General features: G+C 34.9%; 40 protein-coding genes, 3 pseudogenes and 1 other annotated feature (2 of these 44 cut by a window edge). Of the genes and pseudogenes, 39 read left to right on the top strand and 4 right to left on the bottom strand.

Features of this window, described 5'->3' with window-relative positions; genetic code table 11:
• The 10 genes and pseudogenes from ACNHOZ_RS08065 to ACNHOZ_RS08020 all read left to right on the top strand — a co-directional run.
• Nucleotides 1-6: the 3' portion of a DUF5344 family protein gene (locus ACNHOZ_RS08065; RefSeq protein ID WP_028412986.1), read on the top strand. Its footprint begins 267 nt before the window's first position; the window shows 6 of its 273 coding nt (coding positions 268-273); its start codon lies off the left edge, out of view; it ends in the stop codon at nt 4-6.
• A gap of 200 nt (nt 7-206) precedes the next feature.
• Complete coding sequence (locus ACNHOZ_RS08060) at nt 207-2,438, top strand: T7SS effector LXG polymorphic toxin (RefSeq protein ID WP_447697084.1); 2,232 nt, start codon at nt 207-209, stop codon at nt 2,436-2,438.
• Nucleotides 2,439-2,469: 31 nt separating this feature from the next.
• Nucleotides 2,470-2,859, top strand: a complete 390-nt coding sequence (locus tag ACNHOZ_RS08055) for a hypothetical protein (protein WP_048019122.1) — start codon at nt 2,470-2,472, stop codon at nt 2,857-2,859.
• A gap of 566 nt (nt 2,860-3,425) precedes the next feature.
• A pseudogene (locus tag ACNHOZ_RS08050) lies at nt 3,426-3,665 on the top strand (Imm3 family immunity protein); the annotation flags it as partial.
• 44 nt (nt 3,666-3,709) lie between these two features.
• Complete coding sequence (locus ACNHOZ_RS08045; protein WP_115654142.1) at nt 3,710-3,937, top strand: hypothetical protein; 228 nt, start codon at nt 3,710-3,712, stop codon at nt 3,935-3,937.
• A 79-nt stretch (nt 3,938-4,016) separates the two neighbouring features.
• Nucleotides 4,017-4,235 (top strand): hypothetical protein, encoded by a 219-nt coding sequence (locus tag ACNHOZ_RS08040; protein WP_048019125.1) that lies wholly within the window; start codon nt 4,017-4,019, stop codon nt 4,233-4,235.
• A 125-nt stretch (nt 4,236-4,360) separates the two neighbouring features.
• Nucleotides 4,361-4,782 (top strand): annotated as a pseudogene (locus ACNHOZ_RS08035) (SecY-interacting protein Syd); the annotation flags it as partial.
• 56 nt (nt 4,783-4,838) lie between these two features.
• Nucleotides 4,839-5,282, top strand: coding sequence for an SMI1/KNR4 family protein (locus ACNHOZ_RS08030; protein ID WP_115654141.1), 444 nt, complete (start codon nt 4,839-4,841; stop codon nt 5,280-5,282).
• A gap of 41 nt (nt 5,283-5,323) precedes the next feature.
• A complete protein-coding gene (locus tag ACNHOZ_RS08025) occupies nt 5,324-5,815 on the top strand; it encodes an SMI1/KNR4 family protein (RefSeq protein WP_447697083.1) in 492 nt (163 codons plus the stop codon).
• Between the two features lie 756 nt (nt 5,816-6,571).
• Complete coding sequence (locus ACNHOZ_RS08020) at nt 6,572-8,074, top strand: malate:quinone oxidoreductase (RefSeq protein ID WP_013083523.1); 1,503 nt, start codon at nt 6,572-6,574, stop codon at nt 8,072-8,074.
• A 114-nt stretch (nt 8,075-8,188) separates the two neighbouring features.
• On the opposite strand, the pseudogene ACNHOZ_RS08015 reads toward ACNHOZ_RS08020, so the two are convergent.
• A pseudogene (locus ACNHOZ_RS08015) lies at nt 8,189-8,755 on the bottom strand (DUF6434 domain-containing protein).
• Nucleotides 8,756-8,938: 183 nt separating this feature from the next.
• Between ACNHOZ_RS08015 and ACNHOZ_RS08010 the strand changes: the two are divergent.
• The 4 genes from ACNHOZ_RS08010 (at nt 8,939) to ACNHOZ_RS07995 (ending at nt 13,308) form a co-directional block, all read left to right on the top strand.
• Complete coding sequence (locus ACNHOZ_RS08010) at nt 8,939-9,868, top strand: ADP-ribosylglycohydrolase family protein (protein ID WP_168760924.1); 930 nt, start codon at nt 8,939-8,941, stop codon at nt 9,866-9,868.
• Nucleotides 9,869-9,919: 51 nt separating this feature from the next.
• Complete coding sequence (locus ACNHOZ_RS08005; RefSeq protein ID WP_194273210.1) at nt 9,920-10,426, top strand: hypothetical protein; 507 nt, start codon at nt 9,920-9,922, stop codon at nt 10,424-10,426.
• A gap of 181 nt (nt 10,427-10,607) precedes the next feature.
• The gene (locus ACNHOZ_RS08000) at nt 10,608-11,516 is read left to right on the top strand and encodes a phosphotransferase (protein WP_168760923.1); all 909 of its coding nucleotides are present in this window, start codon (nt 10,608-10,610) and stop codon (nt 11,514-11,516) included.
• A gap of 79 nt (nt 11,517-11,595) precedes the next feature.
• A complete protein-coding gene (locus ACNHOZ_RS07995) occupies nt 11,596-13,308 on the top strand; it encodes a TcaA NTF2-like domain-containing protein (protein WP_168760922.1) in 1,713 nt (570 codons plus the stop codon).
• 706 nt (nt 13,309-14,014) lie between these two features.
• Here ACNHOZ_RS07995 and ACNHOZ_RS07990 read toward each other — a convergent pair.
• Nucleotides 14,015-15,430 (bottom strand): excalibur calcium-binding domain-containing protein, encoded by a 1,416-nt coding sequence (locus ACNHOZ_RS07990; protein ID WP_240962086.1) that lies wholly within the window; start codon nt 15,428-15,430, stop codon nt 14,015-14,017.
• 582 nt (nt 15,431-16,012) lie between these two features.
• On the opposite strand from ACNHOZ_RS07990, the gene ACNHOZ_RS07985 reads away from it, so the two are divergent.
• The 13 genes from ACNHOZ_RS07985 (at nt 16,013) to ACNHOZ_RS07925 (ending at nt 41,363) form a co-directional block, all read left to right on the top strand.
• A complete protein-coding gene (locus ACNHOZ_RS07985; protein WP_168760921.1) occupies nt 16,013-18,151 on the top strand; it encodes a T7SS effector LXG polymorphic toxin in 2,139 nt (712 codons plus the stop codon).
• Between the two features lie 3 nt (nt 18,152-18,154).
• The gene (locus ACNHOZ_RS07980; protein WP_168760920.1) at nt 18,155-18,589 is read left to right on the top strand and encodes an SMI1/KNR4 family protein; all 435 of its coding nucleotides are present in this window, start codon (nt 18,155-18,157) and stop codon (nt 18,587-18,589) included.
• Nucleotides 18,590-19,115: 526 nt separating this feature from the next.
• The gene (locus ACNHOZ_RS07975) at nt 19,116-19,343 is read left to right on the top strand and encodes a hypothetical protein (protein ID WP_168760919.1); all 228 of its coding nucleotides are present in this window, start codon (nt 19,116-19,118) and stop codon (nt 19,341-19,343) included.
• Nucleotides 19,343-21,352 (top strand): DNA sulfur modification protein DndD, encoded by a 2,010-nt coding sequence (gene dndD, locus ACNHOZ_RS07970; RefSeq protein ID WP_168760918.1) that lies wholly within the window; start codon nt 19,343-19,345, stop codon nt 21,350-21,352. Before ACNHOZ_RS07975 ends, dndD begins: the two co-directional genes overlap by 1 nt.
• Before the next feature lie 14 nt (nt 21,353-21,366).
• On the top strand, nt 21,367-22,866 hold the full coding sequence (locus ACNHOZ_RS07965) for a hypothetical protein (protein ID WP_168760917.1): 1,500 nt from the start codon (nt 21,367-21,369) through the stop codon (nt 22,864-22,866).
• Between the two features lie 439 nt (nt 22,867-23,305).
• A complete protein-coding gene (locus tag ACNHOZ_RS07960; protein ID WP_168760916.1) occupies nt 23,306-24,745 on the top strand; it encodes a DUF6602 domain-containing protein in 1,440 nt (479 codons plus the stop codon).
• A gap of 1,602 nt (nt 24,746-26,347) precedes the next feature.
• The gene (locus tag ACNHOZ_RS07955; RefSeq protein WP_168760915.1) at nt 26,348-26,902 is read left to right on the top strand and encodes a hypothetical protein; all 555 of its coding nucleotides are present in this window, start codon (nt 26,348-26,350) and stop codon (nt 26,900-26,902) included.
• A 2-nt stretch (nt 26,903-26,904) separates the two neighbouring features.
• Nucleotides 26,905-28,881: a hypothetical protein gene (locus ACNHOZ_RS07950; RefSeq protein WP_168760914.1), complete on the top strand. Its 1,977-nt coding sequence runs from the start codon at nt 26,905-26,907 to the stop codon at nt 28,879-28,881.
• A 259-nt stretch (nt 28,882-29,140) separates the two neighbouring features.
• A complete protein-coding gene (locus ACNHOZ_RS07945) occupies nt 29,141-30,385 on the top strand; it encodes a DNA cytosine methyltransferase (RefSeq protein WP_168760913.1) in 1,245 nt (414 codons plus the stop codon).
• Between the two features lie 74 nt (nt 30,386-30,459).
• Nucleotides 30,460-31,464 (top strand): PmeII family type II restriction endonuclease, encoded by a 1,005-nt coding sequence (locus ACNHOZ_RS07940; protein ID WP_168760912.1) that lies wholly within the window; start codon nt 30,460-30,462, stop codon nt 31,462-31,464.
• A 410-nt stretch (nt 31,465-31,874) separates the two neighbouring features.
• Nucleotides 31,875-32,621, top strand: a complete 747-nt coding sequence (locus tag ACNHOZ_RS07935) for a cold-shock protein (RefSeq protein ID WP_168760911.1) — start codon at nt 31,875-31,877, stop codon at nt 32,619-32,621.
• 320 nt (nt 32,622-32,941) lie between these two features.
• Nucleotides 32,942-35,722, top strand: a complete 2,781-nt coding sequence (locus ACNHOZ_RS07930; RefSeq protein ID WP_168760910.1) for a hypothetical protein — start codon at nt 32,942-32,944, stop codon at nt 35,720-35,722.
• Entirely contained in the window at nt 35,715-41,363 is a 5,649-nt protein-coding gene (locus tag ACNHOZ_RS07925; RefSeq protein WP_168760909.1) for a DEAD/DEAH box helicase, read from the top strand. Before ACNHOZ_RS07930 ends, ACNHOZ_RS07925 begins: the two co-directional genes overlap by 8 nt.
• Nucleotides 41,364-41,603: 240 nt before the next feature.
• Here the strand turns inward: ACNHOZ_RS07925 and ACNHOZ_RS07920 are convergent, their stop codons facing one another.
• Nucleotides 41,604-42,578, bottom strand: coding sequence for a hypothetical protein (locus ACNHOZ_RS07920; protein WP_168760908.1), 975 nt, complete (start codon nt 42,576-42,578; stop codon nt 41,604-41,606).
• 233 nt (nt 42,579-42,811) lie between these two features.
• Between ACNHOZ_RS07920 and ACNHOZ_RS07915 the strand changes: the two genes are divergently transcribed.
• From ACNHOZ_RS07915 to ACNHOZ_RS07880, 8 genes are all read left to right on the top strand, one after another.
• Complete coding sequence (locus ACNHOZ_RS07915) at nt 42,812-43,042, top strand: hypothetical protein (RefSeq protein ID WP_168760907.1); 231 nt, start codon at nt 42,812-42,814, stop codon at nt 43,040-43,042.
• 69 nt (nt 43,043-43,111) lie between these two features.
• Complete coding sequence (locus ACNHOZ_RS07910; protein WP_168760906.1) at nt 43,112-43,708, top strand: CHC2 zinc finger domain-containing protein; 597 nt, start codon at nt 43,112-43,114, stop codon at nt 43,706-43,708.
• Nucleotides 43,709-43,713: 5 nt separating this feature from the next.
• A complete protein-coding gene (locus ACNHOZ_RS07905) occupies nt 43,714-45,195 on the top strand; it encodes a DUF3987 domain-containing protein (RefSeq protein ID WP_168760905.1) in 1,482 nt (493 codons plus the stop codon).
• 265 nt (nt 45,196-45,460) lie between these two features.
• The gene (locus ACNHOZ_RS07900) at nt 45,461-45,766 is read left to right on the top strand and encodes a hypothetical protein (RefSeq protein ID WP_168760904.1); all 306 of its coding nucleotides are present in this window, start codon (nt 45,461-45,463) and stop codon (nt 45,764-45,766) included.
• A gap of 122 nt (nt 45,767-45,888) precedes the next feature.
• Complete coding sequence (locus ACNHOZ_RS07895) at nt 45,889-46,533, top strand: hypothetical protein (protein WP_168760903.1); 645 nt, start codon at nt 45,889-45,891, stop codon at nt 46,531-46,533.
• The gene (locus ACNHOZ_RS07890; protein WP_168760902.1) at nt 46,517-47,353 is read left to right on the top strand and encodes a hypothetical protein; all 837 of its coding nucleotides are present in this window, start codon (nt 46,517-46,519) and stop codon (nt 47,351-47,353) included. Before ACNHOZ_RS07895 ends, ACNHOZ_RS07890 begins: the two co-directional genes overlap by 17 nt.
• Before the next feature lie 85 nt (nt 47,354-47,438).
• Entirely contained in the window at nt 47,439-47,627 is a 189-nt protein-coding gene (locus tag ACNHOZ_RS07885; RefSeq protein WP_168760901.1) for a helix-turn-helix domain-containing protein, read from the top strand.
• 205 nt (nt 47,628-47,832) lie between these two features.
• Nucleotides 47,833-48,939 carry a tyrosine-type recombinase/integrase gene (locus tag ACNHOZ_RS07880; protein WP_168760900.1) on the top strand — a complete coding sequence of 369 codons (1,107 nt, stop codon included), beginning with the start codon at nt 47,833-47,835 and terminating at the stop codon, nt 48,937-48,939.
• Nucleotides 48,940-49,172: 233 nt separating this feature from the next.
• On the opposite strand, the gene ACNHOZ_RS07875 is transcribed toward ACNHOZ_RS07880, so the two are convergent.
• The gene (locus tag ACNHOZ_RS07875) at nt 49,173-50,129 is read right to left on the bottom strand and encodes a patatin-like phospholipase family protein (RefSeq protein WP_447697082.1); all 957 of its coding nucleotides are present in this window, start codon (nt 50,127-50,129) and stop codon (nt 49,173-49,175) included.
• Nucleotides 50,130-50,638: 509 nt separating this feature from the next.
• Between ACNHOZ_RS07875 and ACNHOZ_RS07870 the strand changes: the two genes are divergently transcribed.
• The 4 genes from ACNHOZ_RS07870 to ileS all read left to right on the top strand — a co-directional run.
• On the top strand, nt 50,639-52,102 hold the full coding sequence (locus tag ACNHOZ_RS07870) for a sunset domain-containing protein (RefSeq protein ID WP_240962084.1): 1,464 nt from the start codon (nt 50,639-50,641) through the stop codon (nt 52,100-52,102).
• Between the two features lie 335 nt (nt 52,103-52,437).
• Complete coding sequence (locus tag ACNHOZ_RS07865; RefSeq protein WP_048019133.1) at nt 52,438-53,319, top strand: phosphorothioated DNA-binding restriction endonuclease; 882 nt, start codon at nt 52,438-52,440, stop codon at nt 53,317-53,319.
• 102 nt (nt 53,320-53,421) lie between these two features.
• Complete coding sequence (locus tag ACNHOZ_RS07860) at nt 53,422-54,408, top strand: GIY-YIG nuclease family protein (protein ID WP_048019134.1); 987 nt, start codon at nt 53,422-53,424, stop codon at nt 54,406-54,408.
• An 89-nt stretch (nt 54,409-54,497) separates the two neighbouring features.
• Nucleotides 54,498-54,740 (top strand) — a binding site (T-box leader).
• Nucleotides 54,741-54,792: 52 nt separating this feature from the next.
• Nucleotides 54,793-57,671: the 5' portion of an isoleucine--tRNA ligase gene (gene ileS, locus ACNHOZ_RS07855; protein ID WP_048019135.1), read on the top strand. 220 nt of this gene lie beyond the right edge of the window; only the first 2,879 of its 3,099 coding nucleotides appear in the window; its start codon is at nt 54,793-54,795; the stop codon falls past the right edge of the window.

Below are 57,671 nucleotides of genomic sequence, written 5' to 3'. Positions count from 1 at the left end.
AAATAATGTTCATATTTTATATAAAGCTATCAAAAACAACCTTTCAACCAGCATAGATTTGGCATTTAAATAAAAAGGTTTTATCTAGCGGATGGTGCAAGCCTTGTAAAGAGGAGCGTCCGCTTAGGTTTAGAAAAATGACGTGCGATTGTTCGTTAACCGTTCGTTGTTTTTCTACATCGATACAGCTAGGAGGTTACAGGTTATTGAAAACACTTGATGTCGATGCTTTTTACGAAAATATTCAAGCTATCTTAGACTCTATTAAAAGTCAAAAAGAACAAATTCAGGGCCTGATTTCACAGGTTCAGGCATTTTCAAGCTTAGATGATGCGTTTAAAGGAAAAGGAGGAGAAGCGATTCGGTCTTTTTACGAAACGGGACATGCTTCTTTTTTAACGCTGTATCATTCATTACTCACTTCCTATGAAGCTCGATTAACTCAAATCACACATGCGCTGCGCTCATTCGAACCGAGCGAAGACGGCTACATCACGCAGCCGTTTCTACAAGACACTATTCCCGCGCATTTAAATCAAACAAGAAATACAACCGTTTCGCTTGTCGATCAAGCGAATGCAGCGATTCAAAAAGTCAGTCATCTTGCTTCTGTTTCAGCGCTTAACGACCAAGGTTTTCTAACAGAAGTAGAAGAAGCAAAAAACAAAGCGGACAAAACGATGAACGATTTAGTCCGTTTTGACGAACAGCAAACGCAAAGCCTTTCAGCCATTCAAGATCAGCTGACGTCTTTAAACTCGCTGCTTTCTAAAGTGAAAGCTGGGTTTCAAAATGGTTCCATTCAGCCAGGCAATGTAAGTGAGCTGAGCGCGTTGGCGAAAAAAGCGATGGCCGATTCAGGAGGCGTGTCGGTTTTTGAAAAAGGCATTCCAACAACCTTGACAAGAAAAGAAAAACAAGAGAAAGTGATAAAGGAAGTAGGCCTTAAAAAACTGATTCAACTTCAGGCAATGACGCCTACTGCACAGTTAAAAGAAATTCACAAGCTTGAAAAAACCTCGCCTTACATAAGAGAAGTGCTAACGCAAATTCAGCAGGATACAGCACCTGCCAACATGAAAAAACTAGCGGAACTGTCACCTGCAGAGCAAGCAGTGGAACTTGAAAAAAGCCCATACCTGCAGGCGCTCAACGATTCTTCAACTGTGGGCATGCTAGCGTCTCAACAGGTTCTTCAAAACGCTACGGGCGTTGAGGGAATGCTTATGCAGTCGGTGATGAGTCAGGGGCAGATTAGGAGTGTCGGGGCTAAAAAAGAAGCTACAAGTCCTAAAAAGCTGACTATTCAACAAAAAGAAAAGCAAGTTATTAAAACAGTTGGACTAAAACAGCTAAAAGAGCTGGAAATGATGCATCCACTGAATCAAAAAAAGAAGCTCGAACAGCTTGAAAAAAAAGCTCCCCATGTCAAAGAAGTCTTTAAACATATTCAAAAGGAAAACAGTCCAAAGGTTCAGCGGGATCTTGCGGCACTGTCTCATTCTAAAGCAAAATTAGAAAAAGAGTTGAAGAAATATCCGTATCTATATGCGAATTATAAAAAGCCTGAAATTGCAAGAAGTGTATATAAAACGGAAGCCAAAAAGCAACAACAGGAGAGTTTAGGAACGCTTTCTTTTGTTGCGGATATATTCCCTGGTATATCCAATTTAAAAGGCATATGGGAAACAAGTTCTGGTTATGACCCTATTACTGGGAATGAACTATCTAGTTTTGACCGTTCTGTTTCTGGAGCAGGAATTGTTTTTGGCGGCTTTGCGAGAGTGCCAGGGAAAGTGGTGAAATACGGAAGCGAAGGAGCAGAATACGTACTTCGCGTAAACAAAGCAGAAAAGACCGTAACCAAGCATAAGGTTAAAGATGTTTCCAAGGGCGAGTCGAAAGCTTTGGAGAAGGTCGAAGGGAAAGGTAAAGAACAAGATAGAAGTATTGAGAATAAGGCTACGGGTAAAAATGCTGTTAGGGCTAATAAATTTAATTTTGTTGAAAATGCAAAAAATCACCTCATAAATGTCGAAAATGTTAATACTAAAAAAGGTATTGTTGGTGGTCACAATATGGATGAATTTAATAAAGCGTTGAAAAGTCAAGGTTTCAATCCGGATGATTTAATTGTGTCTAAAAAATCACATCAATCGATTGAAGGAATTTATGAAGTAGAGTATAAAATACCTAGAAAAGATATGGCTGGTAACGTTGCAGACCCAGTATCATATAAAAATATCAAGGAACCTAAAACAGTTTATGACCCATCTAAGATTAGTGACGACAAAATTTATCGATTGGGACAGGAAGCAATGCAGAACGGAAAAGTAAATGGGAGACTTGTCGAAGGAACTGCTTCAAATGGTTTAAAATTTAGAGGGTATTTAAATGAGGCTGGTGAAATAACAAACTTTTTCCCTATTGTTGATTAACTAAAAATACGATGTTATTGGAGGACGAAAAATGAGTGGAGAATATCAAATAAATGAAAGTAAAGAAGATATTGATAAATTAATGTTAACATATTTTAATTTTATAAATGGAAAATATCTAGAAAAAGCATTAAAAAGCTTTGCCGAAAGAGAAGGTTATGGACAGGAGATAGTATTTGCCTTTTTTCAGTCTGATTTAGATGAATATGATATGGAACAATTACCTAGACCTTTAGATGAAAAACATGTTTTGATAGAGCTAGGTTACCCAGCTGTTGAAATTGAACAAATAGCTTTTTTAGATTTTAAAACATTCTATGATTATTTGGAGAAAAATGTAAATAAAGAAGTGGAGAATAAACCAGAGAAAACTGAGCTGACAGGTTTATTGGCAGAAGTGAAACGCAGTTTATGTGTATAATTTTTAATAATTAACTAAAAAAGGCACTCCATTATTTTAATGGGTAACTAAGTCACATAGCTTTATGACCTCACTATTAAGTTTCAAATTACTGACAAAAATCTAGCTGTGTTGTATAAACTGGTACCGATCTCAAGGACATCAAACAAAGACTTTATGTAACTAAGAGATAATCTCTATATTGAATGAGGATATTAGTAGATATATAGATATTAAAAAGTCATCATGTTCGCACAAAATGTTCGTACAAAGCCTGCTTCTGAGCATAATATTAGCTGTGACTTTAAAAAGGATATAGTGTAAGCTAAGAATATACGAGGATTTTGAGTAGGAATAAAGTAAGTTTAATAACCTTGATTGGCTAAATGCCTTTCGAGGTTTTTTACTTTAAATTATATTGAATCAGCTGATATTTGAGTGAGACGAAGCAGTGCAAGATGCAAAATTAAAATGGAGATGTTCACAATGTTTGAGGGAAAAGTGAGAGCAGTCTTAGGTGCACGAGTGTTACTAGATGATAATGATCCAAGAATCGAGCAAAAATGGGTAGAGCTAATTGTTTTACGGATGAATTTGATAATTTAGGCGAGGTAGAAGATTTTATTGTGGATACTGCTATTGGAGAAATTGCAATTACCCATGAGCAAGTTTTCGTTGGGCGCATTAGAGGTATAACAGGGAGGTTAGGGAAATTTGACCTAAAAGAAGCGCAAGACGAGCTAACATTAGACGAAATAAAAGATTTATTGGCACGAATGAATAAAGTAATAGTAGGACTACAAAATGTAGAGATAGTAAAATTTTAAATTGTCAAATAGATTTTGAGCGTTTAAAAGTAGAAGTGAAAGTGATGACAGAAAAAGAAAAACAAGTAAACATTCTGTTTAAAGATTTTTTGCTTTTCATTTTGAAAACCATACTTTTAGATATAGCTGAAGGAGATGTTAATTCGTTTGCTTTAGATAATAAAACATTGTTAGATCAATCAAAAGATTATTGTTGGCCAATGGACTATGAGCATATTGAGGAACTGATTAATTATATTAAAGGAAATAATGACCATTACTACAAACTATAAGCTTCATACGGATTAAATGGATGGGTTCTTGCTAACAAGGTACTAATTGAATAATAATTCATCATGCACAAAAGGAGTATTGTCTAGTGATAAACAAAAAACAGGGGAAGGTTTGCGATTAATTCATGAGTTTACAATTTATAACCACGGCTTAAATAGAAGACATATTGATTTTACAGAACTAAAGCAGTTGATTAATGAAGTAATCAAAACGGGTGATTTTGCGGAATTAGTCATTACACCTATGTACCAAAATAGTAAAATTAATCTCGGTTTAATACGGGATTTGAGTTATTAGGTAACAACATAGAGAACTAAAGACATTAAAAGAGCATTCTTTTGGATTGTGCTTATTTTAAATAGAGATTTATATACAAAGACAATGAGAGCTTGAATGCTATTAGCAATATATGAGTCTTAATGATTTACCAAGGGGAAGTGGATGAAGACGAAGAAATTTTATGGAACCCTGTTCAAAAAATAATCATAGCGATATAACACCACTTGAAGAAAGGTTTGATATTACATTTCATTCTTCAATTGACTGCTATTTTAATTCCTACTGGTTTGCAGAGTTAGATGGTTTTATGGATGGGCATTACATTACGTTAGAGGCTGTATTACCGAATATTGAATTGGATACGTTTGAAAGGAATTTAAAGGGATATAAAAGAAATCACGATAAGCTTGATAAGGTTCCTATAGGTATAGAAGGCAATGGTTTGGTAGTTGTGATCCATAACATCAGCGGCAAAATCGAATTAGAAGATTTTGAACGAGGTTGTTTTAAAGAAATTGCAAACTCCTTAGAAGATTTAATTTCTAGCCTGCGTTTACAAAGATAACAAAAGTATGTACAAAAAAGAATTAAATCATCATCTACAGAAAGGGAAGGAATGGAATGAAGATCGAATTATTAAAAGCAGTGGACCAAGAGTTGGAAATGTACCCTGAAGCTTTTGGCGGTGCTGTTACTAGTGAGGAAGTGACACAAGCTGAAGCGAAGCTAAAAGTGAAACTTCCAGAGGACTTTAAAAAATTTCTTTTGAGGTATGGTTCGGGGGCAATTGGTGAAGCGGTTGTTTTAGGGTTAAGAGAGGCAGAGTTTGTGTCTACACCGTCATTTGTAGATAAATCTCTACAGTTCAGAAATATGTTGCCTCAAGGATACGAGCATTTTGTTGTGATTGGAGTAGACAGTGCGGGAAATCCAGTAGGCTTTCAATACCCTAATAAAGAAATCGTCATAGTTGATTTTGACTTTGGCGGAAAAAAAGTTATAGCAGGAAGCTTTGAAGAATATTTAGAAAAATCGATTCGTGAAGAATTAAATATCCATTTCTGATTGGAGTTATGGAATAATCCGTATTTATAAGGAGGAATTAGATGAGAAAAGATTTAGAGTGGGAATATGTTGATCGAGAAGTATCAGAAAATGAGGTTGAAGAAAGTGGAAGGCAATTAGGATTCCACTTACCTAAAGATTATATTGATTGTGTAAAAATAAATGGAGGTGCTAGCGTATTACCAGAAGAATTTAATGTAGGCAACGTAGAGCATTGTTTTGGTAGTTTATTTAGCTTTAATAAGGAAAGCAGTGAGTACATTGTTAAAAAATATGAACTATATAAACCTATGCTTCCTAAAAAGGTTTTTCCCATTGCGAATGATCCCGCTGGAAATTTAATTTGTGTAGATTATAAAAATAATATAGACAACCCGATTGTGTTATTTTGGGAACACGAAAATGCCCCTGAAAAAGAAGTGTTAATGCAAGAGAAAGGTTTAACTGAAGAACAAGTGGAAGAACGTGCAAGGAGCAATTTATTTTACATCGCAGATACGTTTACGGATTTTTTAAGTAAATTACATGATTGAAAAGCTTTTTGTAAGTGCACGTTGATTTGCTAAAGTCTCTAAGGGGAAATACTTCATCAAAAAAATGCTCAAGCGTATAACAATATGTCACTCGTCAAAATTTGGAGGGTTTTCTTTTAAATATTTAAATATAGTTTATGTAAAAGTCAACATACATGTTAGGTTTTATAACATAAATTTCTGAATAATCATTTACTTATTCACTTATTTCATGGTATGTTATATGACATAGATATTGTAACTTGCAATATGGGCTGAAAATTAGCCATTGCAATATATACTTATTTTTCTAAAAATGAACCTGGATGAGCTGGTGCTCTATACATATATGAATACATCTACGTATAACTAGTCAAAAAGAATGAAGGCTTTTCTATTTATAGTGCTGATTGTTCTTTGGGCTGAGTATAGTTATAGTAGGTGAAATTTTCAAGGCAGTTATTTTGGTTTTTAAGCTGAATTTTTGGAATAGTTTGTTATTTTATTAATCAATGCTTTACCACTTAGAAGTAGGTATAAAAGTTTACTAATAAAAGAAAATGCAGACGGAATTTAATAAGTTTTTTGGAATTTGTGGGCGATTTTCTCACTTTTTTATCATTTTTGAATAGTTTATAATCATCAGACAATTATACTGTGATATAGTTATAAGTGAGACAGAAAAAGGTGTGTTCTTAGGTCGCACCTGAATTTTTTTACTACGTAAGCAGGAGCGCCTACATCTTTTTACAAATATAGGGGATGAGGAAGGTTATAATGAGCAACGTACAGAAAAAAACAGACGTTATCTTAATTGGTGCCGGAGTCATGAGCGCAACTTTGGGATCATTACTCAAAGAGTTAGCACCTGAATGGGACATTAAAGTATTTGAAAAACTCGCAGACGCAGGGGAAGAAAGCTCGAACGAATGGAATAATGCAGGGACGGGCCATTCTGCGCTGTGCGAACTAAACTATACATCAGAAAAAGCTGATGGATCTATAGATATAACGAAAGCGATCCGAATTAACGAGCAGTTTCAGCTGTCAAGACAGTTTTGGTCTTATCTGGTAAGCAGCAAGTTGATTCGCAATCCGCAAGATTTTATCATGCCAATTCCGCATATGAGTTTGGTACAAGGGGAAAAAAATGTATCGTTTCTGAAAAAGCGTTTTGAAGCGCTGTCAAACAATCCGTTGTTTCAAGGAATGGAGTATTCCGACAGTCCTGACAAACTAAAAGAATGGATTCCGTTAATCATGAAGGGGCGCACGTCAAATGAACCGATTGCCGCAACTAAAATTGATTCGGGAACAGACGTAAACTTTGGTGCTTTAACACGCATGTTGTTTGACCACCTGAAGAATAAAGGGGTTCACGTTCATTACAAACGAAGTGTAAAAGATATTAAACGTAAAAGTGACGGTATGTGGGAAGTAAAAGTCGCAGATGTAGACAGCGGCAAAGTTGAGTACCACACGGCAAAGTTCATCTTTATAGGAGGTGGAGGCGGAAGCTTGCCTTTACTTCAAAAAACAGGTATTCCTGAATCCAAGCATATTGGAGGATTCCCGGTAAGCGGATTATTTATGGTATGCAATAACCCTGAAGTAATTGCGCAGCACCACGGGAAAGTATACGGAAAAGCCAAAGTCGGAGCTCCGCCAATGTCAGTTCCGCACCTTGATACACGCTATATTGACAACAAAAAGACGCTGTTGTTTGGTCCATTTGCCGGCTTTTCACCAAAATTCTTAAAAACAGGTTCAAACCTGGATTTAATCAGTTCTGTAAAGCCGAATAATATTTTAACCATGCTAGCAGCAGGCGTCAAAGAAATGGCGTTAACAAAATATTTAATTCAGCAAGTGCTGTTATCAAATGAAAAACGTGTAGAAGAACTGCGTGAGTTTATCCCGAACGCGAAAAGCGAAGACTGGGATATCGTTGTAGCAGGCCAGCGTGTGCAGGTAATCAAAGACACGGAAGCCGGAGGAAAAGGAACGCTTCAGTTTGGTACAGAAGTTGTAAGTGCCGCTGATGGTTCGGTTGCTGCACTTCTTGGCGCTTCGCCTGGTGCATCGACGGCGGTTCACGTTATGCTTGAAGTATTGGAAAAATGCTTCCCAGAAAACATGAACAAGTGGGAGCCAAAGATAAAAGAAATGATTCCTTCCTATGGCATGTCGTTAGTTGATCATCCAGACTTCTTTAACGAAATTCATGCGTCTACTTCACAGACGCTTGGTTTAATTAAAAAAGAGTCCGTTTATAGCTAAAGATTTTACGCTGCAACAAACAGCACATGCGTATGTGAAGAAATCTACAGGCGTGCACAAACACCACCTTTTCTTGAGGTGGTGTTTTAATGGTCTTTATATGTAGAGTTTGATTTAAGAGCGGTATTGATTGCTTCCAGGCTGAACTTTTAAATGCTTCCACGCCGCAATTGCATCATCGCGGCTTTTTCCATTGTTTTTCGGATCCTTAAAAAAATCGCGAATAAAGCGGTTGTATTCAAACTCAGGCGCAATTTCTTTTTGATAAGAAGGCTGCTTTTTTCGTTTTTCTTCTTCATGCCACGCTTTTACCACATCTCGATAGGTTTTCCCTACATTTTCTTTAAAGTAGTTTTGAATATATGTGGAAAAATGAAACGTAGGATGAATGGCGTCTTTAAAAAAAGTCCGTACTTTTTGACTGCAGCGGTGATTTTCCCCAATGAAGGTATCTAATGTTAGCGGCGCTTATGTTTTAGAGGACGAGCGTCTTTTAGAAGGTGATTTTGATTGTTGAGTGTCACCGGTTGTTAAAAACACTTCAATTCTTTTTGAAAGTTCCATTTTAGATCCAGACGGGCTCATGTTGTTTTCTCGGCAAAATTGCTGCAGCTCGGTTTTGAGCCAGTAAAAATCGGTAAAGTCTTTGATGGGTAAATCTTTTGTAAGTTCAGGTCTCATCGTTTTTACCTCCATATATTTACTGTAGAACATTTGTTCTTGTTGGTCAATTGTTTTTAGAGAAGTACGAGGGAATGTCTTTATATTTCTTCCTATTTTATAAAGAAGAAAAAGCATCTAGGCAAGAGATCTCTTGCAAATTCCAAAATCAAACAATTACAATAATAGAAAGGAGTTGATTGCATGACGCTACATAAAAAAGTCCTTTCTACAATTCTAGGAGGAGCTGTCGGAGACGCTTTAGGCGTTCCAGTTGAGTTTAAAAAACGCGATTCATTTCGGATCACAACTATGACCGGCTACGGTACGTATAACCAGCCTGAAGGAACGTGGTCAGATGATACATCTCTGACGATGTGCTTGATTGATAATCTACTAGAAAAACAAGATGAATATGATTTGATGCAAAAGTTTGAGAGCTATTGGTCGGATGGCTACTGGACGCCGTACGGAGAAATGTTTGATATTGGCATCGCAACAAGCGAAGCGATTCGCCGCTATAAAAGCGGGCTTCCTAAAGAAGAGTGGGGAGGAAGCGCTGAATACGACAACGGAAACGGAGCGCTTATGCGTATCTCACCGCTTGCGTTTACACTATGTGATGAACCTAGCTTTACAAAAAGAAAAGAAGCAATAGAAAGAATTGCGCACGTCACGCACCGCCATATGCGCTCTACTCTTGGCTGCATTATATACGTGGAGCTGCTTATTCGCCTTCTTGACGGCGACGAGCCTTTTAAAGCATATGAAAAAGCGGTAAATCTCTGTCAAAAGCAGCTAACAGGTACGGAGTATGAAGCAGAGTTCACTGCGTATGAACGAGTGTTAAACCTAAGCTTGCCGCACGCAGCGAGAAAGGAAATCGGGTCAACCGGATACGTCGTCAGCTCGCTAGAAGCATCTCTTTGGTCTTTTCTGCAAAGTGATGACTACAAAGAAGCTGTACTCACTGCTGTGAATTTGGGAGAAGACACAGACACAATAGGCTTTATTACAGGTACTATGGCAGGAGTATATTATGAGCTGGATGGTATTCCTGAAGAGTGGGTTTGTCAGCTTGCTAAAAAAGAAGAGTTAGAGAAAGCGTGTAAGAAGTTTGCGGATATATGTTAATGGATAATAAAAATTACTTTAAAGAGCAGAGGAGATAAAATGAAATTTTCTATGGATTTTGGCGATACCAATTTTATCGGAGTGGCCAATGCAAAAGAATATCAATCATTTGTCGATGAGGATTGGGAGCTAGATCAGCTTTTGAACCATTTTGGCAGTGAAATGAAAAAGAGAAATATCCTAGTATGTCAAATGACAGAAGAAGGAATTGAACACTCCTGGAACGTAGAAGTGAAGATTGGAACAGAGTCGGATATTGGTACATACTTTAGAAAAGCAACAGGTTATATAAATGTAACCAATCATCAGCTTTATCTCGTAGATTATGACTGCCTTACGATGGCCGCCCAGTTTGAAGATCAGTCTGTGCCTGATCAAAACTGTTCTAAGTATAGAATTGATATTAAAAACGGTATGTACAAGGTCGAGCTTATTCAATTTTATAATGTTGACCAAGATGAGTATACAGGAAATGACCAAACGGATCTTTTATTGAACTTTATTAAGATGGAGCATGTTGAAGAAACAGCCGATAAGGTATTTTGGTGTACGTATTAAGTAGTAAACGTACCGTAGGCTACTAACTTAGAGGCGTAGTGTGCCGTTCTAAGGCATCCTATCTTATTTATATATTTACTGAAACCCTCTGGCTTTGCGTCAGAGGGTTTTTATGGTCAAAATCATTTATAATATACTTTTACATAACATACAAACTAAACGTTAAAGAAAGGTGATCACAGTGCCAAATGCATGGGATGCAGAACAAATCGTATCATCAGCGCTTGCCAAAACGCTAATCGAGACGCAGTTTCCAGAACTTGCGCCCGCTACAATTTCGCTGCTTGGCTACGGCTTTGACAATACGGTTTATCAAGTAAACGACCGCTTTGTGTTTCGGTTTCCAAGAAGAGAACTCGCAGTGAGACTATTAAAAACAGAAAATCAGCTTTTACCAAGTCTTGCTTCTCAGCTGCCTCTATCGATTGCAGAGCCCATTTTTTTCGGTAAGCCGAATGCAGGCTATCCTTGGCCGTTTACGGGCTATCACTACGTGCAAGGAACTCCGCCTGCAAGATTAACAGAAGAAGAGCGTGTACAATCGGCTTCTGTACTAGCAAGGTTTCTTCGTGCGCTACATCACTATCCTCATCTAAAAGCGCAAGAGCTTGGCGTGCCGTTTGATGAGCTAAATCGGCTTGATATGATGAAGCGAAAGCCTGCGCTAGAGAAATATGTTGAGCAAATGAAAGAGCATAACCTTTATTCTAACCAAGGAGTTCTTGAAGACTATGTAAATGACATACAAGAAATTAAGTATCAAGAAAAACATGTACTAGTTCACGGAGATATTCATATTAAGAACATGATTGTTGATCAAACCAATATGGTTTCAGGCATTATTGACTGGGGAGACGTTCATATTGGTCATCCGGCAGTTGACCTAGCGATTGCCTATAGCTTCCTACCATCTAAAGGAAGAGCTCGTTTTTTCAAAGAATACGGAGAAGTAGATGAAGAAACGCACAGGCTTGCAAAATGGAAAGCCGTATTTACAACCGTAGTGCTTGTGGCACACAGCTACGATCAAGGAGATAAACAAACGTTAGAAGCGGTTCTAGAAAGCTTGAACCTGATTTTTCAAGAGTAATAAAACTGTAATAGAATTTCTGTTCAATTCCTGTATAGTTAAGAAAGGATAAAAATAAAAACAACAGGTGAAGCAAACGATGAATACAAGCCACTGGAATGAATCAGCAGCACATTTACTAGAAAGGTGGATACAGCTATATAAAGAAAAAACATTTCTTATTGAAGAAACGGAATCTTTAAACATACTAAAAGAAGAAGTAGACGGGATGGATAAAGAAAAATCCCTCTCCATAGTAGAACGTCAGCTGCAGAAAGTGTATGACGAACTGGAAAAAGAACGGACAGAGTACAATATGAACAATAGTGAATATACAATGGTGACGTTTCTTTCGAGCGGTTATCCAGAGTACATAAAAAAGCGTCAAAGCAATGTGAAACAGCTCCAACAGTTAACAAGCATACATAGAAGTGTTACAGAGCTTTTCGGAAAAGAACTCATTTCTGAAGCTGATATGGTAGCGTTTAGAAACGACTTTTTTCAACTAACAGAAAGACACGCTAACACGTCATCGTTAAAAGAAATGAAGGAAAACTGGAATACGTATTTGTCAGCGTTCGTTGACTTTCAAAAAAAGCATGAACATGTAAAACAAGCGATAGCTACAGTACTCGAAGAAGACAAGAGCTTAAAGCAAGAATGGCATCAGCTAAGCAAAAATAAAGTAGTGACCAAACAAAAAACGACCGCCTTTCGCACAAAACAGCATGAGCTAAATGAAAGTATCCGAAAAGCAACAAATGCACAAAAACAATTACTCGAACTGCACTGGCCTGATGTTCGCAGCCAGTTTGATGCCTTGCAAGAAAAAATGAGTAAGAGCCTTTCTACCGTGCTGAAAGAAACGCAACGCACTATGGAAGTCATTAGCCAAAACGTTGCAAATGAACACGCCAAGTTAAAGCAATCACTTAACGACCTACATGCAGTCCACAAAGTCGACGCTCATCAAACGTGGTTAGCGGCTTTTATTAAAAAATCACGACCATTTTTTAACGAACTGAGTGAAGATATAAAGGATACTCGGTGTCAAGAGCTATGGAACCGAATTTACGGCATGTATAAAGGAATAGCAGTAAACGAGTTTATTGTTACCTACGAAGAATTTTTAGCACTTCAGCCGCTTAACAGTATAAAAAGCACGGAGATGCCAAAGCCGTTAGCTCGGTTAAAGGTAGATATAGAACCTGTTACGCTGCCAGCCTACGCAGACTTTCCTGTGCTCAAAAAGCAGCAATCATCAAGACGCACTTTTCCTATTTTAATAGGAGGCGCTATTGTTATGGTCTTATTGCTGACGATTGTATATATGAATCGTGATAATCAAACGGCAGAAACAAGCTCAGATATAAAAGAAACGCCCAGCACGAAGCCGTTAAAAAATGAAGATGTCAAACCAGATTCTGTAAGCAAAACGGAGCTTGAAAACTTTTTTATCTCCTATAAAGCTGCTTACTTTTCAAGTTTAAACAGCGGAGACTTTAGTGGGATGGCACCCTATATCGACTCGAATCAGCCAGTGTATAAACAGTTAAAAAGCTATATCACATCACTCGCCGGCAAAAACGTATCGTTTGCTAACGATCAATTTTTAGTGACAAAAACAGAGTCACATGATGACGGAACCTACAGCATTTATACAAACGAAGTGTACACGTTCACTGATTCATATGACGCGAGCACGCAGTTTAAAAAAGAACGAATTTACCATGTGAAAGCTGCTGGCAAAGACAAACTTCAAATTACTAAAATTGATACGTTAACAGATGAGCAGAAGCCGGTGGAAGAGTGAATGGTTTCTGAGAGATTATGAATAACCGCTAGTTCCTTTTGGGGAGCTAGCGGTTGTTTTGGTTGGGGGAGAGGAAAGTGGTTTGAGTGACTGCTACGCTGCCAGCGTGGAAAATGAAATTTCCTGTAGTTTTCTAGTATGTTCAGAAATACCTCTATATCAAGGGTTCAAGGGGGTTTTTGAAATTTAAATGAACTATAGTTTCCCTTGATTTTCTATAGTGTATGACCAAAATATGACCAGAGTGTGACCGTTATTTTTGGGGTGAATGTAGCTTTTCTTTTGTAGAATGACATGATTTTAAGATGTGATAGTATGCCGTATTTATTAAGTAGATTATTTATTTTTTTAAATTCTCATCAAAGAACCCTAGGTTATTTAATAAAGAAAAATAATCATTTCCTAAACATGATTTTTTAACTCGTTAAGCTTATCATTTTTTCATTATAAGTATGATGGTAGAGAGGAGTATACTTTACAGTCCTCCGGCGTTTATTGTTTAGGAAAAAGCTGTGTGACGAGAAAATAAAACATTGAAAAGTATGTTATTCATCCAGGTTATATTATTATAGAGATAAGACACAGGGCATGATAAAAAATAAAAACAGAGCAGTCGTACTTGCTCTGTTTTTATTTTAGCTTTAACTATTTATAAAATTTATGAAATAAACCGCTTGAGCTAAAGTTTCTATTACTTCCCGGATTATTATTGATCGCAAGCAATTCCATCTCCATCACGATCTAAGTGTCTAGCATATCCAGGTTCACCTTTATGAATTGGTGCTGCATTAGCTTCACGTACTGCAGTACAATTTTTGTAAAAAACGTTGTTTGCCGCTTGTTGACGTTGTTCTTCAGCAAGACGAGCTGCCTCTTCTTGCTTTTGTTTTTCTTCAGCTAATCTTTTAGCTTCTTCTTCTTTCTTACGTTGTTCCTCTGCAAGGCGAGCTGCCTCTTCTTGTTTTTGTTTTTCTTCAGCTAATCTCTTAGCTTCTTCTTCTTTCTTACGTTGTTCCTCTGCAAGGCGAGCAGTTTCTTCTTTTTTATCTTTTTCTTGATCTAATTTCTTAGTTTCTTCGTTCTCTTTTGAACTCACTTCAACACTTTCATTATTTTTGTTAGGCTTAGAGGTCTTAGTTTCCTGGGGGTCTTCACCGAATATAATGATACTAGCAATTAGTAGAACAAAAAGATAAGTAAGAGATGCAATTGATCTTTTCCACCATTTCCCGCTACGGAAACCTAGAATTTTTTGATACCATTTTCGAGTTTTTATTTTAAAGGAAACTCCCTCTTCAGACAGTAAGGATTCAAATTTTTTCCCGGAATTGTTTAGTATAAGTCTACCTTCATCACCTGCGATCTCAGTTTTGAGAGCAAAATGATCAATAATCATACCATTAAAAAATGAGAAGGGCCATGAAAAAACTTTTTTAGCTTTTCTATGCTCATTGTCATATTCATAAAGATAAACAAGCTTATCAACAACAATAAAGTTACCTTTTTTATCTTTTTCACGATAGTGACCCTCTATAATAAGGGGAGCATCAGGATGTTTTTCTTTTAATAATCTACTGCCATTTTTAGAAAATCCCATATCATCACGTTTCATAAGGAACGCAGTAGTTTTGATATTAACTTCTTTGAGTTCATTTAACCTTTCAGCATGTAGGAAATAATCAAAGTTATGGGTAACAGTTGTGAGAATATTAATATTAGGATTTAAAATCTTCTCTTCCAAAATATCTAAAAATTCTTGAGTATCATCATTCTTTTTAATATCATCAAATTTTTGAGAAGTATAGCCCACAAATATGGTTAACTTCCACTCATTTTTGTCTTTTTCATCGGCTTGGATATTCATATCATTAATATCCTTATACTCAAAAGCACGATGTTCGTGTTTAGTGATAAATAACAATCTATAGTTAGTAAGCACAAGTATGCCATCTACTTCTTTTCCACTTTTCTTGTCAAACTCAGCCTCAATAACTTTTAGTATAATTTCATCCAGACTAAGGATATTATGTTCGGCATGAATAAGTAATTTCTCATACTTAGATTTTACTGCACTTTGTGACATTGTAGGTTTATTTCCAAACCATTTCTGCATATTCTGCATAGTTGACCTCCTGTTAATTGTAAACATTAAAATGCACAATTTTAATCTTACACCAAGTAACGTTAAAATTGTAAAAAAAATTCATAAATATATAACTAGGAATTATATAAAGTAAGAATAATTAATTAAGTGAGTTTTATTAGCATGGTAGCCTCGATTGTTAATCTTGTCTATATAATTATCCACATAATGCAATGTAACTAAAAAAATGTTAAAAATCGCATTTCTTCTACAATGAAAAGGAAAATAGATAATTTGAATTATCTAATGGCTACTTATTAAATCACGAAGTGTCAAAAAAGAGTTATTTTTAGATAGGGGAGAGAATTTTTATAATTAAAAAGCTGAGCTGAAGTTAAAAATGAAGCATGATGTTTTTATACACAATATAAAATAGAGATAAATATTTGTACCTATGACTATCCTCTTTTATTTTGAAGTTATATCCTTTTTAATGAATCAACAAGCTTATAAAAGAGATTATTATCCTATTTAGATAGTGTATTAGTAGTTTTATAATGGATAATAGAGGGAAATCTCAAACCAGAGATATATTAATCATAAAATAAAAGAGGGTATGTAATGGGAAAAGTATATGAAGCCAGTACGCTTTTAACTTATGCAAAAGACAGAGTGCAGGCGTACAAAGCATTTGATGGACAGCTAGATGCATTAAAAAAAGCCCTTCATGCCGTGGCTACACTGGATCATGAATTTCAAGGGAAAGGTGCCGACAGTATAAAAGGCTTTTATACATCACAAGTAGATATGGTCAACCATTGGAGAAGCCTTGTGTCTTCGCATCAATCCTATTTTAATAGTATTGCAGATTATGCGGAACAAGCTAAATTAAAAGGAGATACGGTTGTAGACGTATCGTTTTTAGAGCAAGAGCTGGTTGTTGCTAATGATCGCTCTAAGCAAATGGTCGAACAGCAACACACTGAACTTGAAGCGGTTTTAAGCAATATTGAAGATATTATACATATTACACCGTTTTCCACAGAGGCCTTTGAAGATGAGTTAAGCGCTGCTGAGAAAAAAAGAACAGAAACTATTACCGCAGTAGAAGAACTAGATAATCAACTTTCAAGTGAATATGAAATGTTGAATTCTTTCTATGAATCCGTTCAATTTAGCGTAAATGGTTTGGAACAGCTGACTTCTCAAGGCGGAAGCGCTTATCAGCTCACTTTTGATGCCAAAGCTTACAAAAATAGCGAAGCATACAAAACACAGCAGCAAATTGATAAAGTCGCTTCAGGTTATGTAGAAGGAAAAGCTGAACAAAAACAAGAAGTTAAAGAAAGAAAAGCAGCCATTGAAGCTGAGAGACAAAGACAAATTCAAGCCAATAAGCCGTGGTATGAAAAAGGCCTAGATATTGCAGGAGAACTTACTGGATATTATGATTTTAAACGAGCCGCAGACGGAGTCGATCCGGTTACGCATAAGAAACTGTCTGCTACCCAGCGAGTCACGGCTGGAGCAATGGCAGCAGCTGGATTCATCCCGTTCGTAGGCTGGGCAGGACGAGCGGTAAAAGGCGGCAGCGTTGTCTACAAAACGGCAAAAGGCATGAGTGCTGCGCATCATGCAATGGCCCTTCACCAAACACCTAAAGCTTTTAAAGTGCTTGAACAAACAGAAAAAGGATTGTATGGACTTGTCTTAACAAATGGCATGTATGAGTATACAATGGGGAAGGACTTACTAGGAAATAAGCTTACTAAAGAAGAGCAGCAGGCTAGTTTGTTTCAATCCTTGGGGATTGCAGCAGGCGGTTTACTTGCTGCAAAAGCATCCACTCAGCTTGTCGAAAAAAGTGCACAGGCAGTCATGAAAAAGTTCAATGATATGCGCAACGTAGTTCGTACAAGTAAAGTGACTCAATATGGAAAAGACATTCAGCAGGCGATGCGAAAAATGCCAGCAGCTGGTATTGATAAAGCCAAAAAAATGTATGATGCTGTATTAGATGCGAAAGTACCGAGGTTCTTGCCGCAGGAAGCACCAGTGGGTGTGAGTGTAGACTTTGCGCAGCAAACTGTACGGGATGTGTTGAAGAGTACGGCTAAAGATACGATGCATTTTATGGGGAAAGACTACTTTGACGGAAAACGTTGGCGTGATGCTAGAGGAAGGTTTATAAAGAAGGATCCGACCCATGTTAGTAAGATGGAAAATAGCCAGGTTGAATCTTTAAAAGAAGATTCAAAAATTGATAAAACAACACATTTGATTTCGGTAGTAGAAAATAATACTAACAGATATAGCGGTACTGGTGTCAAGATTAATTCTGACTTAATAAAGAGGTATATTAAGGATGTTGAAACAAGAACATCGAGAAAACTGTCAAAAAACCAAATAGAGAAGCTTAAAGAAGCGTTAAGAAATAAGGAATATCAAAAACTTTCTCCTATAGAAACCCGGAAGCATCGACGGGCATTTAATAAAATTAAAGATAAACTCATTGAGGAATGGGAGATAAAAACGGGACAAAAATGGCCCACTTACAGTGAAGATATTATTTCAGAGAATACAGGTGAACCAGTTAGAAGAAAAGGTGATAAATACGATGCACATCATATAATTGAAAATAGCTTTCGTGGAGAACATGAATGGTGGAATATACACCCTGCAAAATTTCCAAATGAACATCAGTCTGGTATACATGGTACGGGATCACCGGCTAATGAATTATTTAAAGGAGATAATTAAATTATGAGATACGATTTTGTTAAGAATCAAAAAGATAATCAATTTTATCCTGTAAGTAAAAATGATATTGAAGAGGTAGAAGGAACATTAGAGTTAAAGTTCCCTTTTGAATTAAAGAAGTTTCTTTTAGAGGTTGGTTATGGCTTCCTTCAAAGATCAGAATATAATATCAATCGTATTATGGGGCCTTCTTCTATCAGAGATGCTAGATTAAAAGTTAATGATTTTGAATTTTATCCTGATATAGAAGTTTACGAAGATCTGGAGGAGGATAAATTAATATTTTTTGAAGCTAATGAAAGCGCGTTGCTACTAATAGAAATAAGTGAAGAGCAAAATAATGCTATTTATTATGATGATATAAAAATCGCGGATTCCTTAGAAGAATTTTTAAAGAAAATCATTGAAGATGATAAGTATTATATCGATTTAGAATAATACAATATTTATTGAATATTAAAGACTTTATTTATATTAAAGAATGACCGATAGGTAAAATAAAGAACCCAACAAGTAAAAAACATTGGCTAAGCCTTAGTCAATGTTTTTTTTGTTTAGGTAGACATTGTTAAGAAGGGTCGGTCTTAGTATGGTTTTTATGTATTTTTAAGTTTATCAATTTAGTCTTTAAACATGGGCTAATGACATGTGAAATAGAAGAGATTTAGGATTTGATGGTATCTTTAAAATAATTATAAAGAGTAATTCGCCTAGGGTTTAAGATTCCTTAGGCTTTTTTTATGCATTTAGAAAATAAGTTTCGACATGAAAAAGAGTTTGGCTTCATATTTTTTAGCATCATTTTACGAGATTAGCTTGTAGAAATATTTCAAAAGTTTATTTAAGAAAGTTATAGAAGCTTTTTTTTATTGGATATTTTTGGTGATTATTACAAAGATATTGTATCTAAATACAATTATTTGGATATTATAACCATTAAATCTTAATTTAAGGAGTGATTCATTTGGCTCAAAATGATATCTATGAGGAAAACTGGTTTGAGCGGGAGTCACCAAGTATATCGCTTGAAAAAGAATTTTTGCAAGGTATGTGTGAAAAGTCTGGGATCGAATCTTCTTTGTATGAGGAACTGCTAGACATTGAGCATTCTTACACATTGAAAAGTTCTAGAAGTGGCATTTTTAAGGCAATGCTAGCTGTAATTGAATCTTATGAAAAAGGAGAGATATAGTGTATTACACGGAAATAGAGTTTCAAAACTTCGGTAGTTTTTATGGAGATGTAAAAATACCATTAGCCGTCGACTTTGAGTCTGGAAGAAACATCATTTTGATCGGAGGAGAGAATGGTGCTGGCAAGTCAACATTTTTAGATGGCATTAACCTAGTCTTATTTGGTAAGTACGCACCATCTCTAAAGAATCGTAACCAATATCATGAAATAATTGGAAAACGCTTAAATAACCGGGCTTTTTTTGAAGGAAAGCGTAAATCTTCGGTTAAAGTCTCATTTCTTCTATTTAAGAGAAAAGGTGGACATGACACCCTTACAGTGAAACGTGAATGGCACTTTCAGCAACGGAGAGTGATGGATGAAAATATAACTGTTACCATTAACGGTTTTGAACAGGAGCAATACAAAGATTCGATTGAATTTCAAAACTTTATAAATCGATTGATACCTGTTGATGTGAGTAAATTTTTTATTTTTGACGGAGAAAAAGTTCGCAGACTCGCAGAAGCTTCCAACATGAATGAAGCAATGGGCGAAGCTATTGGTGATGTGTTGAATATTAACATTCACAAAAAATTACATGATACGTTAGAGACCATTAAAGAACAGATGGCTAAAGAAACAAGCTCTAAATCTATGGCCGATTTGTTAGAGTTATCTGGAAAACAACATCGTTCCAAGGCAGCCTTGCAAAGGTTTGAAAAGGATCGAAAAAAACTGTTGGCAGAAAATGAATCTCTTTTAAAAGAAATAAAATCAGCTACAAGGTGGGTTTCAGAATATGGACTCCCTTCTACTAAAGAACGACCGCTCCTTGAAAAGGAACTTGAAGAATGTCGAGCGAGATTGGAAGAGAATGAGTTAGAAGCATTAGAAAACACTACCGAGCATCTACCTTTTATGATACTAATGCCTATACTTCAAAAGATTGAAAAGCGATTAGGAGAAGAGGAGGAAAGGGCCAAGTCAGAGAAAGTACGAGAAGACAAGTTAGAACAAGCAAATAAGGCCTTAAAAATACTTGACCATTCATCTATTATACCTCCGTTACTACCCGAACAGAAATCTTGTCTTTCTTCATTGCTGATGGATATTTTATGTGACAAGAAGGTATCGGAGAAAATCATTTCTCTTCACTATGAAGTGTTATCTCACGTGGATCGCCAATACTTAACGGAGGAAATTGGTGAGGAGATAGAAAAGGCTCGGCAAAATAATCCGCTTTTAGCTCATCTCAAGAAGTCATATATAGAAAACCAAATAAGGATCGAAGAAATAAAACGGATATTAAAAGGATTACCAACTGGTACACAACTTACCCAACAAGAAAAGGCCCTAGAAAATTTATTGGAAAAACACGGATCATTGCAACAGAAGTTGGAGGAAATCAATGGATTGGTACAGGAGTGTAAAGATGAAATAAAAACACTCCAGGAAGAAGAAAATCAGCTCAAGAAAGAAGTGAGCGGAAATGAACGTCTAACTGTACAAATCGAAAAAATCGAAAAAATTCAGAATATCGTTAGCTCCTATTTAACAATGTTAAAACGTGCTAAAGCCAATGAAGTGCTTGATTTCTTTCGAGAAAGTTTCTGTGAGATGATTAACAAAGCCAATGGTTATTATCGGAATTTCTCAATTCATGAGGACACTTTTGAAATTACATTTGAGGATCCATATGGGGAAATCATCCATAAAGACATGTTAAGTTCAGGCCAAAAGCAGATATATGCTATGTGCGTATTATCCGCTTTAACTCGAGCGTCAGATCGCGAGTTTGGAGTAGTAATTGATACGGTTGAGGGAAGGCTAGATCAAACGCATAGACGGCACTTACATAGTATTTACCTTCCGTACTCTTCAAAGCAAACAATATTATTAAGTACGGATTCGGAGATAACATCGCAACAAAAAGCAATGTTAAATCCAAAGATTGCAAGAAGCTATTTGCTGATTGATAATCCTACACATGACCAGGTCGATGTAATAGAAGGATACTTTATGTAAAAGGAGAAAAATCGATGGCCGAACATCAACGTTTTTTAGTAAATCATGAGACATGGGAATATCTGCATTACTTAAGGGTTCGCCGTTTTCATCAGCAAATTACCCCTAAATCCCTTTATCGTTTTGCCATTGCAAAAGGAATTATGGAATTGCCAGCAGAGTATGAAGTCCCAAAACTACCAGGAAAGAAAATGGCAATTCGTATTGAAACATTTGATCACCCAATTTTGGAGGCTGCTGTTAGGGAGAAAATGAACATTCCTATTCTTGAACAGGTAGCCAAAAAAGAATGGTATTTAAAGGCTATGGAGTTTGGTATTGAATTACTACGGCAGGAAGAGGGAAATGCTCCACTAATATGGGACTACATAGGAGAAGCCCCTATTGGAAAGCAGCCACAAAAGCTAGTTACTTCTTCAAATGTACCCGCTATAAACTGGACCATTGGTGTTACTGAAGATAAAATACCTGTAACTATTCATTTCAATAACCATCAGACCAACCAGCACGTGGCTATTTGCGGGAAGTCCAATAGTGGTAAGACACAGCTTGGTATGGAGCTGACTGTTCAGACAAAAGAGCAATCACCGCTTACTAACATCATCTTTCTCGACTTTGCGAAAGGCGATGTGGCTGCGAATGAGGAATATATTAAAGCGATAGGTGCAGAAGTATGTAAAGTTGATGAAGAGGGGCTACCTTTTAATCCTTTCTCCCTTTCAGATACTTCAGACAGAAGCCTAGAAGAACTAAAGGACTGTATTACATGTCTCCAATCCCAAATGGGGCCTAAGCAATCGCTTCGGCTTTTCCATTACTTACAGGCTCTTTACAATTTACATGGAAATCAAGTGGATGCTGAGATTGTATTTCGTCATATGACACACACCTATGAAGAAGAAGGTATTGCTTATGACATGTTATACGAATTGTTCCATAAATTAAACGTTTCTCAACATCTCCCAAGGAGTGGAAAGGAGTCATATAAAAGGTTATTAGATAAGACCTTTGTACTGGATCTTCATAAAATACAGGGACACATGAAAATTAAGGAACTCCTTGCATTCTTTGTTCTACAACGACTTTACCAGGAAGCCCTAGAGCTACCAGATGCAATGTTCGATGAAGCAACTGGCTCAAGGGAGATACGAACCATTGTGGTAATCGATGAGGCTCATGCATATTTAAATACTAAACATCCAGTACTTGAAAAGATGATTCGAGAATTAAGGAGCCGTGGGGTAGCTATTTTCCTCCTCTCCCAAGGATATGGAGACCTCGAACAGGAATTTGACTATAGTTCTCAGATGAATTTTACGTTTTTATTAAAAAGTGATAATCAGCGGGCCAGCTTAGAAAAGGCCTTAGCAGTTGGGAGACACGTAGCATCAGACCTTGTTACGGAACTAGCCCATGCAAAAATGGGAAGAGTGTACACCCGAAGTTTAAGCCTTGCAGATAAGGATTTCACTATGTTTGATGGAAATCTATTCTTTTATCGGAATAAAGTTTAAAATATCATAAAACTATTTTCTGAATGAAAAAATTGATAATGTGACGCAAAATAAATAAGAGAGGGTTTATCCCTCCCTTATCAGTTTGAATTTATAATAGGTTCATCATTATGAAATCTCTTGTAACAGCTCTTTTTCTAAAGTTAATGTTTTTCTGTAATCCTCAGCTTGTGCTGTTCCTACTAAATAAAAGCAGTTATGCACTAAGATCACATTATCAAAATAAATACTATCATCTAAATATTACATATATATGTCCTAACTTGTATCTATTATATTGATTAAAAAATAATTATAACTTTCCATTATTGGTTCACTTTGGTATTATTTTTATAAGGTTCATAAAGATAATAAACTGTTAATTATGGATAGAGGTATACATATACAGTAAAAAGATTCAACTCGTAAATTATTTTTATATAAAAGGGGAGCATGAAAATTGGCTAGTAAAACATTCGATCAATTACTAGATAGACACATTAAGAATTTCACTGAAGACTTTTGCTTTAGAAGTACTGAACTATTTAGACCAAATGAAGATCAAAGACTTAACCATTCAGGAGAATTTGGTATTTATAGAGAAGAGTTAGTTAGAAATTTTTTAAGGCAGTTTATTCCTATGAATTTAGGTATTACTACAGGATTTATAATAGATGACAACTCCAAGGTAAGTACACAATGTGATGTGATTATATATGAAGAAAATTATACACCGCTGGATAAGGAAGCTCCCTTTATTCCCGTTGAAACTGTTGTAGCTGTTGGGGAAGTTAAATCAACCTTAACTACAACAGGCTTAAAACAAGCATTAAAAAAGTTAGCTGAGAATAAAATGATAAGAGAAAACATAAGTAAACCTACTGTTTTGAAAAGAATGATTCCTCACTCAGTTGGTTCATTAATTAATAGCTATACATCAAAAACAGATCCAATACTTCGGCAATACGATCCAGATGTATGGACTGAATTTAACAGCCTACTTGTGCCCTATAACATAATTAATCAAAATAGACAAAAAATTGATGAATTAATACACTCATATAAGAATCTTATTAATTCAAAAATTAGCGATGAAGAAGCAAAAGAAAAGTTGTTGGATATCATTGATAAATTAAAATATTTTTATGAGATGCCAAATAATGAAGAATACAATATTGAATATTTTCATAATGATCATATTACCTCTTTTTTAATATGTGAAAAGATAGATTTGAAAATGGATGGTAAAGGAATGAAAGATTTACCCAGAATACTTAATGAATATTACAATGAGTTGGACATCAGCCCTCACCATCGTCACAATATGATATTAAGTTTAAAGGATGGAATTATTCTTTATTATGAACCATGCGATCTAGAATATGGTAATCCCAAAATAGTTTCTTATCCTAAAATATGGAATGTTCCATTAAAAAATATTTTTGCACCGAGTTATGATCCAGTAATAAGAATAAATGAGCTTATAGATAAAGAGATGAAAATTTTAAAGAAGCTAGATCATAAGTCTTTAAATGAAATAGTTTCTGAATTAAAAGGAATCTTAAGAAAGAAAATTTGTCCTTTGTATAAGGATCAAATAAAAGTTCAGGATCTTGAAATCATTATAAAAATTGTAGAAAATTTAGTAGAAGCTCATATTACTGAGGTAAATATAAACACGGATTATGATGGCATGTTAAATAAAATTCAAAGCGACTTTTCTAATATAGCGAAAGGATTGTTTAGTAGGATTTTACCGAATTATCAAACAGATGAACATATTCGGATTTTTTGTCATTATATGAGGCTTAATAGTATAGATACCACGATTCTAAACACTGAGACTGCCGTATATATGTCTGAAATATTATTTGATAAATCAAAATACCATTTGGAATAAATCTACATATTGGATTAGCTTAGAACTTTCATAGCAGTCATCACATTAAGATGAAACAAATCGAAAAATTTAAACAAAGCCTGGATGTTGCTTATCTAATGAATTTAATTTGTAGCGTGGGAACTAAAAAAATTTATTGATGAATATTTTCACCATAAGAATATAAATAGAATAATTCTATAAGTGGTATTCAGGATTAGATTGTGAAAAACTTCGTTAAGTAAAGTTTTTCAGTATAGTTAATAACCTTATTGAATAAAGAAGGCGTATATCTTATGGTATATGCCTTTTTATTTGATAAATATTCATTTGGGGAATATATACATAAAATTATATTGTATAAAATAATTTTTATGTACAATAGAGCTAGCAAAAAAAACACATCATTATCTGTAATTTTTTAAGAATTATAATTTTATATCACACGGCTGTCCATGCTTCATCTTTGTAAGTGAGAAATTTTATATCTCATCATATTTGTAAACGGAAATTTTTTCATTTATTCCATTTATCAAATATACCTTGGGGAATTCTGTTATTTAGGAATGAGCTTTTGATGATGTCGCATCAAAATCCTGTTTAAACTTATATTAGGATGAGATTAACTCTTTGGATAAACTTCGGGTTTAAGAATATTACATAGTTCAATAAGAGATATCGCGGTTGAAATTATATTGCGAGATGATTTGTAGTTTTAAAAAATAATGAAAGGCGATACAATAAAAAGTTCTTGGAAAGTATTCTCTAGTAAGTCATAAAATATTTTACAAAAATTTCTATTTTTCATCTTGATAATCAATATTTCGTCGTCCTTATCTAATATCAACTATTCTAGCATATCTATCATAATAGTTATTTTAAGACAGAGAAAAAGAGAAGAATACAAGTCTAATTGTGTTAGAGGCTAACTTTCAGAGACTATGAGCTGCATTTTTAACATATTAAACTTTGATCAAGTGATTTGAAAAAAGCTTGTTAACTATCTCTGTCTTTGTGCTTGTTATTAAAATGTTAGAAAATAAAAGAGGTATTAAGATTGTTATATATACACAAAATGAATGAACAAGCAGAATGTTAGAACCATTATTTAGATTAATCAGGTTGAGCAGTTTAAACCTATTGATCTAACTGATATTTGCATGTGAAGGGACTAACAAATAAGTGGGAGAGAGAAATATAGAAGTGCGTAAAAACGCTATAGAACAATATTTCGCATCTAGGAAATTTGTACCTCCTTTATCCTGTTTATAGTATAATAAGAAAAAAACTTTAGTCTCTTATATTAGATAGCTTGGTTTTTAAACTAAGCTATCTCTAATACATGAAAGGCTATACAATAGAAACTCTGCAACCTATACTAGAAATGTTGCAGGGGAGGAATTTAAATAGTTTTACATTACAGATTCTATATCAATATTTAAGATAAATACCAGTTGACTTTTAGACAAAATTGAATGATTTGGGCAATGAAATGAACACTTATTTCCTGTTTTCTATATAAATTACTTTTAACCATCATTATTTGCCCCTTTGATACACTTTTTAACCTTAACCTATAATATAACAGTAGTTGTTGGAACAAATCCGGAAGGTAGGAAAGAAATGAAAAAAGATAAGTGGATGTTTTCAGTTAATAAAATAATATTTTTTGTAATATCAGTAATCTTTATAGGCATCTTGCAGGCTTGTTATTTTAATAATGTCCATGAGAGTTTTCTAATTAAAGTTCTAACTATTAGGCAAAAAGAGAGTGATAGCCTGATAAATACAATATGGCAAGTTCAAGCAGGTGTAACTACCTTAACAATTGCAATATTGGCTTTAATAGTAGGATTAAACAAAGAAAAAAGATATGGTATCAAAATCTTACAACACGTATTAATAGCTAAACCAAAATTCCTTAAATATCACGATGTGATAGTTTTGAGTATTATCTTGTTATTTGTTAATTATTTCTTCGTAGCATATGGAGCACTTTCTTCTGTGGTTTTTATATTTTTTATAGGTACTGTATTAATAGTCAATATGGTTTATACAAGTATTAAGGTAGTTTTGTTTGATGAAAAGGTTGATTCTGAACTTAAAGATTACATACTTAATCAATGTCGTATAGGTATTGAAGAAGAAAACAGGCAATTGAAAGAAGAGGAAAAATAAAAATGGAAAAGGAATTGCAAAATTTATTTTCACACACTATAGAAAGCATTCAAAAAAATGAGCTTGATAAATTGGATGAGAACATTGAAATTTTCAGGTTAATATATGAACAAATATTAAGAAATAGTAAAAATCCTGAAAAGTCAAATGTTCAAAAAGATTGGACTAGATATATAAATAAACTTGGTGAAAAGTTATTAGATGTGGATTTATTAGATAAAACAATTGATATGATTAACTCAATATTTAATATTAGTAACAAATATAAAAAACACAATTTAGATTTGGACTCAATATTATATAAATTTTTAAGAATAATAAAGGAAATGGATAATCCTAATAAAATAAGAGATCTTTCTTTTCAGTCTATATTATATAATATGCTGAAAAACACTGGAAATTATAATGGTTATTATCAAGACAATGATGTTCCAAGTTATTTCGCAAGATATTACTACAATATTTTACATAACAGGCACCTTACTGAAGAAGAAAAGGAAGAAATTATTAGAAGTCTCATTAATGAATGTGTATTTTTCCCGTTTTATTCAGAAATAAAGCAGGATGAAATTAAAATAAAGCTTGTTGAAAAGATAGTCCTATATGTGTTAAAAGCAATGATAGATCAAGGGGATGTTAGTAGAATTAATTTTTTTACGAAAAAATTAAAGAGTCAATCTTATTCCTCAAAAGAACTAGATTTGAAAAAGGTGTTTTTAACTACGTCGATATATCTCTACTATCTAGGCTTAAAAGAGAATTTTTCAACTGAGAAAAAACAAAAGTATAAAAATTTGTTACTAGAACTTAGTTTGAATTTACAATCTCTAATGGATTATGAAGTTGAGAGTTCTTGGGTATATTATAAAGAAATTAAAAATGAGTTAAGTAAGTGGGAACAATTTGTAGATGAAGACAATGCTAAATGGCTTATGATGAACTCGGTAGTTAGAGAGTTTTTCTTATTCTTAACCGCTACTGAGGTTTCGTATAACATCAAAAATTTTGATGAACATGTATCAAATGAAGATGAACTTTTTACAATGCTAAGCAGTTTATTAAACGATAATAATCTAAAAGAGGGAGTATTAGAAGATTACCGTAAATTTAAAAGTGTATTTGGGTATTCAAGCCAACAGGACAAGGATAAAGATGAGCTTAGTTTATTGAAGGAATATTTATTAGCGAGATATAAGAATATTCATATTAGTAAAGTTAGACAGGAATCAAAGAAAATAGAATCCAAATCGAATAAATCGCAATATCTGTATAAACATTTAAAAGGGAATGCAGAAGATATTAGCTTTCTTAAAGGTTTAAACAAAGAAATAAATAGTGATTTAAAAAAGATTACTATTTTAAAAGGTGCATATCCTACATCCTATTTTTTAGAAGATGAACAGCAGATGAAATTATTTGATAATATATTTGTTAGAAGGTTAACAAATTTTTTACTCCAAAGTATTGAAGCAAGTGGATTTATAAAAGAAGATATTAGGTTTAGAGAGACTAAAAAAATTGAGAAGTTTTTCAATTTAGTAAAAGAGGTTGAAAAGGATAATGATTTTTCTATAAATTCTCTGATTGACGGATTAACTAGTAATTCTAGTTTTTTCTATACTGAAGAAGAGGGGAAAATTAAAATATTTAATAACTATCTTGAGAGCCTGGAGTTTTTAGAGAAAAGCAAAGAACCGGTAATTGTTGGTTTAGATAAGCAATTAAATAGCTGCAAAATAGGTAATGTTAATGTACAGATACGAGGTCTTGAAAATGAAGAAGTAGAGAGATTACTAGCTACATTTATAACTAATGATAATCAATATAAGATTGATATTGTAAATGATATAGCTGTTTTCTTTGAAAAAGAGGAAGCTATAGAATACGTTTTACTAGGCTATAAAGTTATAGAAATTGAACTGGAAATAAGTTTAAATCTCACAGCAGGATCAGGATTTATACTTAAATTGAACGTTTAAAAAGTGGAATTTGAAGCTGTTTGTGATGCTACTAAGAAAGAGGTCTAGCTAAGAGATATAAAGTCATACATTTTCCATATGTTTGAATTTATTTAGAGCTTAAACTATACTGATAATAAACCAGAGGGAAAGCAAAGAAAACGATTTATCTGTGATTTGCTAAAACAAACAGCTTTCCCTCAAATTAACGGTGGACCAACTCTTAAAATAATGTTATACTGTATCAAATAGGATTTATATAAGCAATGAGGTGCATTTTATGGCTACGGCTATTTCGTTTTTTTCTGGCGCCGGAGGACTAGATATAGGCCTTCAAGAAGCTGGATTTGATATTAAACTCTCTGTTGAAATAGAGAAAGTGTATTGTGAAACTTTAAGAATGAATCATCCTGGGTTAAATATAATTCAAGGTGATATAATGAAATTTAATAAAACTAAAGTCTATAAGGCAGCTGGTTTATCCCCCTCTAATACTGTTGATTTAATGGTAGGAGGAAGTCCTTGTCAAAGTTTTAGTACAGCGGGAAAACGTCAAGCATTTTCAGATCCTCGAGGACAAGCAATGCTGCATTTTGCGGATTTAGTTACAGAAATAAGACCTCAGGCTTTTTTACTAGAGAATGTTAAGGGACTTCTCTCTGCTGCTTTAAAACATCGGCCGCTGAATCAGAGAGGAAAAGATTTTCCTCCCCTTGAATCAGAGGAACAAGCAGGGAGTGCTGTTTCTTATTTGTTAAGACGCTTTAAAGGTTATCATATTGAGTACAGACTAATAAATTCTGCAGACTATGGAGTTCCACAAAAACGAGAGCGTGTTTTCTTTGTAGGAATCAGAAAAGATTTAAGAAGAAGAATTCATAGATTCCCTATACAAACTCACTCTAAAGATGGCCTACATGGCACAGAAAAATGGGTACCAGTAAGTGAAGTACTTTGGAAATTAACAGAAATAGAACATCACCATATGAATTATTCAAAAGACCGTTTGAAATATATGAAGATGATTCCTTCTGGTGGTGGAAACTGGCGCGACTTACCAGTTGATGTAGTAAGAGAAGCTATGGGTGGTGCTTTCGAAAGTGGAGGAGGAAAAGTAGGATTCTTCAGACGAATTCACCATGATCGTCCGTCACCAACATTGTTAACATCCCCAGTGCAAAAAAGTACAAATATTGGACATCCATTTGAAGATCGTCCTTTAAGTATTGAGGAATATTTGGCTATTCAAGAGTTTCCCCGAGGATATAAAGTAGCAGGAAGTCTAGCTCAACAGTACACACAAATTGGTAATGCAGTGCCTGTTAAATTAGGAAAAATAATTGGTAATTCTATCTTAAAGGCAATTGTTACTAAGAAAGATAAATATAACAAGGCTAGATACCGTTCAAAAAAACACAAGGGTTTAAAAAAGACTGTGGGAAGACGCAGTTTCGGATTAAAACTAAAGAAAATATCTTATTTAGAAAAAAATAATTCTAAAAAAATAGAAATGGTGAAAGCATAGGAAAAAACCTATGCTTTTTTGCTTTTCTGTGAAATAATTAACTTGTCAGTTAAATGTTTACAGGGGGAAGTTTGATGGAAGAATTAAGTTTAATTATTGAAGAACTTTTAAATGACTTTTATAAGAGGAGAATTGAAAAGATTAGTAAGCTAGAACTAAAAAACACATTAGCTCGTAAAAACCCTTACTTATATAAGGCTGTAGGTGTGGAAAAGGCCTCAGATATCGTAAGTGAAATATTAACAGCCTATATGTCCAGCAGTGACGAGGGGATTTTTGGAGATGCCTTCTTCGAACCACTCGCAGAAAGGATTGGAAAGGGACATGTAGCAGAAACAGAAGGTGTAGACGTAATTGTTGAAGATGAGCATGTTTATAAAGCATTTGCAGTTAAAAGTGGAACCAATGTTTTTAATGCTGATAGTAGAAAAAAACAAGCGGACAACTTTAACTCTCTAAGAAAAAGAGTAGCTAAAAGAAAGAAATTTTTTGATGCTATTGTTGGGTATGGCTATGGGAGGAAAGAAACTGCAATAAATAAACAGGGATTTAGAGAAGTTGCAGGACAAGCTTTCTGGGAAGAACTAACTGGAGATTCAGAATTTTATTTGAAAATTATTTCTGTAATGGGAGATAGACCTCAGCAACATCTCGTTGAATACCGGAAAGCTTTTGATGCTGCAGTTAATAGGTTTACAAAAGAGTTTATTAATGATTTCTGTAACGAGGACGGTGCAATTAATTGGGAGAAAATAGTTAAATTCAATAGTGGAAGAGCATGCAAACAATTAATTGTAACACCAATTTCAAAGACAATGGATATTCACGAAGAACTTCAGTTATCCGTCAAAGCCTTTATGTTTGATGAAGAGGAAGTTGATATGACACAATCACCTGAGGTTGATTATTTAATTAAAAGTGGAGAGGAATTTATAAATGTTGATGAATATGGAATAGTACAAGTAAAAGAGAATGCAATAGGAGGAACTATTGCTAAGATTATAATTTTTTGCTTGGGGAAATCAAGAACTGTAACTATTAAAGTAAAGAAAGCGAAAAGAAATTTGTTTGATTCTTAATAAGGATTTTTAAAAAATTATTTCTGTGATTAAGTAACTAACAACCCTCATAAAATTATTACAGTAAATAAATAACAGTACTGATTATAAGGCACAAGCTTATGATCAGTACTGTTTGTTTATATATTATAATATTATAATATTATTAATTTATAAAATATTATTAAGTGAATTAATTTCTGTTTTTATAATAGTAACCTTCCATAATCATTAAAGACTTGTATTCGATATGAATGGGAGACCAATTATTGAATATAGAACCTTAGCTTATCCACATACTTAGATAAAGGGATTGTTAATATAAAGGCATAAGGATCTCTCTCTTCTTAATAGTATCTTGAAAGGAAAGTAAAATAGTGTTAAATTTATCATAGGTTAATTTACCTATATTTTATTTTGGAGGAAAATATATGATGAAAAGCTTTGTGAAATATTTCAATGAAGAAAAAGGATATGGATACATATCTGGTGAAAATGTTGGTTTCGAAGATGATATTAAGATGCATTCTAGTAACATTAAAAGTGGAGAAACTATTAAAGTAGGAGACACTGTAAAATTTGAAATTTATGAAAATCAATATGGAATGAATGCTAAAAATATAGTTTTAGTAGAAAGAAATGAAGTTCGACATAATACAGAAGATAAACCTTATTGGTACAAGGATGGTGAAGAAAAGGAGAGGGAGTTTATAGATGAAATTACTCCTCTTATTGATAGAAAACTTATCATTCACCCGGAAAAGAAATATAACAAATCTTATATTGATTTACTGAATACTGAAACAGGTGAGTTAGCAGATTTAAAATCTCAAAGAGAACCTTTTTTTACTATTAATTCTAGAGACAACAGATATGACCCTAGATTTACAGTAACATTCAATAGAAAAGATTATGAAAGCTACCTTGAAAAATATCCAAAAGCTGTTATTTATTTCTGGGTACGTTGGGAAAGTTTAAAGTTCAGAGATATATCTGTTGAACCTTTAGAAGGAGTTTGGGAAATTCCTTTCTCTGAAATTAAAAATTTAGTAGAGTCTGATCAATTATATTTGCATCCCTACGTAAATAGAAAAGACGATGTATTAAATGCACGAGATAGTTATGCGTTAGATCTCAGAATGTTTAATAGTTATCTATTATGGAAAAGAGATAATTAAGTTAAGAGTTTTACGGTCATTAAAAATGTAGGTCTAAGGATAAATAAATTAGATATCTTATCTAACTAATAAAAAGAAAAGAACACTAACAAACTTTTAAAATAACTTATCCAGTTTGTGATTACGAAACTCCAGGTATGCTATCTGGGGTTTCATGATTATATGTAATACAATTTTTTATGTTAGATCATGTGTAACTTGTAATAATATAAAGGCTATTATATTTGGTTTATTTACAACAACTTAATTATATAAATGGTTTTATAGAAGGACAAATTACAAACAAAATTAAGGCACACATACAAGAAGGAGCTTTGTCTATGGGAACAGTTAAAAAAAATACTGTTGACTATACACTTTGGAATAATACTTTGTGCGAATACTTTTTTTCTGAAGATAATCAAAATAGAACCATGTATCTTCATGTAAATGATGATCTAATTATAGAGTTAGGTGAGAAGTTACGATTAAAGAAAGAAAATAGTCTAAAATCTTTTTGTGAAAGCGTTATCAGTTATGCCAGAAGTGATATAAATAGAATTTTTGAGGTTGCTTATATATATGGGAGAAGGTGGTTTAGCCAAGGTATGATAGGTTTTCCACCATTTTTATCAGTTTTAGCAGTAACGGTACTTGCAGCTAGTAAGATGAATACAGATTTAGAAGAAGGAATTCATGGTAATAATTATTATCGGCGTTTACGAGATCTTATACAATTAGAAGGAAGCGGTAAGCCAAGAGGCTTTGAGAAATGTAATGAACTTTGGGAGATGCTTGTAAAATGGCAAAAAAAATTTAAGGGTAAATATGGTTATTTTAATATATTTAAATTTGGAACAGAGTATATTGGATATGCAAGATCTCAATGTTTAATTAGAGACAACGAAAGAGAATTACTCTACGACTTTTTTTATTGGGCAGGCTTAAAACCAATGGACTCTATAACCGCTAAGCATCTTGAAGAACAACTAGAAATGTACTTATATAATAAAAGTAACCGTTTATCCAGATTCTTTTTTAGTAATGAATTGAAAGTTAAGGAATCATTAATAAACCTCCTACTCTTTGAGTTAGAAAAATGGGACGGAACAGTTGAGCCACTTCATAACAAGACACTGGGAGGATCTTGGGAGAACCGAGTAAGGTCATACAACCTTTTTCTGAAGGTAGATGTTGAAGGAACGCTACAAAGGAAAGTGAATTTGAGTTTATTTGGAATTATAGAACACCTGAATAAGGGTGACATTAACTATACAACTTTAGATGGATGTGAGGTTTTAGAAGGAGCTATTAAACGTAACGTTAGTTTTACAAGTATTAGTAGTGATTTTAATTTTGAGTCCGAAAATCTAGGGATACGAGCTACATTCAAAGCAATGGGTACATATATATTGCGGAATGGTTTGGATAAAGGGATTAATGGATGGATAGAGAGGGATGACATACAGTTAAGTCAAAACCATCTTATTCTTACAAGAAACTCTAAAAGTATAGAGAGATGGTTAAAATTAAATCATTATAAATTTAAGGAAGTTAAATTTACTAATCAGCCAAACACTTGGTTTTTCTACGTATTCAATCCTGAAGAAAAAATCCCGATAAATGTAAATATGATAGGCAGAGAATTTAATGTTATAAAAGAAAAGGATAAAATCATATTTAACGGCGGACTAAAGATCCAAAATGATGAATGGTTGTTTGAATATCCCCCTAATTTAATTGTGCAATCTAAAAGGGGAAGTACTATTTTTCTAAATGGGAGTCCATTGTTGTCTACTTTGGAGAACACAATTAGCTTAGATCTTAGAGAATTATATATTAAAAAACCTACAATTTATGAATTTGCAGTCAATACTACGAAGAGTAAATGTCTTCTTAGAAACGATTATAAAAACAGACTATCATTTGATTATTTTACTCCAGAAAAATATGTGGGTAAAAACAGAAACCCAAATATTATGGGCACGTATATATATGAAAATTTAGAGCAATATCCTCCTTTAATTGAGTATAAAGGAAGAGAAAGAGCTAATTTGTCATCGGATGGAAAAATATTTGATGTTCCTTTGAATAAATCGATCGAGGCACCCCCTTTCAAATCTGGAAGAGACTATAAAAAGCTCGACCTTGATTTAGTAGGCTATGCTCAGGGATTGGAAAGAAAGATAGATATCTTATTTGAATACCTGTCTATTAGACAGATGGGAAATTGGAAGGTGTTCTTAGAAGCTGTAAAATTAATATTTGGTGAAGATAACTATCATCTGACCGCTTATAAAATTAGAAAGAATTTGACTTCATTAGGGTTAGTTGAATTTGGGAGAAATCCTTTTAGTAAAAGCTACAATTGGAAAGTCGTACCTCCATCTGCTGCCATTATTCCTTGTGAAACTCCAATGGTTTATCTAACTGGAGGTAGGACGAGAACGTTTTTAGGTGATATTAAGAATCAAGTACCTGTAAATACAGAGATGCTTATGTCCATTCCTAAGAGCGATTTTGAACCTCTATCTATAATTTTCATAGATAAAATTAATAATAATATGGATTGTTTAGGAGAGTTTTTAGATTCAATTAATATAAGGTTTAATATTGATGAGGATTATTTTGCTCATGATCTACTTAAATGTTTGCCCAGTTTGTCAGGGATGATCCACACTCTAGAGACCAGAGAAAGACAGAGATTTAACAAAGAATGGAAAGTATCTTCTTGGGATCTGAGGTTTCATAGATGGATCAATGGAGAAATAGGTAAAATAAATAAGTATGAAAATCTGTTTGGTCAAGAGAGATGTTTTCTCTTAGTGAATTCTACACAAGAGATAGAGATAGATAAGGAATTAGGAAAGCTTTATTATGCTTCCAAATATAAACCAGCGTTAAGCATATTTAAATATAGCAATTATATACTTGAGGTTAGAAAAGAGTATCACTTACCTGATCTCTATGAAAGAGTTCTTGCATCTTGTATAGGACAGTGTCCAGTTATTGAGAGAGGCTATAGAATATATAGAAATGTACCATATGATATCGCGTTGATCGTTTCTGTAAGACTGGGGTTTAACCTTAACTATTTGAAGAGAGGTAGAATAAATGAATGATGTTTATAACATATTTAATAGTTTGTTAGATACGTTTATTAAATACATGGATAGTCCCTTTGCACTCGGTCATAAGAAATTAACTGAAGAAAGGGAAGAGTTATTGAGAAAAACAGGAAATATATATCAATTTCCTTATATTGAAGCACTGCCATCTTATATTTCATCAAATTATAATGTTACTCAGATGTGTGAGGAAATAGATTGGGACAGCGATTTTGGTCAATTTGCTGGAAAAGGTTTATTTCATCCTGATCATAAATTACATTTACACCAATACGAAGCTTTTACGCAAGTTTTAAAGCAAAAAAAGAATGTGGTGGTTACTTCTGGAACGGGATCGGGAAAAACAGAAAGTTTTCTTTTACCTTTAATTGCATCTATTTTAGAAGAAGCTAAAAAATGGAATGACTCTGAAAAAGTATCAGATATCAATGTATGGGACACGTCTAATCAATGGCATAGTAAGCGTGAAGGTGAAAAGAGGACAGCGGCGGTAAGAGGGTTAATATTATATCCATTAAATGCGTTGGTTGAAGATCAATTGGTACGCTTAAGAAAAGCATTGGACAGTGATTCTGCCCGAGGCTGGCTAAAAGAAAATAGAGGAGGCAACCAAATTTATTTTGGTAGGTATACAGGGAAAACTCCGGTTGCAGGCCATCCAAATGGTAATAAAGTGAAGAAGATGAAGGAATTTATTCGAGATTGTTATAAGAAGCAGGAGGGACTTAAAGATTACTTTGGGGATTTAATAACTTCTTTGAATGATAATCTTTCTTTTGAAGTCAAAAGAAAGATTACACTAGAATTACAAGAGGAGCTAGGTTTAGATTATCTTAACAATGAACCATGGGATAATGAAAAACTACAAGCAATTAAAGAACAATTACAAATAAGGTTAGGAGAAAAATTAGCTTTTATATCGCAAACTAATGGTGCAGAACTTATATCAAGATGGGATATGCAAGAATATCCCCCGGACATATTAATTACTAACTTCAGTATGCTTAATATAATACTTACCAGAAGCATTGAACAAAATATATTTGAGAAAACAAAAGATTGGTTACAAGAAGATTCATCAAATGTCTTCTATCTTGTATTGGATGAGCTTCATACATATCGTGGAACAGCAGGAACTGAAGTATCCTATGTAATTAAATCTCTCTTAAACCGCTTGGGACTTACTCCAGATAGTCCTCAACTTAGAATATTAGCTACATCTGCTTCATTAGATGAAACTGGAAAACAGTTTTTAGAGGACTTTTTCGGAGTTCCTATTGACAAGTTTGAAATTATAAATGGAGAACGCCAGTCAGAAAGTATCTACCCTGAGGAAATTCATTTTAACTCTCTTAAAAGAGAATTTGCAGAATACTATGTAAAAAGTAAAGAAGACTTTACTGAAGCTGCAAAAATGCTGTGTGAATCGTTTAGAAAACCGTTTTCTTCAGAGGCTTTGGAAGAATCTTTGTATAATCTTTTATATGAAACAGGAGCAATGCACGCATTTATTAAATATACTAAAAAGCCGGTTTCGATACTAGAGTTGAGCAAACGCATGTTTGGAACAGTAGAAAATATTGAAACAGTAGCAGGTTTACTACATGCAATTATTAATTCACGTAAAAATGATCAAGTGGTTGTACCTATCCGTGCACATCTTTTCTTTAGGAACTTTCAAGGGCTCTGGGCTTGTACAAATAAGAGCTGTACCGAGGTTGATCCAAGGTTTCAGTTTAAGGATCGTACTGTGGGGAAACTCTATTCGCAACCAAAAATACAATGTAATTGCGGTTCTAAAGTGCTAGATCTTTATTATTGTCAGAATTGTGGAGATTTATTTTTAGGTGGGTATAAGTCTGTGAATCAAGATGGACTCAAGCATAGTTATCATCTAAGTGCAGAATATGATGATTTAGAGAAACTACCAGACAAGTTGCCGCCTGTAAAAAGATATGGACATTATGCTTTGTTCTGGCCATCTTTAAATATTGATGAGGATATTAAAAAGAAGTGGAAGAGGAAGTTGGATTATCCGGATCAAGACAAAAAACTAACATTTGAATGGATAAAAGGAACATATGATCATAAGCTAGGAAAGCTTACTGTTGATAATTTTGAGAATTCAAATGCTTATGTATATATGGTTACAGGAGATGAAGAACGGAAAAATAGGATGCCTGCATTTCCAATTCGTTGCCCCCATTGTGCAGATGATTGGGAGATAAGTGGTAGGTTTGTAAAAGATGAACCATTAGAAAGTATAAAACGAACCCGTTCACCTATTAGAGGGCAACGCACTGGCTTTGATACGATTGCTCAAATTATGCTTGATGCATTAATGAGGGAACTACCCGAGAATGAAAAACCAAAAGCTGTACTATTTTCGGATAGTAGACAAGATGCAGCAAAACTTTCAGCTAAAATTGAAATGAACCATTATTATCATTTACTTCGTCATATTGTAGTAAAAGCTTTAAATGGGAAAAACCATTCTGTTCGTATATTTTTAAAGAAGTTAAGGAATGAACTGCTTAGTCCTCAGGAAGAAGAAATTGCAGAATTATTTTGGAATGAGGAATACGATAAAGCTATGTTGTTAGACTCATATCTTTCTAATCGTAGGTTGCCTCCACATAAGCTGGAAGAAGCAGCAAAAATCATAGATAATATTAACAGACCTGTACGTTTAGGAGATCTATGGTGGGATATTGAGAAGGCATTTATAAAGTTAGGGATGAATTCTGCTGGTCCAGAAAAAGGGGTTATGCTTGAGAAAAATACACATTGGAAAGATCTCTACGATTGGTCTAACCTTGAAAATCCAACCCGTATAGAGCTTAATCCTAATAATGAAAATGAAAAAGTTCTACGTAGCAAAATAGAGGAGATGCTGAGGGAAAATGTAATTGTCAATGTTTTATTCTCACAGAGGAAAAGAGATTTAGAATCTTTAGCTATAGCTAGGTTGACTATAGATATTGATAAAGACTTCAAAGATTATTTGGGGATTAGTGGGAAAGAATGGAGACAGCTTGTGGACAGTTCAATAAGGATACTAGGTGGAATGAGAAGATATGAGGAAAATGAACGGAGAAGCCATCAAGCTGATCCACCAGCTAAACTAAAGGATTATTGGAAGGCTGTAGCGAGGTCTTATACTATAAATGAAATAGACTTTGTTAATTATGCCAATGAAATATTCAACAATTTTAAGAGTATTAATGGATATAAGATCCAGTCAGATGACATATATCTAATCCCTGCTGACAGCTATATATATACTTGCGTAAAGTGTAACAGACACCATTTACATCCATCTTGTAATGTATGCACAGACTGCTATGCAAGACTTGAACGGAAACAAATAACTGAATTGGAAATTAATGATTACTACAGGTTCCTATCACAAGAGCCAAGTGCGTATAGAAGATTTCACTCAGAGGAAATGACAGGTCAAACTGATGCGAACGATGCATCTAAAAGACAACAACTTTTTCAGGGGATATTTGATGAAACTGATGTACCACTTGTAGATGAAATTGATATCCTTAGTGTAACAACAACTATGGAAGCCGGCGTAGACATAGGTTCACTGAAAATTGTAGCTATGTCAAACATGCCTCCCCAACGCTTTAACTATCAGCAACGTGTAGGTCGATGTGGGCGACGTGGATCTCCTTTGTCCGTAAGTTTAACATTATGTAGAGGCAGAAGTCATGACGACTGGTATTTCCATAACCTTGACAAGATGACAGGCGACCCTTCACCACAACCATACATTGATTTGAAGTCAAGTAAGATATTTAAACGTGTGGTTCTAAAAGAGATGCTTTTTTATGCTTTCCGAGATACAGAATTGGCTTTAGAAACTAGTGGTGGAGAGAGCGTTCATGGTGAGTTTGGGCTAAAACGTGACTGGGAAAATATAAAAGATAGGGTTGATCATTACTTTAAGTCTGAAAAAGGTATCTTAAGGTTGGAAGATACAATTAAAACTTTAGCTTTCAACTCACACTTGATAGCTAAGGAAGTTATAGAAATAAGACAAAGTTTCTTTAACAGAAAAATTATTGAACAGATCTCAGATATTGCCAAGGATTCTAAATATTCTTCAAATGCACTAAGCGAGAACTTAGCAACGGCAGGACTTTTACCTATGTTCGGGTTTCCAACAAGAACTCGAAAATTCCATCATGGGGAGAAAAAGTATGGTATGAGGGCTGCAAAGTTAGATACTGCTACAGTTGATAGGGATTTAGAAATAGCTATTAGTGAGTATTCTCCTGGATCTGAGATTATTAAAGATAAGGTAAAACATAAAGCTGTTGGAATAGCTCATTATTGGGTTCAAGGAAATGATATTATTCCTGAAGAAAATCCGCTAGGAAAAATTAAGACAATTGCTTTCTGCAAGAATTGTCATATTCTTTATGATAATGAAGAACAATTTCCATCACATTGTCCTTCATGTAAGAGTCAGCTTAATGATGGGAACGGAGGCTCATTTGCTACTTTACCAATTGCTGAACCACAGGGATTTCGAAGTGATTGGATAGAAAGAGATTACAGAGAAGACTTTGAATGGTCTTCTAGAAGCTCTATTCCACGTTTAGCAGACAGTATTAAGGACAGTCTAGAGGAGGCTACTGTAAATAATACTAAATACAAAGTCCAAGAAGGAAATGTATATTCATTAAACGATAATAACAGTGAATTATTTACTTTTGTGAAAGCAAAAAATAACTTTGAGGGCTGGATTGAGAAAAAGTACACAAATTTAGATGACTATAAGCCTGCGTTAACTGATAAAGAGGTAACTGTAGCTCTTGCTTCAATCAAGAATACTGAGGTACTTGTTTTAGAACCAAGTCATGTGAGTGAATATGTTAATTTAAATCCAATGTATTTAGGCGTACGTGCTGGTTTAATTTCTTTTGGTTATTTAATAAGAAGGGTTGCAGCTACTCTAATGGACATTGATGCACAAGAAATTCAAGTGGGTATTAGGTCAAAAGTAAATAAGGGGAATACAATAGGGCAGGTTTTTATAGCTGATCAACTTATAAACGGGGCAGGTTATGTAAAATATTTAGGACGTGCAAGTATCTTGCAGAATATAGTGAACGACATGGGAAATGACTTGTCTTTTATGCCGAATTTAAAAACACATGATTGTGATTCATCTTGCTATACATGTCTTAGAGGGTATGAGAACATGGCGTTTCACGGTTTGTTAGATTGGAGACTTGCATTAGATGTTGCTGGTATATTAAATGACTCATCTTTTATCCCTGAATTAGATAACAAATGGAAAGACTTGATTGTTAGAGCGTTAAGTACTTTAACATCAAATTATGCTGGTGAGGGATTAAAAGCAATGTGGCATGAAGGTATTCCTATTATCGAGATGTCAAATAATACTTGTGTTATATTGAGACATCCATTGTGGGCTAAAGAAGATAATGGTTTATTATTGCCAAGAATGAAGCGGGCTGTGGAGAAATATAGTATGGAAAACTATACTGTGCTAACAGACTATGATATTTTTGATCTAATACGCAGACCAAGCTGGCTAATTCAAGATATAGCTAATAAAATAAATGACGCTGATCCATTTAATTTGTTGATTTAAAAAATAATTAGTACTATTATTATAGCTCTCTTAGCTATAAATGCTTTAACTGTAATTTATCTTGATGTTATATTTCTGAAGGTGAATAAGGAGAAAAATTAGACATTTGTAATTTTGAGATATGGAATAAAAAAAGAAAAGTCATGAATATCTTTAAAATAAAAATAACCTTAATTCCTTAGTGAATTAAGGTTATTTTTATTTTAAAGAAGAGCAAGCAGAATATATTCGTTAGATGGTTTATTTATCTCTTTTCTGTTCAATTTTCTTTTTCTTTTTTAACCGATTGTTATAGGCCATTTCACAACTAGATCGTTTCCGTCCAGGAAGTACAGAACAGAAACGTTGTCGCTTATGAGTAACTTCAAAGAGATGGCCACAGTTTTCACAAATTTGTATTTCAGCATTGCTGTATATAGATAGTGTTAAAAAGAAATAAGCTGCTTCAAATAAATCTTTGAAGATAGAAATAGGTGTGACAGTATTATTATTTGTAGTTAGCTTGTACGAAAATATATTTTTTTCTGCTATCTTTTCAATTAGCTTTAATCTTGCATTTTCTCTAGTGGGTTTTATGCCATTTGAAAGAGGTGTTGCTAAGCTGGAAAAATCATTTGTGTGCAATGCTTTAAAATAGGAAAATGTTTTTTGATATTCATCAAGTTTTCTATAGAATTCATCTAATGGCATCCAAAGAATATTAACATCATTTACTGTGACTGAAAATTCTGAAGCGTTTACACCTGTTGGCAACCCCCATATATCACAGAAAGTTACTAATTCCTGAAAACTAGAATAATTCCACTTTGCTAATTCTGTATAAAGAGTTTTCCCGAAGATGTTTAAGTCATATTTCTTTGTGATTTGTTCTGATGGAAAATAATGTTCTAACATATTTTCTGAATCCCATGTTGTTACAGCCTTCGGGGATACTATATAAGCCGCTGTTTTTTTATATTTTCTTTGTTTATTACTTTTACTCTCAGAATCAATTTTCTCTACCTCACCTTTTTCATTTTCCCCGTACAAAGGCGCATTAAAAAATGAATCCTTAAGAGGCAAGGATGGAGGGATTACTTTTGTTGGGGCGTAGCCATCATAAAGAAAAAAAGTAACGTTCTCCTCTAAAAATGAGCTATCCTCTTCCAAATTATATTCATTATAAATATACAAAGAATTCTCTACTTTTATCTCACTTAAGAAATTTTTTTTCATGTCGTTCTCCTTAATGAAATTTGATAAAATCTTTATTTTTTGAGTGTTATTTAGTAATTTTAGCCTCTATACATTTGATTTTCAAGTATTTAACTACATAAAAATGTATTTTTTTTATTTTTTTAAGTGTTGAATAATTTATAAAGATGTCATAGAATTAAAATCAACACAACACAACAACAACATAAATTTTTATTTTAAATGATAATTTATGTGTAAAGGAGCTGTTTAATATGTATAAACGTAATCAAGATATTCGAGAAGCAAAAGGGAATATTCCCACTTGGGTAATAGCTGAGCGGTTAGGCATCCATGAGAATACTTTACACAATTGGATGAAGAAAGAAATGTGTAAGAGGCGCAAGGAAGGAGTTATGAATGCTATTGTAGGAATCAAAAAAGAATTGGCTGAGGAGCTAGATACAGCAGAAGAAAATAAAAACAGTGGTAGCAAATCAGTTTAAAACAAGAGGCCATGTATCCATTAGGTGTTTTTGGATTAATAAGGGGGTGATTTTATTACAGTAATAGAATTGATAAAAAATACAATTCTAATAACAGATGTATTGGATAGATATGCAGGAGTAACCGTTACAGGGGCAAAAACAACGCGAAAAAGCTTTAACATTAGTTGTCCTTATCATAATGACAGAAACCCAAGTTTTACTGTCTATACAGAGACTAATACATTTTTTTGTTGGAGTGGCTGTTGTAATGGCAGATCTGGAGACGTTATCGATGTGGTTAAATTATCAAGGAAGGTCGATACAAAAGAAGCTATTAAAATATTGATTTATGATTATGAACTAAACAGGCAGAGCAACAATCAAGCAAAAGAATGGCAGAAAAAAAGAGCAAACCGTAGGCAAACGGCTGCTCTTCAAAAACAGTTAAATCAAAAGCTAATATCCAGCATTGATACACTAAAAAGAATTGAATCAAAAGCAAAACTAGGTTTGTCGTCCATCAAAACCATAGAAGATATGGAACGAACCGGCGAATTGTATCATGTAACCACGTTAGTTAACTACTGGATGGATTGTTTGATAGAACACGATCTAGTTTTACAATTTGAAACGTTACAAGAAGTTGACCGCTTCTTTGTAAAGCTCAAAATGAAAACGGAGTGATAAATATGAATCAAAAAAATAATGCAGAAATAATTTTAGCCCAATTCCCCAAGAAAGATATAGAGGAAACATTGGGTGTAAAACTAGATACAAGTATTGTACCAAAAGATGCAGAAGAAAAACAGATGGAAAGCAGTTTGAAAATGCTGAAATTAGATAACGATGAAGACTTTATTAATGAACACGGAGAATTTATTGCAAAACTTAAACTTTATAGCGACAGTGAGGAAGCTGCTTCACCAGCTTATCATGGATTAGCTGGTGAGATAGTTAGAGCAATAGATCCTCATACAGAAGGCGACCCAGCAGCAACACTTATCACCTTTTTAACTATGTACGGAAACATTATTGGTGATAAGGCGCATTTTACTGCAGGAGCAAAGGAACATCCAGCCAGACTTTTTACCGTCATTGTAGGAGCTACTGGAAAAGGAAGAAAAGGTACATCGTTAAGTCCTGTAAGGCAATTGTTTAAAGCAGTTAGTCCTGATTGGGAAAAAGATCATATCCTTTCAGGCATGTCGAGCGGTGAGGGACTTATTAACGCTGTACGAGATGAAGTAATTAAGAAAGTTTCATCAAAAGGTAAATCGAAAAGTAAGAATAGCACAGATTACGACATGGAGATTATTGATGAAGGTATTGAAGATAAAAGGATGTTTGTAGTTGAAGAAGAGTTTGGAAAAACTTTGAGAGCGGCCAAAAGGGAAGGAAATACACTCTCTGCTATAATTCGAGAATTATGGGATTCAGGCAGTCCGAGAACGTTAACAAAGAGCCCTATTAAAGCAACGGGTGCTCATATATCCATATTAGGACAGATTACACAAGATGAACTAAAGAAAGAGATAACAAACGTTGACTTAGTAAACGGGCTTGCTAACCGTTTCTTATGGCTAATAGTTGAACGTTCGAAATTGTTACCAAGTGGTGGACATTTTCACAAGTTAGATGTATCTAATCTTGTAGGAAAAATCAAAGAAGCTGTTAGTTTTGGTGAGAAAGCCGAAGAGATTACTAGAGATAAAGAAGCTGACGATTTGTGGCATCAAATTTATGAACCTTTATCAACTGGAGCAGGTGGACTCATTGGAGCTGTAACAAGCAGGGCAGAAGCACAAACAATGCGCTTGGCGTGTATATATGCTTTGTTAGATTGCTCTAAAAAAATTACAGCTACTCACTTAAAAGCTGCTCTTGATCTATGGGGTTACTGTTTTAGGTCAGCCCGTTTCATATTTGGTAGTGAAGCTATATTAAAACATCCCAATGCTATTAAGTTATTAGAAGAGCTGAAACAACGCAGGGAAACTAGTACAGGTAGTATGACTCGTAATGAAGTAAAGAATTTCTTTAATCGTAATCTTTCTAAGGAAGAGTTGGATATCATTGTAAATGATTTAATATCAAATGGCTTCATTAGGCTAGAAAAAGTGAAAAAGCCCGGAGTTAAAAAACCGACTCAAAAGATAAGCCTTCTTGAGTGATTATTACGACATTAACGACTTTTACGTTTTTAATTATAAAACATTGGTATAACAATGTTCTATTAGCTTTTAGAAAACGTCTTTAATAAGATTTTAATGCGACATTAATAAACGACGGTAAATTGATTTAGTAATGTCGTTAATAAAGGCGTATTAAAGACGTAAATAGAAAATCAGTATAAAGCAAGCTTATTCATGGGTTTTTATATAAAAGACTTTAATGACGTAAAAGTCGTAAAGAAGAAAACGGAGGGCAGGTGAAGGTATGGCAATAATCCATGAATTAATTGAGCAAGCGGAAGCGGAAAGCTTAGATGAAAAAGCAAAGCGAATTGGTTTTATAGTAGCTCTATCAGGTACTCTTTATACTTGTTCATTAAGTAGACACAGCGCAGTTTACATTGAAAAAAATGAAATTGAGTGGGATTTGTGGAGAGAAACGCACTTGCCAGATAAGAGAGATTTAATCAGTTTTAGAATAATTGCTTCTTCTAAAGATTTTAAATTTATATTGCGTAAGGCAGAAAACTACATGAAATATATTCAAAAAAAGAAAGCAAAGGATTTATAAAGTGAGGGCATTCTTACATTAGTATTACTTCTTTTGTTTCTTGTATGATTGCAGATGAAAATTTAATTTGTAAATTGTGTATTTCAGGTTTATAAGAAACTTTATAAAAGTGAGTTGATAATATGGCTTATGATTTGCAAAAAATTGAGAAGCTTATGGAGTTAAGGGCAAAAGGAAAAAGCTTTAATCAAATAGCTCAACAGCTTAAAGTAGGTAAACAAACATTGATTGATTGGAATAAAGAATTTAAAGAAGAAGTAGCTAATCGAAAAGCGGTAGAAATAGAAGCACTTCAAGAAAAATATTTTCTCACTGTGCAAAAGAGTATTGAATTTTATGGGAGTAAAATTCAGCGACTTGAAAATGAACTGAAACATCGTGAATTATTAGAAGTCCCAACTGAGAAATTATTTGAACTGCTTTTAAAGTACCGTGCAGCACTAAAAGATTTATCTATGGAACCTATTTTCTTAACTGAAAAAGAAGCAAAGGAAAGTCAAAATGAGCAAAGACTTCTGAGAACTATTTTGGAACCGCTACAAGACCGGAATGAGAGTGGGGAAAAAGCTGGTACACTTAAAAGTCAGGACTTTGCCCTTATGCTTGTCAAAACATACGAGCTTTATAAAAGTGGAAGTATTAATGAGAAGACAGCACAGCAGGAAGCATATTTACTTAATTCAATTATCAAATCAATCGAGGCAAAGGAATTTGAAGAACGCCTGGAACGAATAGAAGGGGTTTTAAAGTATGACAATTCGAGATAAATCAGTAGATTTCAAATTAATTTTAAAGCATGGAGATGCATTTCAAAAAGGTCTATTAGTGGCCAACAATAGAGCCGATGATCTAGTTTTAAAGAAGCCGTTTTTAAGAAAAAGCCAAGTCTTAGAGCTGATGAACAGTATTAAGACACAACAAGAAGGTAAGATATACAATCAAATATTAGATTATGAAGAGGGCTTAAAGATTTTAGTCTTAAATGCAAGATTATATAACAATATTTTAAAGGAGAGAATTGCCTTTATAAATGGATTACTCATGCAATGGACAAGCGCATATAAGACGGTTGAATCTATTAATTCATTATTAGCGGTGCTCCCTTATTCTCTGCCAAAGGAGCAAGTGGAACTGAGGGATGTTCTAAAGAAAGAGATTATAAGACACTTCACGTATTTAGGCGGGCGCCCCTTTCCTTTAATTAAATTTAAAGAAGATTCAAAAGATAGTAGCTCGCTAGTGGCCGCACCAATAGAAGAGTTTTTAAAAATAATTGAAACAGTGAAGGCGGATATTAAGGAATTACAAATTAAGCTGAAGACTTTAATTAAAGTAGTAAAAGATTCCACAGAAAAAGAAGGGATCAGAATAAATGCTTACTTAGATATTCTTAATAATTATGATAGGGAATTGAAAGCTGATCCTTCTCTTGATCCTTTGTTCAGTCCAGAAAGCCTTAAATCACCAATGATAAAGGAGATGAAAAGGTTTTATGATTTCCCACCTGTTTATCATGATTATCAGGATTTAAGCATCCATGAATCAGATTACAAAGAGATGAGTGCGTTATTAGAAGGTGAAATTTGATTGAGAAACATGACTTAGGTGAGAGCAGGGGGAAGATAGATTCATGGGTTCTCCCTATCAACTAATCAAAAAGGAGGAGTGACTTATGAGAGAATTAGAAAATTATCCGGACGTATTAAATGTTGAAGATGTTCAAAAAATTTTATGTATTGGCAGACGCCAAGCTTATGAACTGGTTTCTTCGGGACAATTTCACACAGTAAGAGTGGGGAAGAGGATTAAGATATTAAAGGCTGTTTTTATATGCTGGCTCCAGGGAGAGAAGCCTTTTTAACTTAAAAATATATATAAATTCCTCTATAATATATTGATTAAATTACTGTTTACCTTATATATTTGAGGTGGCATATATTATCACATCTCAAATAATTAGTTTATATATGAGATGTGCTGTTTTGAAGCACTCTCTTCTTAAAGTGCTTATCCCGCTATGTGTGGTTAAGCACTTTTTATTTTAAAGTGAGGAGAGATTGACTTAAATGAATGGATCTGTAAAAAAAGATGTTAATAGCTGGTACTATGTCTTCTATTTAGAAAAAGATGCTAATGGCAAGCGTAGACAAAAGAAGAAAAGAGGGTTTAAAACCAAGAAAGAAGCACAGAGAGCTTTAAATGAAGCTATTAATGCTATGAACAAGGGTACCTACATTGAACCATCTAATCTTCTGTATAAAGATTATTTAGAGCAATGGTTCTCTACTAAGAAGAATAGCATTGGTATCCAAACCGCTAAGGTGTATGAAAACTACCTTAAGGGACGAATCATGCCTGCACTAGGAAACTATACTTTATCAAAGTTCTCTACTATTCATATCCAGTCTTTTATTAACAGCCTAAACGAAGAGGGATTAAGCAGTGCAACGATAAAAAAAGTTTTTGAGATTATAAGAAATTCTTTGGAACATGCAGTGGATTTCGAGTTAGTCCATAAAAATGTTGCCTTAAAGGTTAAGCTGCCAAAGTCCAACAAAAAGGAAATGACAGTTTGGAATGAAGAAGAAGTAAATAAGTTTTTAAAAGTTGGAAAGGAAGACTCTGCTTATATCGTTTTTTATCTGGCTTTAACTACTGGAATGCGTCAAGGCGAAATACTTGGTTTACGCTGGAAAGATATTGATTTAGATAAAGGACTTATAAATATCAAACAAACTCTAAGTCACGATGGCAAGACATTTATAAGCGGCGCTAAAACTAAATCGAGTCTGCGAACTATCAACCTATCGGATTTGACTATAAAGACACTTAAAGCACGTAAGTTAATCGTTTCCAAAGAAAAACTTAGTTTAGGACCTATATACGTAGATTATGATTTGGTTGCGTGTACTCAACATGGTACACCATTTAATCCCGCTAATGTTAGAAGAACCTTTAAAAAGTTAATCAAATTAGCTGATGTTTCTGATATCCGCTTTCATGATTTAAGACATACTCATGCCACGCTACTTCTTTCAAAGGGAATAAATGTAAAGGTTATATCAGAACGTTTAGGACACAGCAACATAAAAGTAACGCTTGATACCTACTCACATGTTCTTCCAACTATGCAAGAAGAAGTAGCTCGTAAATTGGATGAAATCATTAAATAACGACTTGTATGACCAAATTATGACCAATAGAGCATTTTTGAAGAAATAATTGTTTATGATACTGGTAGATAAAAAGGATAAACCTTGATAAATCAAGGTTTATCCCGCTTCTTTTTCTATAGAAAAGAGGGGATCAACCCCTTGACCGCTACGCTGCCAGCGTGGATATCTTGTTATATAAAATTTTAAATACTTCAAATAGAAACAAGAAATTAATCTAAAGTACGGTCATATTAATTCCAGTTTCTCTCTATAAATTGAAATGCAGGTCGTAAATTAGTTTTATTAGCAATTGAAATAAGAGCGGGAACAACCGAAGGATCTGTTTTAGAGAAATTAGGAATCCGCGGATTTAACCGGAAAAACTGATCGCCTAAAAGCTCAGAGCTGACCATTGATTCATAGTAGCTCGATCCACCAGAGATAATCTGAAGAAATGGCAGCAAGGGTTCATTAGGAGACCGGTCTAAAAGCACTCCCCAATTTGGCGGAAGGTCCTCCATATCTTCAGGTCGTATGTTATCGGCACTAACCATTCCCCATCCCTTGGTATCTCTTCTTAATTGAGTGGGCTGCTCACCTGTTCCGATGGACAATACGGCAATTTGATCCAACGGCTGCTTTGCTTTCCCTACTGCAAACGCGATACTAGCTGTACTGGTATTAGTTGCTACTGTATACCCATCCACGTAGTTTTGATAAGCTCTTTGCGTTGCGGGAGCAGCGCTGCTCCTAAGTATTACGTCACTTGCTTTTTCATTAAGATAGGGAGAACCAGGAAAATTATGAAATAACACAGGATTCCAACGATTCAGCTCCGGTGAAAATAAGTGGAACGCAGGTACAACAATTCGTTTCTTTAAGTCTCTAAGGCGAAGGTCTAGGGGGAAAAACGTTCGTATGGCTTTAATAAAACCAGAATAGGGTAGTTGTTGGTTAAAAACAGGTCCGCCCGGTCGGGAAACGCTGAACGCCGGTAAGATGTGATCTTTGAAAAACTGAAACGTCTCTTCTGGTGATCTTCCGCTTGCTAATGCAAGAGCAGTAAATGAACCAATTGAATTTCCTGAAAAAACATTGGTTTTACTAATTAACTCTGGGTTTCGGTGAGCCAATCTATTCAGAAGCTGTAAACTTAAAGCACCTAAAGTACCGCCTCCATCAAAGGTCATAATCCGATATTTTGTCAAAGGTGATTTCTCCTTTCAAATTTCATGAGACGTATCATTCTGTATATATTTATTTTATGTGTTGCAGAGGTATGATTATCTCTTTTACCGCTCCTTTAGAAGCCAGGTTATGTAGATGAACATTCTTAGAAATAAATAAAGACTCTAACGAACCAAACCATCGGCTAAATCTTAGCCGATGGTTTTATTTGAGTAGATGTTGTTAATAAGGAACATTTCCTTGCTTAATTACAAAAATAAGAACAAGAAAGAGTATGAAAATGGAAATGAAGCTGAAAATATTATACTCATAACATTTCGTTCCTTCTTTTAATCTTTTCATTCCCTTTATAAGTGCAGGTCAAATCTAAAATAGCCCTTTTAAAGAAATTAAAGGAAATATAATACCCGTTTATACAACATTTTATTGTAAGATAGATTAGTTGCATATGAATCGAATATTAGTAGGTCCACACTAACTTATCTATTTTTAGTGTAAGGAATCAAGAAAGAGTGAGGGAAAGGTCAAAATGTCTAAGACAAGGTATAAGAACCAAAAAGAATCCAATGAAGCAATTGCAAAAGCTTATATAGAGAACAATTATACAAATAGTCAAAATAAGCTGTTGCTAGTATCAAAAGCTAATTACGGGAAAAGAAGTTCAAATGTATGTTACTCGGCAGTAGACGATAAAGGTATGAATTTTTATGAATTTAACAACAACGCTGAACAGAATTTAATGTTAATTGAGCGGTATGAATGGGCTGATTTCTCTAGCGTTACAATTGACCATAGCATTGCAAAATCAGTATTTACATTTGTAGGTCATGGTGAAAATAGAGATATTACAATAGAGGTAAAAGGAAAGGAAGTAGAGCAAGTTATTCGTAACCACTCTTCTATGGAAGTTAACGTAGTAAAAAGACCTGTCTGGACTAAGGTATTAGGATATCGTTCACAGACAACTTGGAAAATGTTTATGGCTTCTACTGTTTACACCTTAATTCTTTTATTCATATTACATCCCTTATTACCAGCAGCTACTCATAATTTTATTATGGGACTAGCTTTACTGATTCTGTTTTTAAGCATCACAGGCTTATTTGTTGGATTAATAAAGCCAAAGTGGGTATTGCCTAAATTTAAAATCAAAACAAGAAAACGTGTATTATTTTCTTATCTATATTTAATTATTAGTTGTTTTTTTATTGCTGTAGCTTTTACAGATGGAGAATCAACTTCTACCCCTGCTTCAACTCAAGTAAGTTCTTCGCAAAACAGCGTCACTGTTTCATCTAAAAAAGATGGTGCTGATAGCAGCAAGCAAAAAGTTGAAAAGAATGATAGTGATAAAACAGCAAAAGAAGAGAAAAGACAAAAAGCTGAGGAGCAAGCAGTAAAAGAAGAAGCAAAACAAAAAGCTGAGGAGCAAGCGGCAAAAGAAGAAGCAAAACGAAAAGCTGAAGAACAAGCAGCAAAAGAAGAAGCAAAACAAAAAGCTGAAGAACAAGCAGCAAAAGAAGAAGCAAAACAAAAAGCTGAAGAACAAGCAGCAAAAGAAGAAGCAAAACAAAAAGCTGAAGAACAAGCAGCAAAAGAAAAGGCAGAACAAAAAGCTCAGGAGCAAGCGGCAAAAGAAGAGGCAGAACGAAAAGCTCAAGAGCAAGCGGCGAAAGAAGAAGCGGAACGAAAAGCTGAGGAGCAAGCTGCAAAACAAGAAGCAGAGCGTAAAGCTCAACAACAAGCAGCTAGTCAACAGTCTACACCTAGCAGTTCTACTAGCAACAGTGGAAATTATAAGCCATTTGAAAATGATCCGAGTGATGATCAACAGTCTAATATGTCTTGTTCGGGACAAATCAAAGGTAACAAAAATTCGAAAATTTACCATGTACCTGGCGGAGCTTATTATGATAGAACTCAAGATAATATTGTTTGGTTCTGTTCAGAAGCGGATGCACAGGCAGCTGGGTATAGAAAATCCCAACGATAAAGATATTTATGCAACCTTTAAAAGCTCTCCTATATGTTTCTTGGAGAGCTTTTTTCTTTGTGAGAGATTATTTAATGTAGGTATTAAAGGCGCAGAACGAGTAAGTTTTAAAAGCAGAGAAGATATGAAAAAAGAATTCTTTGAATAAAACAACTTGGATAAGAAAGCTTAAAGTAGCGTTTTGTAAACGCGTCTGCAAATAAAGTTCCCTTGCTCATCTGATGCTGTCATATAATAGAATTAGCTATTATACTTACATTTATTAATACTTTTTCAAAAACGGTCTTAGCTCTAAGGTTTTAAATAGTTTTATAGATGGGAGTTAAAGCAAGCTTATGAACAGAGAAGAAGTACTACAAAAAATAAAGAACTTAAACATCTGGAAAAAAAGAGATCAAAGAGCTCCGCACAAACCATTGCTAATACTGTATGCCCTAGGTCAGCTGCAGGCCAAGCAACGAATGCACCTGCCGTATAGCGAGGTGAAAGTTCCTTTGAAAGAGCTGCTTATGGAGTTTGGACCTTCTCGGAGTTCCTATCATCCGGAGCATCCTTTTGTTCGTTTGACAGGAGATGGAATATGGGAGCTAAGTGAAGAAGTTGATAAGCGTAGCTTTACAGATAAATATTTGCTGAGTACAAATATAGTAGGCGGTTTTAGACAGGATATTTATAACCTTTTTGCAAATGATCCTACGCTACTTCAAGATGCAGCACAATTTTTATTAAATGAGCATTTTCCCGATACGATCCATGAAGATATATTAAGAGCGGTAGGGTTGGATTTTGAAACACAGTTAAAGAGAAGAAGAGATCCAAAGTTTCGAGAGAAAATTCTTCAAGCTTACGGATATAGCTGCGCTGTTTGTGGGTTTAACGTTCGTCTTGGACATAATTTAGTTGGTGTAGAGGCCGCTCATATTAAGTGGCATCAAGCGGGAGGACCAGATATTGAAAGTAACGGAATTGCGTTATGTTCGATGCATCATAAATTATTTGATCGAGGAGTTTTTACTTTTTCAGATCATAATGAGCTGTTAGTTGCAACTCAAGCGCACGGGACAAATGGATTTGAAGAGTGGCTTATGAAGTATCATGGACAAAAGCTTAGAGATCCGATTCATCCGGCATACCAGCCGAGTGAAGATTTTCTTGGGTGGCATGTTAGAGAAGTGTTTAGAGGACCCGCTAGATATCAGGCAAATGATATAAATTGATTTTTGTGAGGGGTAGATTGCTGCGTCTATAATTAGGAAGTAATTTACATATTGTAATGTCAGTTAAAATACGTTCAAGAAGATATAAACGGAGGAAGAAAGATGCTACGAAAAAGCGGTGCGAAACGAGTACAGACTTGGTTTTACGATGAAGATCCAAATGGGATTAAAGTATTTGAGGTGCCGAATACAACGATACAGGCTGTATTCATTCCCAGAAATAGTTTGAAAGATTTAAAGGGTGAAAGCGAAGTAGAAAAGCCCGGCATTTATTTTTTATTTGGAGAAGATAAAGAGGCATATATTGGAGAGGCAGAAGTGGGATATGAACGTTTAAGACAGCATGCTAGTCCATCAACAGGTAAAAGTTTTTGGGATGTGGCCGTGTTAATTGTCTCTAATGCTTCTCAAGATCAATTAGATAAAGTTGATGTAAAATACTTAGAACATATTTCTTATCTAGCAGCCATGCGCTCTGGTACATATGATATTAATCAAACCGTTCCCACAAAACCGTTTGTGCGTGAATTTAGACGAGACGACCTGACAGATATTTTTAATGTTATTAAAGTTTTACTTGGTGGGTTAGGCTTTTCAATTTTTGCGGATGTTTCAAATGGAATAGAATATGAAAGCGAAGCTGTACAGTCTGGTGACATACCAAAGATTGAAGCAGAGCAAGCGATAGAAAAGGTTGTTCAAGTTAAGACACATTTGTCAAAAGATATAAAATCAGTAATAGTAGAGGACGTTCTATATTGTAAGCGCCGAGATGCGTATGCTACCGGGAAATATGTTAGCGATGGATTTCTTGTCTATAAAGGAGCTTTGCTTGCGAGCGAACAACAGCTAGAAGGAGCTAAACTTAAAAGGCAGCAAGACCATATTAATACTTTTCTAGAAAACGGTGTATTAGAAATAAAAGATGGTAGATACGTGCTGGTACAAGATCAAATTTTTTCTTCTATCTCAGCTGCGGCAGTGTTTGTGACACAGCGAAGAAGCAGTGGAACTTCTGAATGGAAAGATAAGAACGGGATAACAGCGCGTAATAAAATCGAACAAATGTTAAGTGCAGAAACAAAATAACCTAGATCTAAACCTTTGGATCTCAATAAGGATTTCAAAACATTGACATTCCCTTCCAAAGCGCATACAATAGCTACTAATAAAAGCACACAAATTCGTTGAAGAGAATCAGTACGCTGCAAGTTTGTTCTACAGAGAGCTGGTGATAGCTGAAAGCCAGTGTTCAAGCCGCAGGGGAATATCCTCTCTGAGAAGTCAAACTGAACCTATAAGTAAGTTTGAACGGTAGTCTACCGTTAAAAAGAACGCGTATGATTGTACGTTGCTGAGTGCTATTGATGAACGGATCAATAGAAGCCAGGGTGGTACCGCGGTTAAAACCCGTCCCTAGTCATAGGGACGGGTTTCTTTGTGTGCTTTTAACTTTAAAAGGAGTGGTATCACATGAAAGAAGTGAATGTAAGGGAGTCTTCGCAAGAGCGCGAACAGCGTATCCAGCAGCAGTGGCAAAAAGGAAATGTGTTTCAGCAGTCGGTTCAAAATCGAGAAGGGCATCCTTCGTTTGTATTTTATGAAGGGCCTCCAACAGCCAACGGTTTGCCTCATGTGGGGCACGCGCTAGGCCGGACGATTAAAGACGTGGTGGCTCGTTATAAAACGATGACAGGGCATCAAGTGATCCGAAAAGCAGGCTGGGATACGCACGGACTGCCGGTAGAGCTCGGTGTCGAAAAGCAGCTCGGGATATCGGGGAAGCATGATATTGAAAAATACGGCGTAGAAGCTTTTATCAACAAGTGTAAGGAAAGTGTGTTTGTGTATGAAAAACAGTGGCGCACGTTCACGGAGCAGCTTGGCTATTGGGTTGATATGGAAGACCCTTACATCACCTTAGAGAATTCATACATTGAAAGCGTATGGAACGTACTTGGCACGATTCATGACAAAGGACTCCTTTATAAAGGCCACCGCGTATCACCTTACTGCCCGAGCTGTCAAACTTCGCTGAGTTCGCATGAAGTGGCGCAAGGGTATAAAGATGTAAAAGATTTAACGGTAACGGTGAAATTTAAAGTGAAAAACCGCGATAATGAGTATTTTTTAGGCTGGACGACAACGCCTTGGACGCTTCCGTCAAACGTGGCGCTTGCGGTGCATGAAGAGATGAACTACGTTCGCGCTCAGCAAGGCGACAGCGTGTATATAGTGGCAGAAGCACTCGCAGACAAAGTGTTAAAAGGAGAATATAGCGTTTTATCTCATCATAAAGGAAATGAGTTAAAAGGGATGTCGTATGAGCCGCCGTTTGATTTTGTGAAAGTGGAAAAAGGGCATGAAGTCGTGACGGCTGATTACGTAACGGATCAAAGCGGAACAGGAGTTGTTCATTTAGCACCTGCTTACGGCGAAGATGATTACAGAGTTGTAAAAGAAAACGGCTTTTCATTTGTGAACGTAGTGGATGAAAAAGGACAGTACACGTCTGAAGTGCCGCCTTTTCAAGGACGTTTCGTGAAAGACTGCGACGTTGATATCGTACGTTATTTAGCAAACGAAGGCGTGCTGTATCATAAAGAAAAGCATGAGCATAGCTATCCGTTTTGCTGGCGATGCGACTCGCCGCTTCTTTATTACGCAAATGAAAGCTGGTTTATCCAAACGACGGCGTTGAAGGAACAGTTTTTGAAAAACAATGAAAGCGTGACGTGGTACCCGAATCATATCAAGCACGGTCGCTTTGGCAACTTTTTAGAAAATATGGTGGACTGGAACATCAGCAGAAAACGCTACTGGGGAACGCCGCTGAACGTATGGGAATGCGGAGCATGCCAGCATCAAGTAGCTCCGAAAAGTATCAAAGAGCTTCAAAATCATGCGTCTCATTCCGTTGATGACAGCATTGAACTTCATAAGCCTTATGTAGATGACGTGCAGCTGACGTGTCCGGTCTGCAGCGGAGAAATGAAGCGAACGCCGGAAGTGATTGACGTTTGGTTTGACAGCGGATCGATGCCGTTTGCGCAGTATCACTATCCGTTTGAAAACAGCGAACTGTTTCAAAAGCAGTTCCCGGCAGACGTTATCGCAGAAGGAATTGATCAAACGCGCGGCTGGTTTTACAGCTTGATGGCAGTTTCAACGCTGTTTACAGGAAAAGCGCCTTATAAGCGCGTTTTGTCTCTTGGCCACGTGTTAGATGAAAACGGTCAAAAGATGTCTAAAAGTAAAGGAAATGCGCTAGACCCTGTTGATCTTATTCATACATTTGGTGCGGATGCGCTTAGATGGGCGCTTTTAGCAGACAGTGCGCCTTGGAATCCGAAGAAATTTTCAGAGCGCGTCGTGCAAGAAGCGAAGTCAAAAGTGATTGATACACTTGTGAACGTGTACGGCTTTTACGTTCTGTACGCCAAGCTTGACGGCTATAACCCTGAGCAAACGTATGAATTGAAAAAAACAAAATTGGATAAGTGGATTCTTTCACGTTTGCATAGTACGGTTAAGCGAGCAACAGCACATCTTGAAGATTACGGATTTACAAATGCCGCTCGTGAAATCGCAGCATTCATTGAAGAGCTAAGCAACTGGTATGTACGACGTTCTCGCGATCGTTTTTGGTCAGAAGGGATGGGCGGCGAAAAAGCAGCGGCTTACGATACGCTTCATGAAGTGTTAGTCACGCTTAGTCAGCTGTTAGCACCGTTTACTCCTTTCGTTGCGGATGACGTTCATGAAAATCTGACAGGGAAAAGCGTTCATTTAGCAGACTATCCTGTGTATGATCAAACCAAAGTGAATGAAAAGCTGGAAAAAGAAATGGCAGTGGTACTGCAAGTAGTTGAGCTAGGCCGAAGCATCCGAAATACGCATTCGTTAAAAGTAAAGCAGCCTCTGCAAAGTCTTTCACTTGTGTTAACGGAAGAAGATGTAGAGTGGGAAGCATACCATGACGTCATCAAAGATGAGCTTAATGTGAAGAACTTTAACGTGGAGCAAGACGACGACAAACTTGTTTCATACGTATTAAAACTTGATTTTAAACAGGCTGGGCCAAAGTTCGGGAAACAAGTTAATGAGGTCAACCAAGCGCTGAAAAACCTTTCAGAAGAGAAAGGGAAAGAGTTTGTTGAACAAGGCAAGCTGAGTGTTACGCTTGCTTCAGGAGAAAACCTAACGCTTGAAACGGCAGACGTACTCGTTGAAAAAGTGCCAAAAGAAGGTTTTGCAGTTGCATCCAACGGCACGTACACTGCGGTGTTGGATACGACTTTAACCGAAGAACTCGTGCAGGAAGGAGTCGCTCGTGAAGTAATTCGAGCGGT

It is taken from the genome of Priestia sp. D51 (assembly GCF_053345675.1).
The sequence above is the reverse complement of the archived record's forward strand: the minus strand, read 5'-3'. Positions and strand labels throughout refer to the sequence as shown.

Excerpts from the sequence above, each read along its gene's own strand:
- ACNHOZ_RS07950 (WP_168760914.1), top strand. The coding sequence starts at position 26,905 with ATGGAAAAGGAATTGCAAAATTTATTTTCACACACTATAGAAAGCATT.
- ACNHOZ_RS07980 (WP_168760920.1), top strand. The coding sequence starts at position 18,155 with ATGAGATACGATTTTGTTAAGAATCAAAAAGATAATCAATTTTATCCT.
- ACNHOZ_RS07995 (WP_168760922.1), top strand. The coding sequence starts at position 11,596 with ATGAATACAAGCCACTGGAATGAATCAGCAGCACATTTACTAGAAAGG.
- ACNHOZ_RS07905 (WP_168760905.1), top strand. The coding sequence starts at position 43,714 with ATGAATCAAAAAAATAATGCAGAAATAATTTTAGCCCAATTCCCCAAG.
- ACNHOZ_RS08005 (WP_194273210.1), top strand. The coding sequence starts at position 9,920 with ATGGATTTTGGCGATACCAATTTTATCGGAGTGGCCAATGCAAAAGAA.
- ACNHOZ_RS08020 (WP_013083523.1), top strand. The coding sequence starts at position 6,572 with ATGAGCAACGTACAGAAAAAAACAGACGTTATCTTAATTGGTGCCGGA.
- ACNHOZ_RS07870 (WP_240962084.1), top strand. The coding sequence starts at position 50,639 with ATGTCTAAGACAAGGTATAAGAACCAAAAAGAATCCAATGAAGCAATT.
- ACNHOZ_RS08030 (WP_115654141.1), top strand. The coding sequence starts at position 4,839 with ATGAAGATCGAATTATTAAAAGCAGTGGACCAAGAGTTGGAAATGTAC.
- ACNHOZ_RS07865 (WP_048019133.1), top strand. The coding sequence starts at position 52,438 with ATGAACAGAGAAGAAGTACTACAAAAAATAAAGAACTTAAACATCTGG.
- ACNHOZ_RS07885 (WP_168760901.1), top strand. The coding sequence starts at position 47,439 with ATGAGAGAATTAGAAAATTATCCGGACGTATTAAATGTTGAAGATGTT.
- ACNHOZ_RS07935 (WP_168760911.1), top strand. The coding sequence starts at position 31,875 with ATGATGAAAAGCTTTGTGAAATATTTCAATGAAGAAAAAGGATATGGA.
- ACNHOZ_RS08010 (WP_168760924.1), top strand. The coding sequence starts at position 8,939 with ATGACGCTACATAAAAAAGTCCTTTCTACAATTCTAGGAGGAGCTGTC.
- ACNHOZ_RS07915 (WP_168760907.1), top strand. The coding sequence starts at position 42,812 with ATGTATAAACGTAATCAAGATATTCGAGAAGCAAAAGGGAATATTCCC.
- ACNHOZ_RS08025 (WP_447697083.1), top strand. The coding sequence starts at position 5,324 with ATGAGAAAAGATTTAGAGTGGGAATATGTTGATCGAGAAGTATCAGAA.
- ACNHOZ_RS07880 (WP_168760900.1), top strand. The coding sequence starts at position 47,833 with ATGAATGGATCTGTAAAAAAAGATGTTAATAGCTGGTACTATGTCTTC.
- ACNHOZ_RS07965 (WP_168760917.1), top strand. The coding sequence starts at position 21,367 with ATGGCCGAACATCAACGTTTTTTAGTAAATCATGAGACATGGGAATAT.
- ACNHOZ_RS07920 (WP_168760908.1), bottom strand. The coding sequence starts at position 42,578 with ATGAAAAAAAATTTCTTAAGTGAGATAAAAGTAGAGAATTCTTTGTAT.
- ACNHOZ_RS07930 (WP_168760910.1), top strand. The coding sequence starts at position 32,942 with ATGGGAACAGTTAAAAAAAATACTGTTGACTATACACTTTGGAATAAT.
- ACNHOZ_RS07925 (WP_168760909.1), top strand. The coding sequence starts at position 35,715 with ATGAATGATGTTTATAACATATTTAATAGTTTGTTAGATACGTTTATT.
- ACNHOZ_RS08045 (WP_115654142.1), top strand. The coding sequence starts at position 3,710 with ATGACAGAAAAAGAAAAACAAGTAAACATTCTGTTTAAAGATTTTTTG.
- ACNHOZ_RS07990 (WP_240962086.1), bottom strand. The coding sequence starts at position 15,430 with ATGCAGAATATGCAGAAATGGTTTGGAAATAAACCTACAATGTCACAA.
- ACNHOZ_RS07895 (WP_168760903.1), top strand. The coding sequence starts at position 45,889 with ATGGCTTATGATTTGCAAAAAATTGAGAAGCTTATGGAGTTAAGGGCA.
- ACNHOZ_RS07985 (WP_168760921.1), top strand. The coding sequence starts at position 16,013 with ATGGGAAAAGTATATGAAGCCAGTACGCTTTTAACTTATGCAAAAGAC.
- ACNHOZ_RS08055 (WP_048019122.1), top strand. The coding sequence starts at position 2,470 with ATGAGTGGAGAATATCAAATAAATGAAAGTAAAGAAGATATTGATAAA.
- ACNHOZ_RS07890 (WP_168760902.1), top strand. The coding sequence starts at position 46,517 with ATGACAATTCGAGATAAATCAGTAGATTTCAAATTAATTTTAAAGCAT.
- ACNHOZ_RS07940 (WP_168760912.1), top strand. The coding sequence starts at position 30,460 with ATGGAAGAATTAAGTTTAATTATTGAAGAACTTTTAAATGACTTTTAT.
- ACNHOZ_RS07900 (WP_168760904.1), top strand. The coding sequence starts at position 45,461 with ATGGCAATAATCCATGAATTAATTGAGCAAGCGGAAGCGGAAAGCTTA.
- ACNHOZ_RS07860 (WP_048019134.1), top strand. The coding sequence starts at position 53,422 with ATGCTACGAAAAAGCGGTGCGAAACGAGTACAGACTTGGTTTTACGAT.
- ACNHOZ_RS07945 (WP_168760913.1), top strand. The coding sequence starts at position 29,141 with ATGGCTACGGCTATTTCGTTTTTTTCTGGCGCCGGAGGACTAGATATA.
- ACNHOZ_RS07955 (WP_168760915.1), top strand. The coding sequence starts at position 26,348 with ATGAAAAAAGATAAGTGGATGTTTTCAGTTAATAAAATAATATTTTTT.